Genomic DNA, 57,671 nt, shown 5'->3' on the forward strand with positions numbered 1-57,671 from the left:
AGCGATTTTACGGCGATCCAGTGTGGTCTGCTGGCACAGGGGAAGGTGATTAGCTTCAGCGGCCCGATGCTGGCGGCGAACTTCGGCGCCGAAGAAATGAACGCATTCACCGAGCACCATTTCTGGCAGGCTTTGCGTAATGCCCAATTTACCCTCGAATGGCAGGGTGACGGTCCACAGTGCGCAACTGAAGGTACACTGTGGGGCGGAAATCTGGCGATGATCATTTCGTTGATGGGTACACCGTGGATGCCAGCCATCAAAAACGGCATTTTGGTGCTGGAAGACATTAACGAGCATCCATTCCGTGTCGAGCGCATGCTGCTGCAGCTGTACCACGCCGGAATACTGGCCCAGCAAAACGCCATTATTCTCGGCAGTTTTAGCGGTAGCGCACCCAATGACTACGACGCTGGTTACAATCTTGATTCAGTTTGTGATTTTCTGCGCGCCAGATTGTCAGTACCGTTGATCTGCGGCCTCGATTTTGGCCATGAACAACGCACTGTCACCCTGCCTTTGGGAGCCAATGCGGTGCTGAAAAATGATAAAAACGGCACTCAGCTCACCTTAAGTGGGCATCCGGTACTAAAATCGTAAAAAAAGCGGCTAATGGGGCTAAGCAAAACGCTGTTTCTGTCGTTATTATGGTAGGGTTTATTAATACGAAACAGCGTAATTCAGGAGTAACCGAACGTTGGATGCCGCAGCAATTATTAGCCTTTTTATTTTGGGTTCCGTTCTCGTCACCTGCAGTATCTTACTCAGTTCATTCTCATCACGCCTCGGTATCCCTATCCTGGTGATATTTCTCGCTATCGGTATGTTAGCGGGCGTAGATGGTATAGGCGGCATACCTTTCGATAACTATCCATTCGCCTACATGGTGAGTAACCTGGCACTGGCAGTTATCCTGCTCGACGGCGGGATGCGCACCCAGGCCAGCTCTTTTCGCGTTGCGTTAGGCCCGGCGCTATCGTTGGCGACGGTCGGTGTGCTGATTACTTCCGGACTCACCGGCATGATGGCCGCGTGGCTGTTTCATCTGGATCTTATTGAAGGACTCCTGATTGGCGCGATTGTTGGTTCAACCGACGCCGCGGCGGTCTTTTCCCTGCTTGGCGGTAAGGGGCTTAACGAACGCGTTGGCTCTACGCTGGAAATTGAATCCGGCAGTAATGACCCGATGGCCGTGTTTTTGACCATCACGCTCATCGCCATGATCCAAAACCACGAAACCGGTTTAAGCTGGATGTTCGCGGTGCACATTATCCAGCAGTTTGGCTTAGGCATCGTTATCGGTCTGGGCGGTGGATATATGCTCCAGCAGATGATTAACCGCATTTCTCTGCCTGCCGGACTGTATCCGCTATTGGCGTTAAGCGGTGGGATCCTGATTTTTGCCCTGACTACTGCGCTGGAAGGCAGCGGTATTCTGGCGGTTTATCTGTGTGGTTTCTTGCTGGGTAATCGCCCTATTCGCAACCGGTTTGGCATTCTGCAAAACTTCGACGGTCTGGCCTGGCTGGCGCAAATCGCCATGTTCCTGGTGCTCGGACTGCTGGTTACGCCGTCCGACCTGCTGCCTATCGTGGTTCCTGCGCTGATTTTGTCTGCGTGGATGATTTTCATTGCCCGCCCACTTTCGGTTTTCGCCGGACTGCTGCCGTTTCGCGGCTTCAATCTGCGCGAACGCATTTTCATCAGTTGGGTGGGTCTGCGCGGTGCGGTACCCATCATCCTCGCCGTCTTCCCAATGATGGCGGGTCTGGAGAACGCGCGCCTGTTCTTTAACGTCGCGTTCTTCGTGGTACTGATCTCGTTGCTGTTTCAGGGAACCTCTCTTTCATGGGCCGCTAAAAAAGCCAAAGTGGTGGTCCCTCCTGTTGGCTGGCCCGTGTCGCGCATTGGCCTGGATATTCATCCGGATAACCCGTGGGAGCAGTTTGTTTATCAGCTCAGCGCCGATAAGTGGTGCGTAGGAGCCGCATTGCGCGACCTGCATATGCCGGAAGAAACGCGAATAGCCGCCCTGTTTCGTGACAACGTGCTGTTTCACCCCTCCGGCAGCACACGTCTGCGCGAAGGCGACGTATTGTGTGTTATTGGCCGCGAGCGCGATCTCCCGGCTCTTGGCAAGCTGTTCAGCCAGTCGCCACCTGTGTCGTTAGACCAGCGCTTCTTCGGTGATTTTATTCTTGAAGCCAGCGCAAAATATGCCGATGTGGCGCTGATTTATGGCCTGGAAGATGGCACCGAGTATCGTGATAAGCAGCAAACGCTGGGTGAAATTGTCCAGCATCTGCTTGGTGCCGCGCCGGTCGTCGGTGACCAGGTGGAATTCGCTGGCATGATCTGGACCGTAGCCGAGAAGGAAGATAATGCGGTGCTGAAGGTCGGTGTTCGCGTTGCTGAAGATGAGGATGAGTAAAGCGGATGTTTTGCCGGGTGGCGGCTGCGCCTTACCCGGCCTACAAAATGTACTGACTCTGGAGGCCTGATAAACGCAGCAGCATCAGGCAATGCTATATAAAGTTACACCGTCACAACTGGCACGCGCAGCGCCAGAGAACACATTAACTCGTAGCCTACCGTACCTGCGGCGGTGGCCACATCGTCAATTTTAATCTCTTTGCCCCACAGCTCTACCGGCGTCCCGATCCCTGCCTGCGGGCATGGTGTCAGATCTACCGCCAACATATCCATTGAGACTGTCCCCACCGTCCCGGTACGTACACCGTCCACCAGCACCGGAGTACCACTTGGCGCATGGCGTGGATAACCGTCTGCATAGCCGGTCGCTACAATGCCAATGCGCTGCTCGCCGCTGGCAGTGTAGCGTCCACCGTAGCCCACCCGATCGCCAGCTTTCAGCGTCTGTATGCCGATGATCTCACTGCTCAGCGTCATCACTGGCTTCAGGCCGGTGTTAGCGATGTCCCGCCATTGTCCTGAAGGCGACGCACCATACAAAATAATGCCCGGACGAACCCAGTCATAATGCGCTTCGGGGTGCCACAGCGTGGCTGCCGAATTCGACAGCGATCGTCTGCACTCCAGCCCTTCAGTTGCCTGCGCAATACGTGTCATAGCCTCCTGTATACCTTCCGGGTGCTCTGCATCGGCAAAATGGGACATCAGCGTCATTTCACCGACATTGGGCATCGCCCTCAGCTGTTGCCAGACCGTGGGAACTCTTTCCGGTAAAAAACCAAGGCGGTTCATACCACTGTTCACTTTCAGGTAAACATCGAGCGGCGCCTTCAGGCGCTCATTCTGCAATGCTTTTAGCTGCCAGTTACTGTGTACACAGGTGGTGAGTCGATAATTGTCATATACCGTCAGGTCTTCGGCGTGGAAAAAACCCTCCAGCATGAGTATCGGGCCTTTCCATCCGCGCTCGCGTAGGGTTATCGCCTCTTCAAGATTGAGCATGGCAAAACCATCGGTTGTGCCCAGCGCATTCCAGACGCGTTCAATACCGTGTCCATACGCATTGGCTTTCACCACCGACCAGACGCGGGCGTCCGGCGCGGCCTGGCGGGTAATGGTCAGATTTTGTTTCAACGCCTGCAGGTCAATGCTGGCCAGTATCGGGCGGGTCATCTCACGTCCTTATCAGTTATGTGCGCCATGTAAATGCCGTGGACGAGATGGGGTAAACCCCGGACTGTAACGCGCCACGCTCAGATCGTCATAAGGTATGGCTGGCGTGCGGCCAGAAAGGATATCGCTCAGTAGCTGACCGGAGCCGCAGGCCATGGTCCAACCCAGCGTGCCGTGGCCGGTATTGAGCAGCAGATTCTTAAAGCGGGTGCGCCCCACCACCGGCGTTCCGTCCGGCGTCATCGGACGCAGTCCGGTCCAGAAGGTTGCCTGCTCCACATGACCGCCGCGCGGGAAGAGATCGCGTACGACCATTTCCAGCGTTTCACGACGAGGTTGTAGCAATTCTGTATTAAAGCCGACAATCTCCGCCATGCCGCCAACGCGAATACGATTGTCAAAGCGGGTAATAGCGATTTTGTAGGTTTCATCAAGGATAGTAGAAACCGGCGCACCGTCGTCTTGCGCCACCGGAATGGTCAACGAATAGCCTTTGAGCGGATAGACCGGGATATCAACGATCCCTTTCAGCATTGCCGTGGAGTACGAACCAAACGCCATCACATAGGCATCGGCTTTAACTATCTCTTCGCCGCACTGGACGCCATAAATCTGCTCACCATCGCTCAGCAGCTTATCGACCGGGGTATTAAAGCGAAACTTAACGCCTGCCTGCTCCGCCATCTGCGCCAGACGCTGGGTAAACAGCTGGCAGTCGCCGGTTTCATCATTCGGTAAGCGCAGACCACCGGTCAGTTTATGGGCCACTTCTGCCAGTGCGGGTTCGACTTCCGCCAGACGGTTTGCTTCCAGCAGTTGATATGGCACGCCAGCGTCTTCGAGCACGGCGATGTCGCGGGTAGCGTTCTCATACTGTTGAGCGGTACGGAAAAGTTGCAGGGTTCCGCCCTGGCGCCCTTCGTACTCGATACCGGTAGAGGCGCGCAGCGCTTTCAGGCAATCACGACTGTATTCCGCCAGTCGCACCATGCGTCCTTTATTTTCCATATAGTGGCTGGTGTCGCAGTTGCGCAGCATCTGCCACATCCATTTCAACTGGAACTGGGTTCCGTCAAGACGGACGGCCAGCGGAGCGTGGCGCTGAAACATCCACTTAATTGCTTTTAGCGGTACGCCTGGTGCCGCCCATGGTGCTGCATAACCTGGAGAGATTTGCCCCGCGTTCGCCGCACTGGTTTCCAGTGCCGGACCGGGCTCACGATCAATGACGGTGACATCGTGTCCAGCCTGACTTAAGTACCAGGCGCTGGTCACGCCAACGACACCACTTCCCAGTATGACAACTCGCATAGCCACTCCGTTAACAGTAAAAGAACAATCATCTAATTACATCTTGATAACTCAGTTGAAAATATTATTCAACATATGGCTTTTTTATGGTGACTTACCTCACATATAGCGGTGATGGCTGGGGACTCTCCGCTTTGGCATCTCCTGCTGTGCGTTATTTTTATCCAGCATAAAATTTTGCGGCCATGCCATTTTTCGACGCCTCGCTAACGTGAAATCGCAAAGAAAAAATTTCTGCCGCAGCACGTTTTTTAACACCATGATCTATGCTTGACATGAGGTACTCCAGACAGAGAGTGCCGCCAACAATGAGGGTGCGCGAATGGCTACGATTGATTCCATGAACAAGGACAGCACACGGTTAAGCGATGGACCCGACTGGACGTTTGATCTGCTGGATGTCTATCTGGCAGAGATAGACCGCGTGGCGAAACTCTACAGACTGGATACCTACCCGCACCAAATCGAGGTGATCACCTCCGAACAGATGATGGATGCTTATTCCAGCGTCGGGATGCCGATCAACTATCCTCACTGGTCGTTTGGTAAAAAGTTTATTGAAACCGAGCGCTTGTATAAACATGGTCAGCAGGGGCTGGCCTATGAGATTGTTATCAACTCCAATCCGTGTATCGCGTATCTGATGGAGGAGAACACCATCACTATGCAGGCGCTGGTGATGGCGCATGCCTGCTACGGACACAACTCCTTTTTTAAAAACAACTACCTGTTCCGAAGCTGGACGGATGCCAGTTCCATTGTCGATTACCTGATCTTCGCGCGAAACTATATTACCCAGTGTGAAGAGCGTTACGGCGTGGATGAAGTCGAAAAGCTGCTCGACTCCTGCCATGCGCTGATGAACTACGGCGTTGACCGTTACAAACGCCCGCAAAAAATCTCCCTACAGGAAGAGAAAGCCCGTCAGAAAAGCCGTGAAGAGTATCTGCAAAGCCAGGTGAATATGTTGTGGCGCACGCTGCCGAAGAAAGAGGAAGAGAAAACCGTGGCGGAAGCCCGGCGTTATCCCTCTGAACCACAGGAGAACCTGCTGTACTTCATGGAGAAGAACGCCCCGCTGCTGGAGTCCTGGCAACGCGAAGTTCTGCGCATTGTACGCAAGGTCAGCCAGTATTTTTATCCGCAGAAACAGACGCAGGTGATGAACGAGGGCTGGGCCACTTTCTGGCATTACACCATCCTGAACCACCTTTATGATGAAGGTAAAGTCACCGAACGGTTTATGCTGGAGTTTCTGCATAGCCATACCAATGTGGTATTTCAGCCGCCCTACAACAGCCCGTGGTATAGCGGGATAAACCCTTATGCCCTGGGGTTTGCCATGTTCCAGGATATCAAACGTATTTGTCAGTCGCCGACCGAGGAGGACAAATACTGGTTCCCGGACATAGCGGGTTCCGACTGGCTGGAAACCCTGCATTTCGCGATGCGCGATTTCAAAGATGAGAGCTTTATCAGCCAGTTCCTGTCACCAAAGGTGATGCGTGATTTCCGTCTGTTCACCGTGCTGGATGACGATCGTCACAACTACCTGGAGATTTCTGCGATTCATAACGAGGAAGGATATCGTGAGATCCGCAACAGGTTGTCGTCGCAATACAACCTCAGCAACCTGGAGCCGAATATTCAAATCTGGAATGTCGATCTGCGTGGCGACCGTTCGCTCACCTTACGCTATATTCCGCATAACCGCGCACCGCTGGATAAAGGACGCAAAGAAGTGCTCAAGCACGTACACCGGCTTTGGGGTTTTGACGTGATGCTGGAGCAACAGAATGAAGATGGCAGCGTGGAGCTGTTGGAGCGTTGCCCGCCAAGGATGAACGGTCTGTAAATCTTATTACCGGAGGCGGTGTAAACACCTAATCCGGCCTACGAAGTGCACGCATTGTAGGCCGGATAAGACGCTTTGGCGTCGCCATCCGGCTTTGAGCAATTAACGACCCTGAATCGCCAAATCGCCCGGCAGGCTCTTTTGCATGCGATGCCAAATTTCGCCACTGTCGTGACCATAGCGACGCACCGTTTCATACACCTGCTCATGAGCGCCCTGCTCGCAGAGTTCTGACAGTTTACGGTAGAAGCTCAGCGCCAGCGCGCGCGCTTCCGGATTGGCAAAATAATGACGACCAATGCGGGTATATAATCCTTTCATACCGTTGAGGATCAAACCGTAAATCGGATTGCCGGAGGCAAATGCCAGGCCGCGGAAAATGTTATAGTCCAGATCGGCAAATGCGTCAGCGTGGTCGGCCACCTGATTTGCCGTCGCCAAAACCTCCTGTGCTTTATCAGGATGCTGGCGAAACGCAGTGCGAACAAAGATCGTCGAAATATTGGTACGCACGGACAGCAGATTATCAATCAACTGCGGGACACTCTCGTGATCGAGACGCGCCAGCGTTTCAAGAATATTCAGCCCGGAAGTTTCCCAGAAGTTATTCACCTTCGTCGGTTTGCCGTGTTGAATGGTCAACCAGCCATCTCGCGCCAACCGCTGCAATACTTCGCGTAGCGTGGTACGTGTCACCCCAATAAGTTCGGAGAGTTCACGTTCAGCGGGCAAAATAGTGCCAGGTGGGAAGCGGTTATTCCAGATACTTTCAATGATGTACTCTTCCGCGAACCCAGCCGGGCTTTGCGCCTTAATGACCATAGTAAAAATTCCATTACACAGCAAAACATAGTTACACACATCATACCAGATGGGTATCTTAGCTGATAGCTGACGCAATGAAGAAAAAGTGGATCAAGGCTTCATTTTCCAAATAACGCTACAGCACAGCCAACCTTGCCAGTCTCGTGAATAGCTTGCCTGTACTCCCTCCTCCCGCTAAGCTTTGCGGTCAAACATAAAAACATGATTTCATTTTTAAAGGTAGGGAAATCACCATGGAGCTATCATGGGGCCGCGCTATGTGGCGCAATTTTTTAGGTCAATCACCAGACTGGTACAAACTTGCACTGCTTGTCTTCTTAGTCGTTAACCCGATTATTTTTTTCATCAACCCTTTTATCGCCGGCTGGTTGCTGGTGGCCGAGTTCATTTTCACGCTGGCGATGGCGTTAAAATGCTACCCACTGCTGCCAGGCGGGCTGTTGGCTATCGAAGCTGTCATTATTGGCATGACCAGCGCCACGCATGTGCGTGAAGAGGTTGCCGCAAATCTTGAGGTGTTATTGCTGCTGATGTTTATGGTGGCAGGCATCTACTTTATGAAGCAGCTATTACTGTTTATTTTCACTCGTCTGCTGCTCACTATTCGCTCCAAGATGCTGCTGTCACTGTCTTTTTGTGTTGCAGCCGCTTTCCTCTCTGCGTTCCTTGATGCGCTGACCGTCGTTGCCGTGGTAATCAGCGTTGCGGTCGGTTTCTATGGTATCTACCATCGCGTTGCTTCTTCTCGCGCGGAAGACAACAACATGCTCGATGACAGCCATATCGATCAGCACAATAAGGTCGTTCTTGAGCAATTCCGCGGTTTTCTGCGTAGCCTGATGATGCACGCGGGGGTCGGTACGGCGTTAGGCGGCGTGATGACCATGGTGGGCGAGCCACAAAACCTGATTATTGCCAAAGCGGCTGGCTGGCATTTTGGCGACTTCTTCCTGCGCATGTCGCCAGTTACCGTCCCGGTACTGATTTGCGGCCTGTTAACCTGCGTACTGGTCGAGAAATTGCGCTGGTTTGGCTATGGCGAAACGCTGCCGGAGACCGTCCGTGATGTCCTGCAACAGTTTGACGATCAGAGCCGCCAACAACGTACCCGCCAGGACAAAATCAAACTGATTGTCCAGGCGATTATTGGCGTCTGGCTGGTCGTTGCTTTGGCCCTGCATCTGGCAGAAGTCGGATTGATCGGTTTGTCGGTCATCATTCTGGCAACCTCGTTGACCGGCGTCACCGACGAACATGCGATAGGTAAAGCCTTTACCGAGTCGCTGCCGTTCACCGCGCTGCTGACCGTGTTCTTCTCTATTGTCGCGGTGATTATCGATCAACAACTCTTTTCACCGATTATTCAGTTTGTGTTGCAGTCGTCTGAACATGCACAACTGACGCTGTTTTATCTCTTCAACGGCCTGCTGTCTTCGATCTCTGATAACGTTTTTGTTGGTACGATTTATATCAATGAAGCCAAAGCCGCGATGGAACATGGGACCATCAGCCTTAACCAATTTGAGCTGTTGGCGGTGGCGATCAATACCGGGACCAACCTGCCTTCGGTGGCCACGCCAAACGGCCAGGCTGCATTCCTGTTCCTGCTGACCTCTGCACTGGCGCCGTTGATTCGCCTCTCTTATGGTCGCATGGTGTGGATGGCCCTGCCTTATACTCTCGTCCTGACGCTCGTCGGCCTGCTTTGCGTCGAGTTCACGCTAGTTCCGGTGACCGAGTGGATGACCCAAACGGGCTGGTTAGCTACACTTTCATAACAATTAACCGGGCAAATCACTGCCCGGTTTGACTTTTTGCATGATAAATATCCGATTACGCAAATTTTCAATTCCCGCTAGTGGCGCATAAAGTGAATTGGTTTAAACTGCGGTCTCTACGCATGTTGCAGGGAAATGATTATGTTGCGATTTTTAAACCAGTGCTCCCGAGGTCGTGGAGCATGGTTATTGTTGGCGTTAACCGCCTTTGCGCTGGAGCTCGTCGCGCTGTGGTTCCAGCACGTCATGCTGCTAAAACCTTGCGTGTTGTGTATTTACGAACGTAGCGCATTATTTGGCGTGATGGGTGCAGGGCTGGTGGGTGCTATCGCACCAAAAACACCGCTGCGCTATGTGGCGATGATAATCTGGATTTACAGTGCCTGGCGCGGACTTCAGTTAGCGTATGAGCACACCATGATTCAGCTGCACCCATCCCCGTTTATGACCTGTGATTTTGCCGCACGCTTCCCAAGCTGGCTGCCGCTGGACAAATGGCTGCCGCAGGTGTTTTTAGCGTCCGGTGACTGTGCTGAGCGCCAGTGGTCTTTTTTAACCCTGGAAATGCCGCAGTGGCTGTTGGGGATCTTCGCCGCCTACCTGGTGGTCGCCGTGCTGGTAGTGATAGCACAGCCGTTCAAACCGAAAAAACGTGACCTCTTCGGTCGCTAACAGAGACGCTCCTTCGGGAGCGTTTTTTTTGCCTTAAATTCATTGCCTGCTGGCATCTATAAGATGTATATTAAATACATCTTATAGATGCCACACCAAGGAGATGTCTTATGTCCCATTTACGCATCCCGGCAAACTGGAAAGTTAAACGCTCTACTCCCTTCTTCACGAAAGACAACGTCCCGGCAGCACTTCTTTCTCACCATAACACTGCAGCAGGCGTTTTTGGCCAGCTTTGTGTGATGGAAGGTACGGTAACGTATTACGGCTTTGCCAATGAAGACGCAAAAGAGCCTGAAGTGAAAGTGGTGATTAATGCCGGTCAGTTTGCGACCAGTCCACCACAGTACTGGCATCGCGTTGAATTAAGCGACGACGCCCAATTCAACATCAATTTCTGGGTTGAAGATGACAACCATGGCGATGAGATGTATCAGGCGAAAAAGTCTTAAGCCTTAACGCCTGCTAATCGATGGGCGGTTTAGTCCGCCCATGAAGGTTTGTTCAAAATATGATCCTGCCAGTCACGCACTTCCGATTCTTTCACCGCAATATGACGTACTGAAATACGTTCACCGTGCATCGCCGCTTTTGATCCCGTCAGCAGTGGATGCCACTCCGGCAGCCCTTTACCTTCCGCTAGCAGACGATACGCACAGGTCATCGGCAGCCATTCAAAGGTGGGCAGATTATCGCGCGTCAGTTTGATACAGTCAGGCTCGTACTCGAATCGGCGTTCATAATTACGGCACTGACAGGTTTTGATATTGAGCTGCTTACACGCGACGTTAGTAAAATAGATTTCGTCGGTGTCTTCATCCATCAGCTTATGCAGGCAGCATTGACCACACCCGTCACATAATGACTCCCACTCGGCATCGGTCATTTCATCCAGGGTTTTACTTTGCCAGAAAGGTATGTCGCTCATCAGGGTATCCGCTATTGCAATAAAGCTGCACCTTATAACCAGTCTGGCACGCTGATGCAAGTTTTGCCGCCCGAAAAGGCGGCAAGAAGAGATTACAGCACGCGTGTCGTCAGCGTTTGACCATGAAAACTAATAGCCAGTTCATCACCGCTGTTTAACGGCCCAACTCCTGCTGGCGTCCCCGTCAACACAACATCGCCCGCTTTGAGGGTAAAGAAACGACTCATATAGGCAATCAAAGGCACGATTTGATGGATCATATCCGCCGTGGTGCCGTGCTGGCGCTGCTCACCGTTAACCGTTAACCCGAGCATCGTATCCTGAGGATCACCATTAAATTCCGCTACCGGAATAAACCCTGACAGCGGGCAAGAGTTATCAAAACCCTTCGCTTTTTCCCACGGCTGCCCCGCCTTCTTCATTTTACCCTGAATATCACGCAGGGTCAGATCCAACGCGACGCCATAGCCCGCAATGGCTTTGCGCACATGTTCTTCCGTCGCCTGACGTAGGGTCGCGCCAATCAAAACAGCCAGCTCAACTTCATGGTGAACCGAACCCATATCAGATGGGATCACCAGCGGCTGGCGTAAATCGCACAGCGCGGTTTCCGGTTTAATAAACAGCACCGGTTCTTCCGGAGGCGTTCCACCCATCTCTTTAATATGGTTGGCATAGTTACTCCCTACGCAAACCACCTTACTCACCGGATAATCCAGCAGAGCACCATGCCAGTTATGATGTTGATACATTACTTTCCCCTAACGTAGTTATCAATTTCAGGTACTGCATCGATGGGGCGTGCTGCTGCCGGATGCAGTTTAACGTTTATCGTCTGGTGTATTTTGTTTCGTCGCGGCCAGATGCTGTTTAAGTAAATCTTCTGGCGGCGGTGGTATTTGTAAATAATAGCCCTGCTCGGTGAGTGCCTGTTTTACTTTTTCCAGATCGGCATTAACCAGCTTTTTACGGCCATCAAGCGGCAACATCATTGCCAGCGTCGGCTGACCAAATCCTTTCATCAGTTCTTCAGGAACTCGCGAGAAATCGTCTTTTTTTTCGACATATAAATAGGTCTGGTCACGTTTACTGCTTCGGTAGATCACACAAAACATATCTTTTACTCTGAATTCACGGAATGGTGGCTTGCCTCAATATAATACTGACTATAACATGCCTTATAGTCTTCGGAATATCACCCCGCGCTGGGGATGATAAATAGCAAATTGAGTAAGGCCAGGATGTCAAACACGCCAATCGAGCTTAAAGGCAGTAGCTTCACCTTATCAGTGGTTCATTTACATGAAGCAGAACCCGAGGTTATTCGTCAGGCGTTGGAAGACAAAATCGCGCAGGCACCTGCTTTTTTAAAACATGCTCCCGTAGTGGTTAACGTGAGTGGTCTTGAAAGCCCGGTAAACTGGTCAGCGCTGCAGAAGGTTGTCGCGTCTACCGGATTGCGCATTATCGGCGTTAGCGGATGCAAAGATGCCAGACTCAAGGCAGAAATCGACGAAATGGGTCTTCCTTTACTGACTGAAGGTAAAGAAAAAGCTATTCGTCCTGCGCCCGTTGAGGCCCCGGCTCCCGTCGCTCCGCCACAAAACGTTACTCCCATCACAAAAACACGATTAATAAATGTGCCGGTTCGTTCCGGTCAGCGCATTTATGCACCACAATGTGATCTGATTGTTACAAGCCACGTCAGTGCAGGCGCAGAGCTTATCGCTGATGGCAATATTCATGTTTATGGAATGATGAGAGGCCGTGCGTTGGCAGGCGCAAGCGGTGACCGGGAAGCGCAAATTTTTTGTACCCATCTGACGGCAGAACTGGTGTCTATCGCAGGTGTTTATTGGCTGAGTGATAAAATCCCAGCAGAATTTTATGGCAAAGCGGCACGTCTGCAATTAGCAGAGAACGCTTTGACAGTTCAACCGTTGAATTGATCCCTTTTTAACAAGGAATTTCTATGGCACGCATTATTGTTGTTACTTCGGGTAAAGGGGGCGTTGGCAAAACCACCTCCAGCGCGGCCATCGCTACAGGTTTGGCCCAGAAGGGAAAGAAAACTGTCGTTATTGATTTTGATATCGGCCTGCGTAATCTCGATCTGATTATGGGTTGTGAACGCCGCGTCGTTTACGACTTCGTCAACGTTATTCAGGGCGATGCGTCGTTAAATCAGGCGCTAATCAAAGATAAGCGTACCGAAAATCTCTTTATTCTTCCGGCCTCACAAACTCGCGATAAAGACGCGCTGACGCGTGAAGGCGTCGCGAAAGTTCTGGACGACCTGAAAACGATGGAATTCGACTTCATCGTCTGCGACTCTCCGGCGGGTATTGAAACTGGTGCGCTGATGGCCCTGTATTTTGCCGATGAAGCGATTATTACCACCAACCCGGAAGTCTCCTCTGTACGTGACTCTGACCGTATTCTGGGTATTCTGGCGTCGAAATCTCGTCGCGCGGAAAACGGTGAAGATCCAATTAAAGAGCATTTGTTGCTGACGCGCTACAACCCTGGCCGCGTAAATAAAGGTGACATGCTGAGCATGGAAGACGTACTGGAAATTCTGCGAATCAAGCTGGTTGGCGTGATTCCTGAAGATCAGTCAGTCCTGCGCGCGTCTAACCAGGGTGAGCCGGTTATTCTCGACATCAATGCTGATGCCGGTAAAGCCTATGCTGATACCGTAGACCGTCTGTTGGGAGAAGAACGTCCTTTCCGCTTCATTGAAGAAGAGAAGAAAGGTTTCCTCAAACGCCTGTTCGGAGGATAAGTTATGGCATTACTGGATTTTTTTCTCTCGCGGAAAAAGAGCACAGCGAACATCGCTAAAGAGCGACTGCAGATTATTGTTGCGGAACGTCGTCGTAGTGACGCCGAGCCACATTATTTACCGCAGCTGCGCAAGGATATTCTCGACGTTATCTGCAAGTATGTACAAATTGATCCCGAAATGGTCACAGTACAACTTGAACAAAAAGACGGCGATATTTCGATCCTCGAACTTAACGTGACATTACCTGAAGCGGAAGAGTCTAAATAAGCTCTTTTGTCGCTAAATCATGGTTACGAAAAAGGCAGATTATTCTGCCTTTTTTATTTTCTGTCTCTGACTAACCTATCGAGCATTTATTCCAAAGTAAACTTTGGGTAGTTTTCGGCAAAATAGCGGCGTAAATACTCAACCGTAATACGGATTTTTGCCGACGTCGCCAGCCGGGAGACATAAACCGCCCATATATTGGCGGGTTGATAATACTCAGGCAATATATGCACCAGATGTCCGCTGGCAATGTTGTCGCAAACGTCCCACCACGAACGCAAAGCAATTCCCTGCCCATCCAGACACCATTGATGTACCACTTCGCCATGGTTAGACGACAGCGGCCCCGTAACCTTTATTGAGTGTGCGCCCTCTTTATTACGCATTTGCCAGATACCAAACGGATGGTCGCGTTCTTTAATAACCAGGCAGGGAAAAGTAGAAAGATCGTTCAGTTGTTTCGGCACTCCATGCCGCGCCACAAATTCCGGCGAGGCGCACAGAATACGATAGTTAGTCGCCAGCTTGCGGGCAATCAGGTTCGGCGCGATATCATCCCCGATACGAATATCGAGATCGACGCCCTCATTGACCATATCTACCAGACGGTCTTCAACATCGAACCTCAGTTCTAACTGCGGGTACTCTTTTGCCAGCGCAGACAGCGCCGGAGCGACCACCCGGCGGCCAAAACCAAAGCTACTGATAATTCGTAGCATCCCCTGCGGGATCTGCCTGGCATCGGACAGCTCGTCCATCATCTGATCGACATCCTGCAGGATCCTCTGTGCCCATTCGTAGATCCGCTCCCCCTCTTCCGTGATGGTTACGCGCCGCGTTGTTCGGTGCAACAGCACCACGTTCAGCGTTTGCTCCAACAGGGCAACGCGCTTACTGATAAAAGCCGGAGATACGCCCAGCTCTTCGGCAACGGCGGCAAATCCCGCACGACGGGCAACCAGCATAAAGACGCGTAAATCATTTAGCAGAGGCAGATTATTCATGATCTGTGTTTTATGTTTCACCAGTTAGGGGGATTAACTATTAATCAGTCAATTATAGGATACGGGGAAAGTCAATTTTGATGGCGTACAAGTGAGAGCTGCTATGAAGAAAACCTGTCGTATTGCCGCTATCCCCGGAGATGGCATTGGTAAAGAAGTCCTGCCTGAAGGCATTCAGGTGTTGCAGGCAGCCGCCGAGCGTTGGGGGTTGTCACTCAGCTTTGAGCAAATGGAATGGGCCAGCTGCGAGTACTACGCCCATCACGGGAAGATGATGCCGGATGACTGGCACGAGCAGTTACAATCCTTCGATGCTATCTATTTTGGTGCCGTTGGCTGGCCGGAAACCGTACCGGACCACATCTCATTATGGGGCTCGCTGCTTAAGTTTCGCCGCGAATTCGACCAGTATGTCAACCTGCGCCCGGTACGCCTGTTTCCGGGCGTACCTTGCCCACTGGCAGGTAAGCAGCCTGGCGACATCGATTTCTACGTGGTGCGCGAGAACACCGAGGGAGAATACTCTTCACTCGGCGGACGCGTAAGCGAAGGTACAGAACACGAAGTGGTTATCCAGGAGTCGGTCTTCACCCGTCGCGGCGTCGATCGTATATTGCGTTACGCTTTCGAGCTGGCACAAAATCGCCCGCGCAAAACCCTGACCTCGGCGACCAAATCCAACGGCCTGGCTATCAGCATGCCGTACTGGGACGAGCGCGTGGAAGCAATGGCGGCTCACTATCCCGAGATCCGTTGGGATAAACAGCATATTGATATACTCTGCGCCCGCTTTGTGATGCAGCCGGAGCGTTTTGACGTGGTGGTTGCCTCCAACCTGTTTGGCGACATCCTCTCCGATCTCGGTCCAGCCTGTACCGGAACGATTGGCATTGCGCCTTCAGCCAACTTAAACCCGGAACGCACCTTCCCGTCTCTGTTCGAGCCAGTACACGGTTCGGCCCCCGATATCTACGGCAAGAACCTCGCCAACCCTATAGCGACTATCTGGGCTGGCGCCATGATGCTCGACTTCCTTGGCAACGGTGATGCTAACTATAAAGCCGCCCACGACGGTATTCTGGCGGCAATTGAGCAGGTTATTGCCAGCGGCCCGAAAACACCGGATATGAAAGGCAATGCCACCACCCAACAGGTTGGCGAGGCCATCTCTCGGGCATTGCGTTAGAGGTCAAACCACGGAAAATGAGCCGCGTCACTGACGCGGCTTTTTTATGCTTTTTATGGCACCAATAACCTGCGCCAATTCACCTTTTATTATTTCCGTTCTGTGTTTTATTGCTTCACGCATCGAGCAATTGTTTAATTCATGTAAAGAACAAATAATAAAATTGTTAAATACAAGATCACTGATTCCCTACAGCATGATAACAACGACAGGCTAATGCCATACGCGGGCAACTGTGCCCAGGAGATCCCATGTTGAGCAACGTTAAGAAAAAAGACATGCCGCTGATAGCCATCAGTCTGGTGGCTATTCTTTTCATCGCCGCCACACTTAGTCTCTTCCCTCAGCAGTCTGCACAAGTCGCAAATACCCTTTTTAACGGCGTTACCCGGATGCTGGGTTCCGCCGTGCAGATCCTCGTTCTGATGGCGATGGGTCTGGTCGTCTGGCTGGCCACCAGCAAATACGGCAACATTCGTCTGGGAGAAGGAAAAGCGGAATACAGCACGCTGTCCTGGCTGTTTATGTTTATTTGTGCCGGACTAGGTTCCTCCACGCTCTATTGGGGCGTTGCTGAGTGGGCCTATTATTACCAGACCCCAGGTCTGAATATCGCTCCGCACTCGCAAAAAGCGCTGGAATACAGCTTACCCTACTCTTTTTTCCATTGGGGAATCAGCGCCTGGGCGACCTATACGCTGGCTTCATTAACCATGGCCTACCACTTTCATGTGCGGAAAAACAAAGGGCTGAGCCTGTCCGGAATAATCGCCGCTATCACCGGCGTGCATCCGCAGGGCGTCTGGGGCCGGCTGGTTGATTTGATGTTCCTGATCGCCACAGTTGGCGCGTTAACCATCTCTCTGGTTGTCACCGCCGCCACCTTTACCCGTGGTTTATCTGCTCTCACAGGTTTACCGGATAACTTCACCGTACAGGCGTTTGTTATCCTGTTCTCTGGCGGCATTTTCTGTCTGAGCTCCTGGATTGGCATCAACAACGGCTTGCAACGTCTGAGCAAAATGGTCGGCTTGGGGGCGTTTTTACTGCCGCTGCTGGTGCTGATTGTCGGCCCGACCGAGTTCATCACCAACAACATCATTAACGCCATCGGTCTGACGACACAAAACTTTTTGCAGATGAGTCTGTTCACCGACCCGCTCGGCAACGGTGAGTTCACCCGCAACTGGACGGTGTTCTATTGGCTGTGGTGGATCTCCTACACCCCTGGCGTGGCAATGTTTGTCACTCGCGTATCCCGTGGTCGCAAAATCAAAGAGGTTATCTGGGCGTTAATCCTGGGTAGTACCGTTGGCTGCTGGTTCTTCTTTGGCGTGATGGAAAGCTACTCCATTCACCAATTTGTGAACGGTGTGATCGACGTACCGCAGGTTATGGCCACGTTAGGCGGCGAAACAGCCGTACAGCAAGTGTTGATGTCGTTGCCTGCCGGGAAACTGTTCCTGGTGGCGTATCTGGCGATCATGATTATTTTTCTCGCCTCGCATATGGATGCCGTCGCCTACACCATGGCGGCCACCAGCACGCGTAACCTGCAGGAAGGGGAAGATCCGCAGCGTAGCTTACGTCTGTTCTGGTGCGTGGTCATCACCCTGATCCCATTATCAATTTTGTTCACCGGCGCGTCCCTGGAAACCATGAAGACCACGGTGGTTCTGACCGCACTTCCCTTCCTCGCCATTCTGTTGGTGAAGGTTGGCGGTTTTCTTCGCTGGGTACGGCAGGACTATGCCCACGTTCCTGCACATCAAATTGAAGGTCATCTCCCCGAAACGCCAGTGGACGTCCCCGTCGCACCACCGGCCGGGACATTACTCAAAGGCGACAATTAAGCGCCAGTAAAAAATCCTCTTACTCACAAATTAAAGGTATTCCAATGAGCAATCTGAGCCCTGAGTTTATTCTGCCGCAAAATTTCTGTGCCAACCCGCAGGACGCCTGGACTATCCCTGCCCGGTTCTATACCGACCATCAGGCCTTCGAGCACGAGCAGGAGAAAGTGTTCGCTAAGAGCTGGATTTGTGTAGCCCACAGTAGCGAACTGGCGAAACCCAATGACTATGTAACCCGGGAAGTGATTGGCGAGAACATCGTGCTGGTACGTGGTCGCGATAACGTGCTGCGCGCGTTCTACAACGTTTGCCCGCATCGTGGTCATCAGCTGTTGAGCGGCGAAGGGAAAGCGAAAAATGTGATTACCTGCCCTTACCACGCCTGGGCATTCAAGCTTGACGGTAACCTGGCGCATGCACGTAACTGCGAAAACGTTGCCAACTTCGACAGTGAGAAAGCACATCTCACCCCGGTACGGCTGGAAGAATATGCCGGATTCGTGTTTATCAACATGGATCCGAACGCGGGCAGCGTAGAAGAACAACTCCCAGGTCTTGCAGACAAAGTTATCGAAGCCTGCCCTGATGTGCATGACCTGAAGCTGGCGGCGCGCTTTACGACCCGAACTCCAGCCAACTGGAAGAATATTGTCGATAACTATCTGGAGTGCTACCACTGCGGCCCGGCTCACCCTGGTTTTTCCGACTCGGTTCAGGTTGATCGTTACTGGCATACTATGCACGGCAACTGGACGCTACAATACGGTTTCGCCAAACCGTCAGAGCAGTCATTTAAGTTCGAAGAAGGTGTTGATGCCGCCTTCCACGGTTTCTGGCTGTGGCCGTGCACCATGCTCAACGTTACGCCAATCAAAGGCATGATGACCGTTATCTACGAATTTCCAGTGGATGCAGAAACTACGCTGCAAAACTATGACATCTACTTCACCAATGAAGAACTGACCGAAGAGCAGAAACAACTGATCGAATGGTATCGCAACGTCTTCCGCCCTGAAGATTTACGTCTGGTTGAAAGCGTCCAAAAAGGGTTGAAATCGCGCGGGTATCGCGGTCAGGGCCGCATTATGGCCGACACCAGCGGCAGCGGTATCTCCGAACATGGCATTGCCCATTTCCATAATCTGGTCGCGCAGGTGTTTCAGGAATAACCAGAGGCTGTAACGACAGGTTCCGGCGTATCGTTAAGCCGCGCCGGACAGATTTTTTAGGGAGTGCCGCAATGTCTGATTATCAAATGCAAGAAGTCCGGGTCAGCCGGATTGAGACGATTACCGCGCAGGTAAAACGCTTTACTTTAACGGCGACATCAGGCGAGCCGTTGCCCGCGTTTCAGGGTGGCAGCCATATTATCGTGCAGATGCGCGATGGCGAGAATCTGTACAGCAATGCTTACTCGCTGATGAGTTCCCCCTTTGATACGAGCGCCTGGCAAATCGCCGTACGACTGGAGGAAGCATCCAAAGGCGGCTCACGATATCTGCATCAAAACGTGAAACCCGGCGACACGCTCACGATCTCCACACCAAACAATCTGTTCGCCCTCGCCCCTCAGGCACAACAACATCTGTTGATTGCCGGAGGTATCGGCATCACACCGTTTTTATCGCATATCCCGGAACTGGAACACTCTAAGGCGCAATGGCAACTGCATTATTGCTCTCCCAGTCAGGACAACTGCGCGTTTTATGACGAACTTCTGCAACACCCCAGCGTCGATCGTATTCATCTGCATCTGTCAAGCGCAGGGACCCGCCTTGATTTATCTCGCCTGCTGGCCGATGTCGAACCCGGAACACATATTTACACCTGCGGTCCAGCAGTGCTCAACGATGCCGTCAGAGAAGCGGCTTCCCTCCATAGACTGGACAGCAATACGCTACATTTCGAACAATTTGCGCTGGAAGATAAAAGCGGTGATGCCTTTACCCTGATTCTGGCGCGTTCCGGACGCGAGTTTGTGGTCCCGGAAGAGATGACCATTTTGCAGGTTATCGAAAATAACAAAGCCGCGCGCGTTGAGTGCCTGTGCCGGGAAGGTGTTTGCGGCACCTGTGAAACGACGATTCTTGAAGGGGAAGCGGATCACCGCGATCAGTATTTCAGCGACGACGAAAAAGCCAGCCAGCAAAGCATGCTTATTTGCTGCTCACGCGCCAAAGGTAAGCGCCTGGTGCTTGATTTGTAGCGTTGCGCAGGCCGGGTTAGCAATGGCGCAACCCGGCGAGCCTGGTGACTTACTGCGGATATTCCTGCAGCAGCGCGTTGAGACGATCGGACATCAGTTCGCCACGCCAACCGGAAACCAACTCCGGCAGGGTCTGCTGCGGCTTTAATTTCCAGTGCCAGTTGAGTAGCTGGTTGATTTGACGGCGTGAAGCCAGCAGTTCGACGCTAAGATTATGCTCAGTACTTACCTCGGCAACCAGCGCCTTAATAGCTTTAAACGCTTTGCGGTATCCAGGCATATCCATCAAATTCAGCAGCGGCTGTGGCAGTGATTCTTCCGGTAAAGCCTGCGCTTTTTCTACCAGAGAAATCAGCGTTTTGCCGTGGAAGCGAATTTCACTACCGGAAAGGCCGAGGCTGTCCAGTTCACCCAGACTCCCTGGCATATAACGAGCGACCGCCCACAGGTGTTCTTCACGCACCACAAAGTTCACCGCCAGATCGCGCTCACGCGCTTTACGCAGTCGCCAGTCGGCAAGCAGTTGCAGGCAGGCCAACTGACGAGTACGCAACTGCCAGGCGTTAGTGATATCGCGCCATGCGTCTTCAGGCGCCAGAACCTCCTGGCGACGCTGCTGCATTAAGCGACATTCGTCCAGTGCGGCTGGCAGCCAGCCGCTGGCTTCAGTTTCAACCATCAGTTTTGTGGTGATCGGTAATAGATACCAGACATCAGCCGCCGCGTACTCACACTGACGCTCGGTCAGCGGTCTGGCCAGCCAGTCGGTGCGGGATTCGCTTTTGTCCAGCGCCACCCCCGTAAACTCTTCCACCATCGAGGCAAACCCCCACGACATCGGACGACCGCAAAAAGCAGCCAGAATTTGTGTATCAATCAACGGCTGCGGCAGTTCGCCAAAAGCGTTGAGAAACACTTCCAGATCTTCGCTACCTGCATGCAGGAATTTGGTGATGGCAGTATCACGCAGAATATCGCGCAGCGGCGACCAGTCGGTGATCCCCTGCGGATCAATCAGAGCAACGTGTTTGCCATCAAACAGCTGGATCAGCCCCAACTGCGGATAATAGGTACGCGTGCGAACAAATTCTGTATCCAGGGCTATCGCCGGAAATTCACGGACGGCTTCGCACAGCGTGGCCAACGCGTCGTCCGTGGTGATCATTTGATAATTCAAATCGTGCTCTCTTAGGTTTGCGCCAAAAAAAACGCCGGATTTCCCGGCGTTTTCTACTGGCTGACTTAACGCTCAGCCTTTATTGTCCACTTTGGCACGCGCTTCGTCACGTAATTCTCGTCGCAAAATTTTACCAACGTTAGATTTCGGCAACTCATCGCGAAACTCCACCAGCTTTGGTACTTTATAGCCCGTCAGGTGACGACGACAGAAAGTGACCAGCGCGTCATCGGTTAACGAGGCATCTTTCTTCACCACGAAAATTTTCACCGCTTCACCGCTGCTGCCGGACGGAACCCCAACAGCAGCCACTTCCTGCACGCCAGGGTGTTGCATAACCACGTCTTCAATTTCATTAGGGTAGACGTTAAAGCCGGACACCAGGATCATATCTTTCTTACGATCGACAATACGCAGGAAGCCTTCATCATCCATCACCGCAATATCGCCGGTGTGCAACCAGCCGTCTTTGATGATTTCGTCAGTGGCGTCTGGTCGCTGCCAGTAGCCCAGCATCACCTGTGGACCTTTCACACACAGCTCACCCGGTTCTCCCGGCGGCACTTCGTTGTCGTCGTCGTCCACCAGCTTGACCTCAGTGGAGGGAACCGGTAAACCGATACTTCCGCTGTGGTAGTCAATATCGTGAGGGTTGACACTCACCAGCGGCGCGCACTCCGTCAGGCCATAGCCTTCCAGCAGATACTGCCCCGTAAGCTTCACCCAACGTTCAGCTACCGCCTGTTGAACCGGCATTCCGCCACCTGCTGAAAGGTGCAGTGACGAGAAGTCCAGTTGCTGAAACTCTTTGTTATTCAGCAGCGCGTTAAACAGCGTATTTACGCCGGTCATCGCGGTAAACGGATACTTCGCCAGTTCTTTGACCAGTCCTGGGATATCACGCGGGTTAGTAATCAGCAGGTTTTGACCACCCAGCTCAATAAACAGCAGGCAGTTCATCGTCAGCGCAAAAATGTGATACAGCGGTAGAGCCGTTACCACCAGTTCTTTGCCCGGATGCAGCAATGGGCCGTAGGTGGCGTTAACCTGCTCCAGGTTAGCCAGCATGTTGCGGTGCGTGAGCATCGCGCCTTTCGCCACGCCGGTTGTCCCGCCGGTATATTGCAGAAACGCCAAATCTTCCGACACCACTTCGGGCTTCACATACTGCATGCGATAGCCGTTTTGCAGCGCACTGCGAAATGAGATGGCATCCGGCAGGTGATACTTCGGCACCAGGCGCTTGATGTACTTCACGACAAAGTTAACCAGCGTTCCTTTGGCGGTAGACAGCTGATCGCCCATACGCGTCAGGATCACGTGTTGCACCGACGTTTTGTCGACCACCTTTTCCAGCGTATGAGCAAAGTTAGATACGATGACAATCGCCGACGCGCCGCTGTCGTTGAGCTGATGTTCCAGCTCGCGAGGCGTATACAACGGGTTCACGTTCACGACGATCATGCCGGCACGTAAAATCCCAAACAGTGCGACCGGATATTGCAGCAGATTCGGCATCATCAGCGCGACGCGATCGCCCTTTTTCAGCCCGAGCCCCTGTTGCAAATATGCGGCAAACGCACGGCTACGCTCTTCAAGCTTGCGGAAGGTCATCACCTCCCCCATGTTTACAAACGCGGGCTGATCGGCATACCGTCTTACTGAGTGTTCAAAGAGTTCCACCAGGGATTGATAACGGTCAGGATTGATCTCCGCAGGAACACCAGCGGGATAACGGTTAAGCCAAACCTTTTTCAATACATCACCTCTAAAATGCGTATTCGTCGTCATCACAACCCCAGGCAATAAACAAACTGTTAACATAATATTAACTCAGCGTACCAGTTTGTTTATTACACAACGACAAGGTTGCGAAGCACGTCACTATTTATTTTTCTTATATCCACGTTAATGCAGAAACAGCGGACGAGCCGCTGTTTCTTTTACCATTAAAACAAAGAGTTACTCTGTTACTATGGTCTGAACCTGTGCCGGGCCGGGATTGTACCAGCCCCATCCGCCGTAGCCACCGTAAGGCCAGCCACGCGCACCGTAGAACCAGGGGTCGATAGGCTGAGGCGGCATGACAATCTGCTGAGTAATATGCCAGCGTTTATAACCAGTTACCTGCATCAGCATGAATTTATACGGCGTATTACCGATTTTTCCGTCCACTGTACCGCTTATCGGGCCGACGACGGTGACCAGTTGCCCGCGAAAGTCCACCGGGTCAAGGAAGCCATTTACATCAGCATATATCCGCCCACGAGAGGCTTCACCCAGCACGGGGCGTGCACCGCTATCGAGCGGAACGGTGGCAATTTCCAGACGGGATTTTCCCTGCTGGTTCTGAATATCCACCACTTTGCCGCCGAAACGCGCTTCCTGTCCGACATACAGCTGCGGCGCATTCATCACCCGCACCAGATCCTGCTGCGGCATCGGGCTCGAACCTTTAATCGCATCCGGGATGGTGACGCAGCCGCTAAGCATTAACGCTAAGGCCCCCGCCAACACACCTTTCAATAACTGCTTTTGCACCGCCATATTGTGACTCCCTTTTCTTAGCTTCTGCCCCGGCCTGTTCACAATGCTGTGCACTGACGACTGTACGTCTTAGCCGGGGTTCTACTACTAAGATTCATTCTTTACCGGGAAGTTTCTTCCACGCCACGGTGTTACGTAAATAAACCGGTTCAGCGTGTTCGACTGCTACGGTCTCACCCGCAGCCAGCATTTGCGTGGCGATGGGCAGCATGTCTTCAGCCGCTGGAAGCAGCACGTCACCATCGCTGAGCGTCAGCCCGCTGTCTTTACCAAGCTCTGGCCATGCCGGCCAGCCCGTCCCGACCGTCACCCACTCGCCAGACAGCTGCAATAAACGCTCATGTACCTGCTCGGGGGTTAACACCGCTTCGGTTTCTTCACCGTGCCAGTTACCGTTGTCATCACGCTGGTATTCGGCCCAGTAGACTTCGCCCATTCGCGCGTCAATCGCCGCCAGCACGCGAGTCGCGCCCGACTTACGCCAGGCGCCCTGCGCCATGGTCGCCAGGGTGGAGACGCCGATCATCGGTAAGTTTGCGCCTAACGCCAGCCCCTGAGCAATGCCAATACCGATACGCACGCCGGTGAAACTGCCGGGACCGCGACCAAACGCCAGGGCGTCGATATCGGTTAACGTGAGATCGCCAGCGGCCAGGATTTCCTGAACCATCGGTAAAATTCGTTGGGTGTGTTCTCGTGGGCAAAGCTCAAAGTGAGCCTTGATAGTACCGTCATTCCACAGGGCAACAGAGCACGCCTCTGTGGCGGTATCGATAGCCAGAATTCGCATGGGTGTTTGTGATCAGATCAATAAATTTGGCGCGCATCTTACCACACTCCGTAACAAATTACTCAGTCGTTGGTATGGCAAGAAAGCGAACCGCGCGAGCGATGTCACGCGTCCGCGGCGCAGGAGGAAGACTCGCCAGGAAGGTGGCGCCGTATGGCCGCATAACCAGACGATTGTCGCAAATCACCAGCACGCCGCGATCGTCAGCATCACGTATCAGACGCCCTACACCCTGCTTCAGGGTGATTACCGCATCCGGCAACTGGACGTCTTCGAACGGATCGCCGCCGCGCAGTCGACAATCCTCCATTCGGGCTTTTAACAGCGGGTCGTCCGGCGAGGTAAACGGCAGTTTATCGATTATCACCAGCGACAGCGTATCGCCGCGCACGTCCACGCCTTCCCAGAAGCTGCTGGTGGCAACCAGTAGCGCATTACCTGCGCTGACAAACTGCTGTAGCAGTTGTCCTTTGCTGGTTTCGCCCTGCAGCAGTACGGGAAGCGTCATAGTAGCGCGGAATTGTTCCGCCAGATCGCGCATCATCGCGTGCGAAGTGCACAGCATAAAACAGCGACCGTTGTTCGCTTCGATAATAGGTCGCAGCATGGATGCCAGCTGACGCGCAGCCCCCGGCTGGTTGGTTTGCGGGAGATTACGCGGCACGCACAGCAGCGCCTGGCGCGTGTAATCAAATGGGCTCGGCAGCAGCATCGACTCGGCATCTTCAATACCCAGTCGTGCAGTGAAATGATGCAGGTCATCGTTTACCGACAGCGTCGCGGAAGTAAAAATCCAGCAGCCCGGCTTTTGTTCCATCACTTCTTTGAATTTATCCGCCACCGTAAGCGGCGTCAGCGCGAGGGTGAAATGGCGGGAGGTGCATTCATACCAGTAGCTGAAGCCTGGCTGGTTGATCTCTTTCAGGCGCTTCAGACGCGCACGATAAAGCGTGGCGCGCTCAAACGCGGCATCCAGCAATGCCGAACGTCCGAGAGACAGCTTCGCCACGTCATAACACAGCTCCAGCGTGTCATCGAGCAGCAAAAACGCGCGCTGTACGCGCTGGTCGGCCAGCAGTTCCCGCAGGTTTCCGCGATAGCCCGGCTCACCAAGCTGCAAGCGGAAGTCCTGAGCGCTTTGTGCAAGGCGATCGGCGCACTTTTGCAGCTGCTGAGTGTCTTTCAGCTCGGTGCGATAGGCAATGGTGATGTCTTTCGCCAGGTCTAACAGCTGGCGACTGGAGAGCGATTGACCAAAGTACTGGCTGGCGATATCCGGTAACTGATGCGCTTCATCGAAGATCATCACATCAGCTTCCGGGATCAGTTCGCCAAACCCGCTCTCTTTTACCACCATATCGGCGAGAAACAGATGATGGTTAACCACGACGACATCCGCATCCATCGCTTTTTTACGCGCTTTAACGACAAAACACTCTTTATACAGCGGGCAGTCGCTGCCCAGACAGTTGTCATTAGTGCTGGTCACCAGCGGCCAGGCCTGAGAGTCTTCCGCCACGCTGACGCAGGTGCTGATGTCCCCATCAAGGGTTTGATTTGACCAGGAGCGCAGCAGAATGACGTCGCTTAACGTTTGTACCGGCAAGTCGCCACCCGCCAGCGCCTGCTGTTCGAGACGCTCAAGGCACAGATAGTTTGAACGCCCTTTCAGCAGCGCCAGTTTACCGGTGAACTTCAGTGCTTTCGCGACGGTCGGGAGGTCGCGGCTGTATAGCTGATCCTGCAACGCCTTCGAGCCCGTGGAGACAATGACCTTCTTTCCGGCACGCAGCGCTGGGGCAAGATAAGCGTAGGTTTTACCCGTTCCGGTTCCGGCTTCTACCACCAGCGGTTGTGATTTTTCGATGGCATGACTGACGGCGATGGCCATCTGCCGCTGTGGTTCTCGCGGTTTAAAACCCGGTATCGCTTTAGCCAACTGACCGTCTGCTGCAAAATCGTCCGTCACACTGCCCCCTGTTCATTTGAACAGGGATTATGTCAGGCCAGCGGGTCTTTCGCCAGTTGAAGAGGTGACGTGGGCACAACATTATGGCAGTCTTGGCGCAACCCAAAGCTATTATGAAAAAACGTAAACGAGGAATGATTTATGACGATTGTGCGCATTGATGCCGAAGCGCGTTGGTCCGACGTGGTAATCCACAACAACACGCTGTATTACACCGGCGTGCCGGAAAATCTGGATGCAGACGCCTTTGAGCAGACGGCAAATACGCTGGCGCAAATTGATGCGGTGCTGGAAAAACAAGGCAGTAACAAGTCACGTATTCTTGATGCCACCCTGTTTTTGGCAGACAAAAACGATTTTGCCGCCATGAACAAAGCCTGGGACGCGTGGGTCGTTGCTGGCCACGCGCCGGTACGTTGTACCGTTCAGGCCGGATTGATGAACCCGAAATACAAAGTTGAGATTAAGATAATCGCTGCAGTTTAAGCGGCGTTATTCGTCTTCATCTTCAAAACGCGCCACGATCCGCTCGCCGGTATGACTGGCGCGTAACTCTTCAGCAACCAGAGCAATGGCTTGTCCGCTGCTCATCCCCTGCGACATCAGCTCCTGAATACGCTCTACCGCTTTTTGCTGCTGCTCATGACTGAGTGAAGGTAAACCTGCAAACATTGTTAACTCCTGCTAAATTGTCTGCGCTAATTATTTCATGCTACCGGGCAGTTAGCCAGTAGAGTAGCAACGAGTCAGGACTGATGAAGACGTTATCTCCCGCAGTAATCACATTACCCTGGCGTCAGGACGCCGCTGAACGCTATTTTTCGACATTAAGCCATCTGCCCTGGGCGATGCTGCTGCATTCAGGTCAAGCCGACCATCCGCATAACCGCTTTGATATTCTGGTGGCGGATCCCGTCACCACGTTGGTTACACGTGCTGAAGAGACCGTAGTGCAGGACGGGCACGCAATCACGCGCTCGCTTGATGATCCAATGACGGTATTACATTCCGCGCTAGCTGCACACAAGATTCACCCCGAGTATCACCCGGATCTGCCGTTTCAGGGCGGCGCGTTAGGTCTGTTTGGCTACGACCTTGGCCGACGCTTTGAATCTCTGCCCACTATTGCTGAGCGCGATATTACGCTACCGGATATGGCCGTTGGCATTTACGACTGGGCGCTGATTGTTGACCACAAGTTGCAGACCGTATCGCTGCTCAGCCATACCGATGTCGAGGCTCGCCTGAAATGGCTCGACGCGCAACAACCGCCAACGCGTGAGCCGTTTACATTGACCTCGGCGTGGCAGTCCAATATGAGCAGCGCCCGGTATGGCGAAAAATTCCGCCAGGTACAGGGCTATCTGCACAGCGGCGATTGTTACCAGGTCAACCTCGCGCAGCGTTTTCAAGCGCGTTACGAGGGGGATGAGTGGCAGGCATTTGTCAAACTCAATCACGCTAACCGCGCCCCGTTCAGCGCGTTTATTCGTCTTGAGGAAGGCGTTATCCTCAGCCTTTCGCCAGAACGTTTTATTCTGCTGGAGAACCAGCATATCCAGACCCGTCCTATTAAAGGTACGTTGCCCAGGCTTGAAGATGCCGATGCCGATCGTGAGCAGGCCCGGCGGCTGGCGAATTCGCCGAAGGATCGTGCGGAGAACCTGATGATCGTCGATTTGATGCGTAATGATATTGGCCGCGTTGCCGTACCGGGTTCGGTACAGGTTCCGGAGCTGTTTGTCGTCGAACCGTTCCCTGCCGTTCATCATTTGGTCAGCACCATTACCGCACGTCTGCCAGAGTCATTACACGCCACCGATCTGCTACGCGCCGCCTTCCCCGGCGGCTCTATTACCGGTGCGCCGAAAGTGCGGGCGATGGAAATTATTGACGAACTGGAGCCACAAAGACGTAATGCCTGGTGCGGCAGCATCGGTTATCTGAGTTTCTGCGGCAATATGGATACCAGCATCACCATTCGCACGCTGACAGCCACAAACGGACAAATTTATTGTTCCGCTGGCGGCGGCATAGTGGCGGACAGTCAGGAAGACGCTGAATATCAGGAAACATTTGATAAAGTGAATCGTATTTTGCACCAACTGGAGAACTGAGACGTGGAATACAGCAGCCTGACGCTTGATGATTTCTTATCGCGCTTTCAACTCCTGCGCCCGCAGGTCAATCATGCCGCGTTAAACCAGCGCCAGGCCGCCGTACTGATCCCCGTCGTGCGTCGTCCACAGCCGGGGTTGTTGTTAACCCAGCGTTCCGTTCACCTGCGCAAGCACGCCGGACAGGTCGCCTTCCCCGGTGGGGCGGTGGATAGCAGTGATGCCTCGTTAATTGCCGCCGCCCTTCGCGAGGCACAGGAGGAGGTGGCGATCCCACCTTCATGCGTAGAAGTGATCGGCGTTCTGCCGCCAGTAGACAGCGTGACCGGTTTCCAGGTCACCCCAGTGGTAGGCATTATCCCGCCTAATCTGCCGTATCGTGCCAGTGAAGATGAAGTTTCAGCCGTGTTCGAAATGCCGCTGGCCCAGGCCCTGCATTTAGGTCGTTACCACCCGTTGGATATTTACCGTCGTGGCGATTCACATCGCGTATGGCTTTCCTGGTATGAGCAATATTTCGTCTGGGGAATGACTGCCGGAATAATTCGTGAGCTGGCGCTGCAAATTGGCGTCAAGCCCTGACTATACTTATCTTTACGCGCGCCATAGACAACTTGAAACTCAGGTCACAACATTAGTAAAACCGCGGTTATCTATTAGTTTAATTCATGTGAATAGTTAAGCCGATCGCCGCGTTCCCTCTTACACTATGCGCAGTTATAACATCGTTACTGGAAAGCCCAGTCGCCCTGTAGGAGTATTATCGTGATTAGTCTATTCGACATGTTTAAGGTGGGGATTGGTCCCTCATCTTCCCATACCGTAGGGCCTATGAAGGCGGGTAAACAGTTCGTCGATGACCTGGTCGAAAAAGGATTACTGGACAGCGTTACTCGTGTCGCCGTCGACGTGTATGGTTCACTGTCGCTCACGGGTAAAGGTCACCACACCGATATCGCCATTATTATGGGTCTGGCGGGCAATGAGCCTGCTACCGTGGATATTGATAGCATCCCCGGATTTATCCGCGACGTAGAAACGCGTGGACGCCTGCTGCTTGCACAGGGTCAGCACGAAGTGGATTTCCCGCAGAATGACGGGATGCGTTTTCACAACGGCAACCTGCCGCTGCATGAAAACGGAATGCAGATCCATGCGTACAATGGCGAAACCGTCATTTATAGCAAAACCTACTACTCAATCGGCGGTGGATTCATCGTTGATGAAGAACATTTTGGTCAGGATGCCGCGGGCGAGGTCAGCGTGCCTTATCCGTTCAAATCCGCGACTGAAATGCTGGAGTACTGCAATAGCACCGGCCTGTCTCTCTCTGGCATGGCGATGCAGAACGAACTTGCTCTGCACAGCAAAAAAGAGATTGAAGAGTACTTTGGCCACGTCTGGCAAACCATGCAGGCCTGTATCGATCGTGGCATGAACACCGAAGGTGTGTTGCCGGGTCCGCTGCGCGTTCCTCGTCGTGCTTCAGCTCTGCGTCGTATGCTGGTTTCCAGCGATAAGCTGTCCAACGATCCGATGAACGTGATCGACTGGGTGAACATGTTCGCGCTGGCCGTTAACGAAGAAAACGCCGCGGGCGGTCGCGTGGTGACAGCGCCAACCAACGGTGCCTGCGGTATCGTGCCTGCGGTATTGGCCTATTACGATCATTTCATCGAGTCCGTCAGCCCCGATATCTATACCCGCTATTTCCTGGCGGCCGGTGCAATTGGCGCGTTGTACAAAATGAACGCCTCAATCTCTGGTGCAGAAGTAGGTTGTCAGGGTGAAGTGGGCGTAGCCTGCTCCATGGCTGCCGCTGGTCTGGCTGAACTGTTGGGCGCGAGCCCTGAGCAGGTGTGTGTTGCTGCCGAAATCGGCATGGAACATAACCTCGGCTTAACCTGCGATCCGGTTGCCGGTCAGGTACAGGTTCCGTGCATTGAGCGTAACGCCATTGCTTCAGTGAAGGCGATCAACGCTGCGCGTATGGCAATGCGCCGTACCAGCGCGCCGCGCGTCTCGCTGGATAAAGTCATTGAGACCATGTACGAAACAGGTAAAGACATGAACGCCAAATACCGCGAAACGTCACGCGGTGGCCTGGCAATCAAAGTTCAATGTGACTAATACTTAATTTTCGCCCATCTGCGACGGATGGGCGAATTTGCCCCCTCTCCCTCGTCTACTGTAATTTTCCCCACTACACTTGCTCTGTTGCTGTTGGCTTCTGTGACCAACGGCTTATCGGGCGGCCCGCATGCAAACAGCACAACGGATCATTAAAAATTATCGCCGGAATCGCTTAATCGTTTGCACAGTATGTGCACTACTGACGCTCATCCTCACATTAACTGTTCGATTTATTTCGGAGCGTAATTTAAATCACCGAAATATCGTCACCTTTGCCAACCATGCTGTAGAAGAACTGGATGACGTACTTTTACCCTTGCAGGCCGGACGTGATGTATTGCTGCCGTTAATTGGCCTCCCCTGCTCAGTGGCACGTTTACCGTTAAGCAAACATGCCGCAAGACTGCAAACGGTGCGTTCTATTAATCTGATTCAAAGCGGGATCCTCTATTGCTCCAGCATTTTTGGGTATCGCAATGTCCCCATTCGTCAACTACAGCCCGAATTACCCAGCAGGGAACCGCAACTGCTGCTGTCTACTGACCATTCGCTGATAAAAGGCAGCCCGATTCTGACGCAATGGTATCCATCCTCTGCCGATGGTGAAGATGGCGTGCTGGAAATCGTCAATATTGATTTATTGTCGTCTATGTTGCTTGAACCCCAGCCGCCGCAGATCACCGATGCCAGCTTAACCGTTGGTAATCGGCATCTACTGTATGATCAAGGTGTGGTCGATACTCTGCCTAAGCTAAATGATGAAAAACGCTACCAGCTGTCATCTCAACATTTCCCGTTTACCATTAGCGTCACCGGCCCCGGTCCCAGTGAACTGGCGATTAAACATCTGCCAACACAGCTGCCGCTGGCGGTGATCCTAAGTTTATTAGTGGGTTACCTGGCATGGCTGGCGACCGCCAGCAGAATGAGTTTTTCCTGGGAGATTAATCTGGCCCTTGCTGCTCGGGAATTCGAGCTATTTTGCCAGCCGCTGCTTAATGCGCAAACCCAGCAATGCATGGGCGTGGAGATTCTTCTACGCTGGAATAACCCACGCCAGGGTTGGATCTCTCCGGAAGTGTTTATTCCCATCGCTGAGGAGCACAACCTGATTGTGCCGCTAACCCGTCATGTCATCGCAGAAACCATTCAGCAAAGACACGTTTTCCCGATGAGCAGTCAGTTTCATATTGGGATTAATGTCGCCGCCAGCCATTTTCGTAACGGCACGCTGCTAAAAGATCTTAATCAGTACTGGTTCAGCCAGCACCCAATCCAGCAGTTGGTTATCGAACTGACCGAACGAGATGCGTTACTGGATGTGGATTATCGGGTCGTACGCGAATTAAATCGTCTTGGCGTAAAACTGGCGATTGATGATTTCGGTACCGGTAACAGCTCGCTCTCCTGGCTGGAAAAACTCCGCCCGGATGTGCTGAAGATCGATAAATCATTTACTTCGGCAATAGGAACAGACGCCGTGAACTCAACCGTCACAGACATCATTATCGCTTTGGGGAAAAAATTGAATATAGAACTGGTGGCGGAAGGCGTTGAAACCCAGGCGCAGGCTCAGCATTTGCGCCGACACGGCGTACATTTGTTGCAAGGTTTTTTGTACGCAAAGCCAATGCCGCTGCGTGATTTCCCAAAATGGCTGGCGGGCAGCACGCCGCCGCCCACCCGACATAACGGGCGACACAGTATGCCCGTCATGCCGTTTCGCTAAACCCGATTACTCGTCTTCGTCGTGAGCGGGTTGTTCTTTAACAATGCGAACTAAATCCACACGATAGTCATTCGCTTCGACAATCGTAATGCTCAGCGGTGCAACCTCGATAACATCACCTACGCGTGGAATATGGCCGTTAGCCGCAATGACTAAACCTGCCACCGTGGCGATATCTTCGTCTTCATTCACTAACGTATCCACGTCCAGCGCCTGTTGCAACGCATGCAGATCGGTACCGCCTTTGACCAACCAACCACCTGCATCAGCAATAATTTCAGGTGTTTCATCGGCATCCGGGAATTCACCGGCAATGGCTTCTAATACGTCCAGCGGCGTGACCAGACCCTGTACTACGCCAAACTCGTTAGTGACGATAACGAAGCTACCGCGGGCACGACGCAGTACGCCTAACAGATTGATCGGATCCAGCGTCTCCGGAACAACAATAGCCGGAGAAGCAGAGGCAATCGCCGCCACATCCACACCGTCTTCCAGCGCCACCAGCAGCTCTTTAGCACGCACGATACCGATGATTTCATCCAGTTCGCCACGACACACCGGGAACAGGCTGTGAGGTGAAGAGAGCAACTGCTCGCGAATTTCTGCCACGCTCAGGTCGGCATCAACCCAGCTGATTTCACCACGAGGCGTCATAATCCCGCGTAACGAACGCGACGCCAGGGAGAGGACGCCGTTGATCATATAGCGTTCTTCTTCCACAAACGCGCCTTCCGGGACAGGAACAGGCACCGGGTTATCGGATTCCATCTGCACGCTGGCCTGACGTTTACCGCCCATCAGACGCAGGATTGCATCGGCAGTACGTGCACGCAGCGGCAGCGTCGACTGGTGGCGAATAAAGTTACGACGGGCAATCTGGTTAAACAACTCGATGATGATCGAGAAACCAATTGCCGCATACAGATAACCTTTCGGAATATGGAAGCCAAACCCTTCGGCAACCAGGCTCAGACCAATCATCAACAGGAAGCTCAGACATAGCACCACCACCGTCGGGTGTTGGTTCACAAATCGTGTCAGCGGCTTAGAGGCCAGCAGCATCACGGCCATGGCAATCACTACTGCCGCCATCATCACTGGCAGATGGTTGACCATGCCGACCGCCGTAATCACGGCATCCAGCGAGAACACCGCATCGAGGATGACAATCTGCGTTACGACAACCCAAAAGCTCGCATACCCTTTCGTCTGGCCGGTATCATGTTCACGGTTTTCCAGCCGCTCATGCAGCTCTGTCGTAGCCTTGAACAAGAGGAAAATACCCCCCAGCAGCATAATCAGATCGCGCCCCGAGAACGCATAGTCCATTACCGTGAACAGCGGCTTTGTCAGCGTCACCATCCACGAAATCACGGACAACAAGCCCAGACGCATAATCAGTGCCAGTGACAAACCGATTAAACGCGCTTTATCACGCTGTTTCGGCGGCAGCTTATCAGCCAGGATCGCAATGAAGACCAGGTTATCAATACCCAGAACAATTTCGAGAACGACAAGCGTGAGCAAACCCACCCAAATCTGCGGGTCCATTAATAATTCCATGACAAGCTCCTGCTTAAGGAATGACCAAACTGCGCGCTGAGGATCTCAGGCGTTAAAGCGATATGCAGAGAAAATTTGTGGCAAAAAGTGCCAATCTGACAGGCTTGATACGGCCTGAAGGTGAAATGACGTCGGTGACGATCCATATGGTGGGCTACTGCCCTATACTCCTGAGTAATTAAACAGATGCTAAACATAACAGAGAGAAGCTGTTTTTAGCAAAGATTTACCTTCCTTTGCAATAAGTTGTTTCGGAGATATTTTACCCTTCGAAATTTCTTTTAATCGGAAGTTAAATTACGGATCTTCATCACATAAAATATTTTTTTCGATATCTAAAATAATTCACGAAAATCATAGGTTTTTCTTTGTAACCCTTATCTGAATCGATTCGATTGCGGACGACGATTCAAATACATCTTCACGTTGATGTGTTAACGATAATAAAGGAGGTAGCAAGTGACCATTGCTATTGTAATAGGCACACATGGTTGGGCTGCAGAGCAGTTACTTAAGACGGCAGAGATGCTGTTAGGCGAGCAGGAAAACGTCGGCTGGATCGATTTCGTTCCAGGCGAAAATGCTGAAACGCTGATCGAAAAGTACAACGCTCAGTTGGCAAAACTCGATACCAGTAAAGGCGTGCTGTTTCTCGTTGACACATGGGGAGGCAGCCCGTTTAACGCTGCGAGCCGCATTGTCGTCGATAAAGAGCATTACGAAGTAATCGCCGGTGTGAACATTCCCATGCTGGTTGAGACCTTCATGGCGCGTGATGACAACCCAAGCTTTGATGAATTAGTGGCACTGGCCGTTGAAACCGGCAGCGAAGGCGTGAAAGCGCTGAAAGCAAAACCGGTGGAAAAAGCCGCTCCTGCCCCCGTCGCGGCACCGAAAGCAGCAACCCCCGCGAAACCGATGGGGCCGAACGATTATATGCAGATCGGCCTGGCGCGTATTGATGACCGCTTAATCCATGGTCAGGTAGCAACTCGCTGGACCAAAGAAACCAACGTAACGCGCATTATCGTCGTCAGTGATGAAGTTGCCGCCGATACCGTGCGTAAAACGCTGCTGACTCAGGTAGCACCTCCGGGTGTGACGGCGCATGTGGTTGATGTCGCGAAAATGATCCGCGTCTACAACAACCCGAAATATGCAGGTGAGCGTGTGATGCTGTTGTTCACCAACCCAACCGACGTAGAACGTATCGTTGAAGGTGGTGTGAAAATTACCTCCGTGAACATTGGCGGTATGGCTTTCCGTCAGGGTAAAACGCAGGTAAACAACGCAATTTCTGTCGATGACAAAGACATCGAAGCCTTCAAGAAACTCAACGAACGCGGTATTGAACTTGAGGCCCGTAAGGTTTCTACCGATCAGAAACTGAAAATGATGGATTTGATTGCCAAGGTGAAATAATTCCCTGGCATTTACTTAGTTTTCACACTTAAGTCTGTATAGCAATAGGAGAAGTACAATGGAGATTACCACTCTTCAGATTGTGCTGGTGTTCATCGTCGCATGTATCGCGGGTATGGAGTCGGTACTCGATGAATTTCAGTTCCACCGTCCGTTGGTGGCCTGTACGCTGATTGGTGCCGTTCTTGGGGATATGAAAACCGGTATTATCATCGGTGGTACCCTGGAAATGATCGCCCTGGGCTGGATGAACATCGGCGCTGCGGTTGCACCAGATGCCGCACTGGCCTCAATTATCTCTACCGTTCTGGTTATCGCGGGTCATCAAAGCATTGGTGCCGGTATCGCGCTGGCTATCCCACTGGCAGCAGCAGGCCAGGTACTGACCATTATCGTTCGTACAATCACCGTAGCATTCCAGCACGCAGCGGATAAGGCAGCCGAAAACGGTAACCTGACTGCGCTCTCCTGGCTGCACGTATCCTCGCTGTTCCTGCAGGCTATGCGTATCGCTATCCCGGCGGTAATCGTAGCGATTTCTGTTGGTACCAGTGAAGTTCAGAGCATGCTTAACGCCATTCCGGAAGTCGTAACCGGTGGTCTGAACATCGCAGGCGGTATGATCGTAGTGGTTGGTTATGCGATGGTCATCAACATGATGCGCGCAGGCTATCTGATGCCATTCTTCTACCTCGGCTTCGTCACCGCGGCATTTACTAACTTCAACCTGGTTGCTCTGGGTGTGATTGGCGCAGTCATGGCCATCCTCTACATTCAGCTGAGCCCGAAATATAACCGCGTAGCCGGTGCACCTGCTGCGGCGGCTGGCAATAACGATCTCGATAACGAACTGGACTAGCAGGTGAGCGAAATGGTTGATATGACTAAAACTACCACCGAGAAAAAACTCACTCCGAGTGACATTCGTGGCGTGTTCATTCGTTCTAACCTGTTTCAGGGTTCATGGAACTTCGAACGTATGCAGGCGCTGGGTTTCTGTTTCTCCATGGTACCGGCTATCCGCCGCTTGTACCCGGAAAACAACGATGCACGTAAGCAAGCGATTAAGCGTCACCTGGAATTCTTTAACACCCATCCGTACGTAGCGGCTCCAGTACTGGGCGTTACGCTGGCAATGGAAGAACAGCGTGCAAACGGCGCAGAGATTGACGATGGTGCCATCAACGGTATCAAAGTTGGTCTGATGGGTCCGCTGGCAGGCGTCGGTGACCCGATCTTCTGGGGTACCGTACGTCCGGTCTTCGCCGCACTCGGCGCAGGTATTGCGATGAGCGGCAGCCTGCTGGGGCCACTGCTGTTCTTCATCCTGTTTAACCTGGTTCGTCTGGCAACCCGTTATTACGGTGTGGCATATGGCTACCGTAAAGGTGTCGATATCGTTAAAGATATGGGCGGCGGCTTCCTGCAGAAACTGACCGAGGGGGCGTCAATTCTCGGCCTGTTTGTCATGGGGGCATTGGTTAACAAGTGGACGCACGTAAACATCCCGCTGGTGGTTTCCACTATCACCGGTCAGGATGGTCAGACTCGTGTTACCACCGTGCAGACTATCCTTGACCAGCTGATGCCGGGTCTGGTTCCTCTGCTGCTGACATTCGCCTGTATGTGGCTGCTGCGTAAGAAAGTGAACCCGCTGTGGATCATCGTTGGCTTCTTCGTCATCGGTATCGCGGGCTACGCTGTCGGACTGCTCGGCCTGTAAGACTGTTGTGCATCACCGGGGGCTTGCCCCCGGTTTTTCTATTTAGAGGGTTGAGGATTCATGACTATCACGGACCTGGTGCTGGTTCTATTTATCTTTTCGCTGCTGGCGTATGCCATTTACGATCAGTTCATCATGCCCCGCCGTAATGGCACTACTCTGCTTACTGTCTCCCTGCTTCCCCGCAGCAGAGTTGACAGCGTTATCTTCCTTGGCTTGGTAGCTATTCTTATCTACAACAACATCACCAGCCACGGCGCGCAATTTACCACATGGTTATTATGTGCACTGGTATTGATGGGGTTGTATCTGTTCTGGATCCGTACGCCAAAAATCATCTTCAAGCAGAAAGGTTTTTTCTTCGCCAACGTCTGGATTGAATATAACCGCATTAAAGAGATGAATTTATCTGAAGACGGTGTATTAGTGATGCAATTAGAACATCGAAGATTGTTGATCCGCGTACGAAATATAGACGATCTTGAGAAGATATATAAACTTTTAATTTCAAATCAATAACTTATAAATATAGCCTGAACTATGTTTTTTATATATCAGTATAAAAACTAACATAGCCAAGGCTATATTTAACTGTCCACAATGTTATTTATTTTAACGTTTTATTTATAAACAAATCTAAATGAAAATCGTTTTCAATTAGAAGTCAAATATTATTTCTGCGTTTCTTGTTTTATATTCTCAAAATATGTTAAGGTTGCGCCCGTCGTTGGGGAGTAGCCGATTTCCAGACTCCGGAAATGTACGTGTCAACATACTCGTTGAAAAACGTGGCGCGTACGGACTGAATTTACAGGTTCAGTCAGGCGAGACCATAGGCACATCAACTGCAATGCATATCTGAATGGCGCTGTATTTACAGTGATTCCGGCCTGTATGCATGGTTACTGGGGGCAGTGATGTGTTTTATGGATACCCCGGTCAGGACGCTGTTATGAATCTCACCGCTACCGTTCTTCTCGCTTTCGGCATGTCGATGGATGCTTTCGCTGCATCAATTGGCAAAGGTGCCACCCTGCATAAACCCAAATTTTCTGAAGCATTGCGCACAGGTCTGATATTCGGCGCAGTTGAAACGCTTACGCCGCTGATTGGCTGGGGCATGGGTATGTTGGCCAGCAAATTCGTGCTGGAGTGGAACCACTGGATCGCCTTCATTCTGCTGATCTTTTTAGGCGGGCGAATGATAATCGAAGGTTTTCGCGATAACGGTGATGAGGATGAAGAACCGCAGCGCCGTCATGGTTTCTGGCTGCTGGTTACCACCGCCATTGCCACCAGTCTCGACGCAATGGCCGTCGGGGTGGGTCTGGCTTTCCTGCAGGTCAATATTATTGCCACTGCGCTGGCCATCGGCTGCGCCACATTGATTATGTCCACGCTCGGCATGATGATTGGTCGTTTCATTGGCCCGATGCTGGGCAAACGAGCAGAAATTTTGGGTGGGGTGGTGCTGATTGGTATCGGTGCCCAGATCCTCTGGGCACACTTCCACGGTTAATTCAGACGCTGCCAGACATGAATACTAAAGTCGGTCTGGCAGTCAAACGTCGTTTTCTCCGCTAACGTTTCCCACACCTCCGGCTTTGCCCGCCAGGCGAACGGCGTCATTTGCAGTAACGCAACGGCCTCGCTGCCCTGAAGCTGCATCTGATACCCCAGCGCAATACTCTGTTGCAGAACAAAACCGTCCAGTTGCTCTGTGTGCGGCGCATGCAAACGCACCTCATCATAAATAAGCCCTTTCAGTTCCATTAAATGACTCGGTCCCGGCGTGGCGGTGATAACCCATCCCCCCGGTTTAACCACGCGTGCCAGCTCTTGCGCTTTACAGGGCGCGTAGATCCTGATGATGGCATCCATTGACTCATCTGCGAACGGCAGACGATGGCTGGAGGCAACGCAAAAGGTCACCTGCGGATAGCGTCTGGCTGCAGCTTTAATTGCCACTTTGGAGACGTCAAGACCAAAGGTTGTACAACCCGTCAGCGCGTCGGCAAACGCATGGGTGTAATACCCTTCCCCACAGCCAATATCCAGGATCGCTGCATCTTCTGAAGTCGACTTCTCTTTCAGCACATTCACAATCGCATCACGCAACGGTTGATAGTGCCCGGCATCAAGAAATGCCCGTCGCGCCTGCATCATCTCAGCGCTGTCACCCGGATCGCGCGATCGTTTATGCTGAACCGGCAGTAAGTTGACATACCCTTCTTTCGCCACGTCAAACTGGTGCCGCCCGGGGCAGACAAAACTGTTATTCGCTTGAGTAAGAGGCTGGTGGCAAAGAGGACAGGAAAACGACATGACAACTCCGGCAGGTGACTTAAGGGCGCAAGTGTAACGCGAATTGCGCCCTGGGAAAATAACTTACAACGACGGCGAGGATACGTTGCTGCCGTGCATCACCAGCAGATGATCGGAGTCAGCAGGCATGCCATCCGGTTTAACGTTCTCCAGACGCAGGACATCACCCATTATCTGGCTGAAGACAGGCGCAGAGACAGCCCCACCATAATAAGCACCGTTTTGCGGATTATTGATGACGACCACCAGTGCAAATTTCGGGTCGCTCGCTGGCGCAACGCCTGCCGTGTAGGCCACGTATTTATCGACATACTTACCGTCATCACCAATTTTCTTTGCCGTTCCTGTTTTAACCGCCACGCGATAATCCCTGACCGCGGCTTTAGTTCCCCCACCACCGGGTAACGCAACGCTTTCCATCATATGTTCAACCTGGTGAACCAGCGCCTCCGGCATCACTCGGGTACCGATTACCGGCGGGTCAATACGGGTAATCGAAAGGGGCCGATAGATACCAAAACTACCAATGGTTGCATATACGTGCGCCAACTGCAGCGGCGTTACCATTAACCCATAACCAAATGCAAAGGTCGCGCGATCCAAATCGCTCCAGTAGCGGCGCTGAGGCATCAAACCGCTGCTTTCACCGGTTAATCCCAGTCCGGTTGGATCGCCAAAACCAAAGCTTTTATAGGTATCCAGCAATTTTTGGACAGGCATAGCCAATGAAAGGTGCGACACGCCGGTATCGCTCGATTTCTGCAAAATTCCGGTCAGCGACAGTTCCGGGTAAAATCCGACGTCACGAATACGATGCCCATCAAGGTAAAAAGGATGGGTATCAATCACGCTGTCGGGTTGTACTATCCCCTGCTGGAGTGCAGTCATGATCACCAGCGGTTTAACGGTTGAACCGGGTTCAAACGTATCGCTAATTGCACGGTTACGAAAATCATCCAGTACCGCGCCATCACGATTATTGGGGTTGAAGTCAGGAAAGCTCGCCATGGACAGTATTTCACCGGTAGCAATGTTGACCAGCACTGCGGCTCCTGATTCTGCTTTATTCCACGTAACGGCATTGTCCAACGCATCTTCGGTGACCGTCTGCAGACGCTCGTCGATGCTGAGCTGTAATTCGTGTGCAGGTACAGGCGTAACTTCGGTGATATTCTCAATGACATGGCCAAATTTGTCTTTACGTACCAGACGGGAGCCAGGTTTACCCATCAGCTGGTTATTAAAGCTCTTTTCCAGCCCTTCAATGCCTTGTCCATCAATGTTGGTAAAACCAATGAGATTCGCCGCTACGTGGCCTGCGGGATAGAACCGGCGGGATTCCTCGCGCAGGTTGATGCCCGGGAGATTAAGATCATCGACCCACTCAGCCTGCTGAGGGGAAATTTGTCGTGCCAGATAAATAAAACGTCCGCCAGGATTACTGTTAACGCGTTCCGCCAGCGTACTCAGTGACAAATGCAGAGTCCTTGCCAGAGCCTGCCAGCGTTCGTTGTAACCCACGCCTCCCTTGCTGATGATGGTCTTAGGATCGGCCCATACGGCGTTAACCGGAACACTTACCGCCAGCGGTCGCCCTTCTCTGTCGGTAATCATCCCGCGCGGCGAGGCAATAGTTACCTCACGTAACGAACGCATGTCTTCCTGTTTCACCAGACTCGTCGGCGTGACAATTTGCAGCCACGCAACCCGACCCAGCAGCAACCCCAGACTCAATAATATTGCCACACAAAGCAGGGCAAAACGTACGGGAGTAAAATTGCGCGCGTCGCCGTCGTTTTTCTTTTTCACCTGGTCTCCAGCAAGATAGTTTTTCAGGTGTCTGATTTAACGAGAAATGTCGTAAGAAAGCGGGGAAAACTATGCTACGAACATCACGCCTTTGCAACAAAGCGCTAATGGAAGGGCATTTAGAAATATTTAGACGTATTTTGAATTAAAAAGCCCCGCATAGGCGAGGCTTTATATCTGAGATGGTTGCGCATATGCGCTTCAAATCAGTGGTGTCGATCAGATAGCTGTTACGTTAACAGCAGCCGGACCTTTCTGGCCGTCCTGAATTTCGAACTCAACGTTCTGGCCTTCAGCCAGAGTTTTGAAGCCGTTACCCTGGATAGCGGAGAAGTGTACGAACACGTCTTTGCTGCCATCAGCCGGAGTAATGAAACCAAAACCTTTAGACTCGTTGAACCACTTAACTTGACCTTTAATCTTTGCCATTTGCAAAATTCCTTAGAGTATTTTCTTCGCCCGCAGGCATAACATAGATAAAACTGAGACATTACTGCTTGAGGCACTAATATAAGGTTCGGCAGAGAAGCGGTATTCAACGTCAACGTGTTTACTCAGGACTTCTTTACTGAAAATGCCACACATAAACAGAACTGTACCTCGTTTAACCCAAAACGTGTTATCACATACAACGTTAATAATGGCAAGCCATTTTTAAACGTGTCTCGATCGGTCGCACAAATCCCGTCGTTCATCAAACAGCAACTGCACAGTTATGCGCCACACCGAGTAGTGTTATATTCCCGCCGCTCGCCCCATCCCCCGCCTGGCTTGCACCATAGCCGGGACATTTCTACCATAGCTCAATAGCTTCGGTTGTTCCAGATTAGCTGTTACAGGGTGTGCCGGATATCATTTTTTATGCTTAGTAATGCATAAAATGTCACAAGCGTAAAAATGAGATCCGCCTTCTGCTTTTGCACCAAAATAATGAAAGAATGATGACAATGCACAAAAAAAGTAAGAGAAACGTTTCGCTGTTAATAAAACGATCGCTATCACAAAAATGACATAATCATATTTTTATCGTATGGGAAATTATATTTATATCAGACCGGGGATAAGATATTAATTGGTTGGAGCATCTGAAAATACTGAGTTTACACGCGTATCAGAGTGCTAATTACACGACATATACAGAAGAAAATAATCTGGCACGTTGGTGACAGGATGAAACATCTGAGAACAAAAGCAACAGATCCTCACCCTGTCATACCGTTTTTACCGCTCAGCTACCAGGCGGATGATGTCATCATCTTCATCCTTCGCTGTGACCGCAGCAGGCTCTGCTGCTTTTTCAGGTTCGTTAGCTTCGCAAAGGCGACGGAGCAATGCGTTCTGTCTTTTTTGCTGATCTAACAATGCTTCAAGCAGCTCAATCTGCTCATTAGTACGCGAACTTGCCCGATTGACGAAAAACCACAGTACAAGCCCGACAACCAGAATCACCACCGATACAGCCAAAGACGCCAAACTCAACGCGCCAGAATTCAAAACTTCGTTCATTTCACCACCTCAATGTAGACAGCGTAGTTTACCACTGCCGCACAAGAAGGTAATCAACTGTGGCAAAAATGCGCTTACCAGGGAATAAATTTATTGATGGCACAAATACCGCTGAAAAATTGTACATCCTGATCGCACATGATGTTGAACACTTGCGCCCACATCAGTATGCATACCAGCACGACAACTATCAGCACTACCCAGCGAATTTTTTTCACTCCAGCTCCACTCTTCGAATCTACATCTTATGTCTATAAATTATCATGCGTTACCTAAACCCAGCGTTAACTGTATCGGCATTCAATCTTTTTAGGAATGATTCACTTGTTTCATCCCATGTACAGGCTAATCTAATAATAACGAGAAAAGATAAGAGGTTGTAATGCGTCTGATAATCCGCGCTATTGTGTTGTTAGCTCTGGTTTGGATCGGTTTATTACTGAGCGGCTACGGAATTTTGATTGGAAGTAAGGAGAATGCAGCGGGTCTGGGCTTGCAATGCCAATATCTGACCGCCCGCGGAACCAGCACCGCACAATACGTCCACACAAACAGCGGTATCATTGGCCTGTCGGATTGTCCCTTGTTAAGAAAAAGTACGGTCATTATTGATAACGGTTAATATAGCAACAATACATACGCTACGTTATTTGCATCAACTAACGTTATGACTGTTCATAAAAAACCCCAGATACAAAAATACCTGGGGTTTTTAAGTTGACGCTATTACGCCAGATTAGAACGGATAGTCGTTATAACCCATTTGTTCTGAAATTTTACGCGCAGCCGTATGCAACATCGCCACATACTCGTGCAAACGTTCCTCTGAGAAACGCAGCGTCGGGAATGAAATACTCAAGCCTGCAATCACCACACCGAAACGGTCAAACACCGGCACACCGATGCAGCGCAGACCTTCTTCCTGTTCTTCGTTGTCTTCACCGTAGCCCTGCTCACGGACTTTATCCAGCAGTACCAGCAATTCATCAGTATTGGTAATAGTACGGTCGGTACTGCGTTTGTACTCAATACCATCCAGAATTTGCTTCACTTCATCGCGGTCACGCCATGCCAGCAGAACTTTACCGATAGCCGTGCTGTACAGTGGATTACGGCGACCTACGCGAGAATACATGCGCAGATTGTACATGGAGTCGATTTTATGAATGTAGACGATGCTGTCTTCATCCAGTGCGCCAAGGTGTACTGTCTCTTTGGTCAGGCGCGAAAGTTCGCGCATCTGAATATCAGCGCTACGGATAAGATCGACGTTTTGTAACGCGCGAGCACCCAGCTCGAATAGTTTCAGGGTCAGTGAGTATTTCTCAGACTCCCCTTCTTGTGCCACATAGCCCAGCGTTTTCATGGTCTGCAAAAAGCGATAAACGGTGCTTTTCGACATCATGACGCGTTGCGACAACTCGGTAATACCAATTTCGCGCTCTTCACCCAGCGCCTGCAGGATGCCAAAAACCTTCAGCACGGAAGATACAGAATCGGGTTGTTTATCCAGATCTGCGATTGCCATTTATCACCCCTTTCGAGTGTTTTATAAAAATCAGAACCGGTTTTTATTATAATTTCACGTATCAGCCCTCGCAATCGCTCTTTGCTTACTTAGTTACAAATCTGCGACCTAACGCCTGAATATCAATGCTAAAATTATTATTCTCATCATAAATTCCGACAATATTGACTTCCTATGGAAAAAACTCAGACCGATGGTCTGCCATTGCCCCAGCGATATGGCGCAATTTTAACCATTGTTATTGGCATCTCTATGGCAGTACTCGACGGCGCAATAGCGAACGTTGCCCTCCCCACTATCGCCACCGATCTTCAGGCCTCACCCGCCAGCTCAATCTGGATTGTGAACGCCTACCAAATTGCGATCGTTGTTTCGCTGTTATCGCTCTCTTTTTTAGGTGATATGTTTGGCTACCGACGCATTTATAAGTGTGGTCTGGTCGTGTTTCTGTTGGCGTCGCTGTTTTGTGCATTATCAGACTCGCTGCATATGCTGACGTTAGCGCGCGTGGCTCAGGGGTTTGGCGGCGCGGCGCTGATGAGCGTTAATACGGCATTGATCCGACTCATTTATCCTCAGCGCCAGCTTGGCCGCGGAATGGGTATTAACTCCTTTATCGTGGCTGTATCCTCGGCAGCGGGTCCGACTATTGCGGCGGCTATTCTTTCTATTGCCTCGTGGAAATGGCTATTCCTGATTAACGTTCCACTGGGGATCATCGCCCTGCTACTGGCTATGCGTTTTTTGCCACCCAATTCATCACGTGGCAATAAACCGCGCTTCGATCTGCCCAGCGCAGTGATGAACGCCTTAACATTCGGTTTGTTAATCACGGCACTCAGCGGATTTGCACAGGGACAGTCGCTAAAACTGATTGGTGCTGAACTTGTGGGTCTTCTTGTGGTAGGGTTTTTCTTTATCCGCCGCCAACTCGCATTGCCAGTGCCGTTATTACCGGTTGATCTGCTACGCATTCCGCTGTTTTCACTCTCTATTTGTACCTCAATCTGTTCATTCAGCGCGCAAATGCTGGCAATGGTTTCCCTGCCCTTTTTCATGCAAACGGTTCTCGGGCGCAGCGAGGTTGAAACGGGCCTGCTGCTGACGCCGTGGCCGCTGGCAACCATGGTGATGGCCCCACTGGCGGGATATTTGATTGAACGTGTTCATGCGGGTCTGCTGGGCGCGCTGGGCATGGCAGTAATGGCGTGTGGGCTGTTTTCTCTGGTGTTGCTGCCCGCATCACCTTCTGATTTTAATATCATCTGGCCAATGATTTTGTGCGGTGCGGGTTTTGGCTTGTTCCAGTCACCGAATAATCACACCATCATCACCTCCGCACCGCGTGATCGTAGCGGAGGCGCGAGCGGTATGCTTGGAACGGCGCGTTTACTGGGCCAGAGTACCGGGGCCGCACTGGTTGCGCTGATGCTAAATCAGTTTGGCGACAGCGGAACACACGTTTCGCTGATAACAGCGGGTATTCTGGCTTCGCTAGCCGCAATCGTGAGTGGCTTACGTATCACACAACCGCGAGTTCAGGCATAAAAAAAGCGCGTCTGTCGACGCGCTTTTTATTTTAAGTCTGCTGCCAATTATTTCAGGTATTCACCGCTGCGCAGCGCTTCAATACGTTTGTCCAACGGCGGGTGAGTCATAAACAGCTCACTCAACGATTTGGATTTACCGTTGATGCAGAACGCCATCATGCTGGTCGCTTCCTGCGGCTCATAGCTGGTTTTCAGGCGCTGTAGCGCGGCGATCATTTTTTCACGACCCACCAGTTTCGCTGAGCCTGCATCCGCATGGAATTCACGATGACGTGAGAACCACATCGTAATAATGCTCGCCAGAATACCAAATACCAGCTCCAGTACCGTCGCTACCGCAAAGTAGATTAACGGGTTACCGTTGCTACCCTCTCCCTCATCGCGGTTGCCGCCCATAAACCCAGCGGCAATCTGCGCCAGAATACGTGAGATAAAGATAACGAAAGTGTTCACCACACCCTGAATTAACGTCATGGTAACCATATCGCCATTAGCTATGTGGCTGATCTCATGCGCGATAACCGCTTCGGCTTCATCCGGACTCATGTTTTGCAACAGGCCAGTACTTACAGCCACCAGCGAGGCATCCCGGCGCGCACCGGTAGCAAACGCGTTAATATCTGGCGCATGGTAGATTGCAACCTGCGGCATAGCGATCCCGGCCTGGCGGGCCTGATTCGCGACTGTATTCATCAGCCAGCGTTCTCTTTCATTGCGAGGCTGTTCGATCACTTCCCCGCCAACGGACTTTAACGCCATCCATTTGGACATCAGCAGCGAAATGAAGGAACCACCAAAACCAAACAGCAGTGCCATGATCAACAAGCCTTGAACGCTGCTTGACTGAATCCCTGTCAGGCTCAATACCAGCCCGAAAACGACCATCACAGCCAGGTTCGTCAGCAGGAAGAGCGCGATTCGCATCATAATTTTCTTTTAACCTCAATTTAACAAAACGCACTATGCGATTACCCATATCGTATGGGTCTTATGACTATTTTCAAGCATCCATAGGTGCTAAGTCACCAGAAAGACACAACTTTACATTTTATCGTATCAGACTGACGTCTTCATGCACTTGTTAAAAAAACAGGCACAATTTCTTGTGCCTGTTCGAGGTTATTGACTGGTTGCGGGCTGTTCCGCTGGCTTTTCTTTTTCAAGATGCGCCAGGTCGAGCGCGATTTTTACCGTTTCATCCAGATACGGATCCGGCTCCTGGTAATCCTTCGGCAGATCGTCCAGTTTCTTCAGCAACGGTTTGCCTTCTCGCTTGAATCGATCGTTAATACGCGCCAGACGCATTGCGTCATCTTCGTTATTCTCTTTTTCACGCTGAGCGTAATTCAGAGAAGCGATGTTGCGCTTATCCTTCATCGCATTGAAACGCGCAATGTCCTTCATGATGTACTGGAACTCAGGATCGTTCGCAATACGTGCATTGTGCTCTTTCAGCAATTCAGGTCCGAACGGCGTCAGATTATCTGACTTGGTGTAGGTCGCAGCATCAATGCTGTCCCACGGCAGCGCGTTATCTTCAAACTTCTCGCCGGTTTCAGTTTCTTCATTACCTGTCGGCATGATGATATCTGGCGTAACACCCTTACGCTGCGTGCTGCCACCGTTTACGCGGTAGAATTTCTGGATCGTGTACTGAACAGAACCCAGCGCTGGCCATTCCGGACGCAGCATCTGATCGTAAATACGGTTCAGGGAGCGATACTGCTGAACTGTGCCTTTACCGAAGGTTGGTTCACCAACGATCAGCGCTCGGCCATAATCCTGCATTGCCGCAGCGAAAATCTCTGATGCTGAGGCGCTGAAGCGATCGACCAATACCACCAGCGGGCCTTTGTAGTACACAACGCCGTCGGTATCGCTGTCTTCACGCACTTTACCGTTATTGTCACGAACCTGAACCACCGGGCCGGATGGAATGAACAGACCGGAAAGCGAAACCGCTTCAGTCAGTGCTCCACCGCCGTTGGTACGCAGATCGATGATGATGCTGCTGACGTTCTGTTTTTCCAGTTTCTGCAACTGGACTTTGACATCATCAGTCAGGCCAACATAGAAACCAGGAATATCCAGTACGCCGACTTTTTCTTTGCCAACGGTTTTCACGGACATTTTAACGGCACGGTCTTCGAGACGGATACGTTCACGCGTTAGCGTCACGGTGCGCGTCTTGGTACCTTTACCGGCAGGCAGAATTTCAAGGCGCACCTTGCTGCCTTTAGGTCCTTTGATCAGTGCTACGACATCATCCAGACGCCAGCCAATCACATCGACCATGCCCTTGCCCGTCTGCCCGACGCCGACAATACGATCGCCAACGCTGATCGCTTTGCTCTTGGCTGCCGGACCACCTGCCACCATGGAGTTAATGACGGTGTAGTCATCATCCATCTGCAGAACCGCGCCAATACCTTCCAAAGACAAGCTCATTTCAGTATTGAACTGCTCGGTATTGCGCGGAGAGAGATAGTTAGTATGCGGGTCGATTTCACGGGCGAACGCTGTCATCGCCAGTGAGAACACATCTTCGCTGTTGGTCTGCGCCAGACGGCGAATCGCAAATTTGTAGCGGCGCGTCAGCGTTTCGCGGATTTCCGCATCGGTTTTACCGGTCAGCTTCAGGCTGAGTTCGTCAAATTTAACCTTGCCGTCCCACAGCGCATTAAGCTCTGCTTCGCTCTTCGGCCACGGCGCTTTGCTTCGGTCGAGGTTAAAGGTGTCGTTACCGGTGAAATCCATTGGACGTGCCAGTACGCTTAATGCGTACTGATAACGTTCAAATCGGCGTTTTTGCGCCAGATTATAGAGATCGTAAAAGACATCCAGCTTGCCGGTGCGCAGTTCATCGCCGAGGACCGTTTTCTTTTTTGCATACTGTTCGATATCGCTCGCCAGCAGCACGTTGTGGCTGTAGTCGAGCAAATTCAAATAGCGGTCAAAAATTTTTGCCGAAAACGCTTGATCCAGATCGAACTGGCGATAGTGTGATCGCGTAAAACGCGACGTCACACGTTCGCTTACCGTCGCATGCTGGGTTTCTTCCTTTAAAACGGGGATTTGATCGGCACGCGTGATGTCTTCCACAGCAAGTGCCTGGCCTGCTAATGCAAGCAGACCAGCTAACGCAGTAAGCCTAAAAAAAGTGTTCATGCCAGGCCTGGCCTCCGTTTCAGAACACCAGGTGTTCTGCGCGTACAATCAAAGACATACCCGAATTCAGCTGTACACGGACGCCATCTTTGGTGATTTCTAATACGGTGGCATCCATCGCATTATTTCCTGCTTTCACCTTCAGAGACTGCCCTACCGTCAGTACTGAAATATCAGATACCGGGGTATGCTGTTCTTCGCGAGGAGCACGCGGTGCTTTTGCTGCTGGTTTTTCAGCGCGAGGTTTACGCTCAGCACCTTCTTTACGACGCGGTGCAGGACGCGGCTTACGCTCGCGACGCGGGGCGTCTTCTTTTTCACCGGCGGCAGCGGCCGCTTCGCGTTTTTTCGCCTGTTGCTCTGCGCGTTGCGCCTGAACACGGGCTTTAGCTTCTTCCAGCTGTTTGCGAGCATGTTCAACATGTTGTTCATCCAGCTCACCACAAGGGTTGCCGTCGAGATCAACACGCGTTGCGCCCAATTTAACGCCATACAGATAGCGCCAGCTTGAAGTATAGAGACGTAAGGCAGAACGGAGCTGAGTCTTGCTGAGGTTCATTTCACCCTCAACACGCTCTACCAGATCCTGAAAAATGCCAATTTTCAGTGGGCGCGCTTCGCCTTCCGCACTAAAACACTGCGGGAAGCGTTCGGCCAGAAACGCGATGACTTCTTTACTGCTATTCAACTTAGGTTGATTTTCCATGAAATTTCCTGATTACAACGGACGTAGCCAACAAGCGCAGGCATGAACAGGCGACATTATAATGACGTCATCAGTAATTGCTACGTTATCCGTTGATTATCCTGCGACGCGCGCAAAGAATTTTTTGTAATCCGTCGTTGCAAGCACGGTTTCAAGCTGTGCCACAAGCGTACGCAGACCTTGTTCATCTTCTTCAGTAAAGCGGCCAAATGCCGTGCTATCAATATCCAGCACGCCGATTATCTGATTATCGACAGCGATCGGCAGGACGATTTCAGCGTTGCTGGCGGCATCACAGGCGATGTGCCCATCAAAAGCATGTACGTCCTCAATACGCTGAACCTGGTTCTGCGCCACTGCGGTACCGCACACACCGCGCCCTACCGGGATCCGCACGCAGGCAATTTTGCCCTGGAAGGGACCAAGCACCAGCGTATCGTCCTCAAGCAGGTAAAAACCGGCCCAATTCACTTCTGCAAGACGCTCGTACAACAATGCGCTGGTATTTGCCAGCGTTGCCAGAAAACTGGTTTCACCTGCCATCAATGCCTGAAAATCACGGTTCAGATCCGTGTATAGCTCTATTTTGTTCATTATATAATCACTTAGTTGTCTTACTTAAAACTGCAGCCTACTAAAATAAACATTAAATGCGTTAATGCTCAAGATCATTCCCGTCATGAGTTAAGATAACATTACTTCAACAATTTGATTCGCGATACATGGCCTTAACGACACCACGCATCACGCCAACTAAAAAAATAGCCATCAGGTCCATCGGTGAGGCACTACCTCGTGCACATTATCATCGCTGCCCTGAATGTGACCTGATATTTAGCTTGCCTAAAATGCGTTCGCACCAAAGTGCCTTTTGCCCACGCTGCCAGGCAAAAATTCGTGACGGACGCGACTGGTCGTTAACGCGACTGGCGGCAATGGCTTTCACCATGTTGCTGCTGATGCCCTTTGCCTGGGGAGAGCCACTCCTGCACATCTATTTATTAGGTGTGCGCATTGATGCCAATGTGATGCAAGGCATCTGGCAAATGACCCGACAAGGTGATCCCCTCACCGCCTCCTTCGTGCTTTTTTGCGTCGCTGGTGCGCCACTAATTCTCGTGACCTCAATCGCTTATCTGTGGTTTGGTAATATTCTCGGGATGAACCTGCGCCCGGTGCTGCTGATGCTGGAAAGGCTCAAAGAGTGGGTGATGCTCGATATTTACCTGGTGGGTATCGGCGTCGCATCAATCAAGGTTCAGGACTATGCTTTTTTGCAGCCTGGCGTGGGGCTGTTTGCTTTTATTGCGCTGGTGATCCTCAGTATTTTGACGCTGTCACATCTTAACGTTGAGCAGCTTTGGGACCGTTTCTACCCGCAAAGACCGGCTCGTCGGCCCGATGAAAAGCTCCGCGTCTGCCTCGGCTGCCATTTTACAGGTTATCCGGATGCCCGCGGTCGCTGCCCTCGCTGCCATATCCCGTTGCGCTGGCGCAGAAATCAAAGTATCCAAAAGTGTTGGGCGGCACTGCTGGCCTCGATTGTCCTGCTTTTGCCCGCTAACCTACTGCCCATCTCAATAATTTATGTCAACGGCGGCCGACAGGAAGACACAATCCTGTCAGGCATAATGTCTTTGGCAAACAGTAATGTCGGCGTAGCGGCGATCGTGTTTATCGCCAGTATATTAGTGCCATTCACCAAAGTGATTGTGATGTTTACGTTGCTATTCAGCATCCACTTTAATTGTGAACAAGGGTTGCGCACCCGTATAAAACTACTGCGTATGGTGACCTGGATTGGCCGCTGGTCAATGCTCGATCTCTTTGTTATCGCGTTAACCATGTCGCTGATAAATCGCGATCAGATACTTGCTTTTACTATGGGACCGGCTGCGTTTTATTTCGGCGCAGCGGTAATATTGACTATTCTTGCTGTGGAATGGCTGGACAGCCGCTTACTTTGGGATGCACATGAGTCAGGAAACGCCCGCTTCGCAGACTGAAGCGCAGATTAAAACAAAACGCCGTATCTCCCCGTTCTGGCTGCTGCCGTTCATCGCGCTGATGATCGCAGGATGGCTTATCTGGGGAAGCTATGAAGATCGCGGCAATACCGTGACCATCGACTTTATGTCTGCTGACGGCATTGTGCCAGGCCGTACTCCCGTTCGTTATCAGGGCGTTGAAGTGGGCACGGTGCAGGATATCAACCTCAGCAAAGATCTACGCAAAATTGAAGTCCGCGTCAGCATCAAATCGAGCATGAAAGATGCTCTGCGCAAAGATACCCAGTTCTGGCTGGTCACGCCGAAGGCGTCGCTGGCTGGGGTTTCTGGTCTGGATGCGTTGGTTGGCGGCAACTATATCGGCATGATGCCCGGTACTGGCGAGGCCGAGGATCATTTCGTCGCCCTCGACACCCAGCCCAAGTATCGTCTGGATAATGGCGATTTAATGTTGCATCTGCGCGCCCCTGATCTCGGATCGCTTAATAGCGGTTCACTGGTTTATTTCCGTAAGATTCCGGTGGGCAGGGTCTATGACTACACCATCAACCCGAACCATCAGGGCGTAACCATCGATGTATTGATTGAACGTCGCTTCACCAATCTGGTGAAAAAAGGCAGCCGCTTCTGGAACGTCTCCGGTGTAAATGCGGATGTCAGCCTTAGCGGTGCGAAGGTAAAACTGGAGAGTCTGGCGGCGCTGGTCAACGGTGCCATTGCTTTTGATTCACCCGAAGACTCAAAACCTGCTGCGGCAGACGACACGTTTGGTCTATATCAGGATCTCGCGCACAGCCAGCGTGGAGTAATCGTCAAGCTTGATTTACCCAGCGGAGATGGACTCAAAGCAGGCTCAACATCGCTGATGTATCAAGGATTAGAAGTCGGTCAGCTCACAAAACTGGATTTAAACCCAGGCGGTAAAGTCACCGGCGAAATGACGGTCGATCCCAGCGTCGTAACGCTGCTGCGTGACAACACACGAATTGAGTTACACAGCCCTAAATTATCGTTAAGCGATGTGAATCTCAGTTCGCTGCTAACAGGTAAAACTTTCGAGCTGGTACCTGGCGAAGGCGAGCCGCGTAACCAGTTCGTCGTTATTCCCGCTGAGAAGTCGTTGTTACACGACCCAGGCGTCATGACGTTTACACTGACCGCGCCGGAGAGTTACGGTATTGATGCTGGCCAGCCGCTAATTCTTCACGGCGTACAGGTCGGTCAGGTGATTGAGCGTACGCTTTCCAGCAAAGGCGTCTCATTTACCGTTGCTGTTGAACCACAGCATCGTGACCAGGTGCAGGGTGACAGTAAGTTCGTGGTGAACAGCCGCGTGGATGTCAAAGTCGGACTTGATGGCGTGGAGTTCCTTGGCGCCAGCGCCAGTGAGTGGCTCAGCGGCGGCATTCGTATTTTGCCCGGTACTAAAGGTGAAATGAAAAAAAGCTACCCGCTTTACGCTAACCTGGAGAAAGCGATTGAAAACAGTCTGAGCGATCTGCCAACCACTACGGTCAGCCTTAGCGCCGAAACGCTGCCTGATGTGCAGGCCGGCTCGGTGGTGCTTTACCGCAAATTCGAGGTCGGTGAAGTGATTAGCGTTCGTCCTCGCGCCGATGCGTTTGATATCGATCTGCATATCAAACCGGAATATCGCAACCTGTTGACCAGCAACAGCGTGTTCTGGGCCGAAGGCGGAGCAAAAGTTCAGCTTAACGGCAGCGGATTAACCGTACAGGCATCTCCCCTTTCACGCGCGCTTAAAGGGGCGATTAGCTTCGATAATTTAAGCGGTGCCAGCGCCAGCCAACGTAAAGGCGACAAGCGTATTCTGTATGCTTCGGAAACCGCCGCGCGTGCGGTCGGCGGCCAGATAACGCTGCATGCGTTCGATGCCGGTAAACTCGCTGCAGGCATGCCGATTCGCTACCTGGGAATCGATATCGGACAGATCCAGACGCTTGAGCTGATCACCGCCCGTAACGAAGTTCAGGCAAAAGCGGTTCTGTACCCGGAATACGTACAAACCTTCGCGCGAAGCGGTACCCGTTTCTCCGTGATCACCCCGCAAATTTCGGCAGCGGGCGTGGAGCATCTGGATACAATCCTGCAGCCGTATATCAACGTTGAACCAGGACGCGGTAATCCGCGCCGTGATTTTGAGCTGCAGGAAGCCACCATTACCGACTCTCGTTACCTCGATGGTCTGAGTATTGTGGTTGAAGCACCAGAAGCAGGTTCGCTGAATATCGGAACCCCGGTTTTGTTCAGAGGTATTGAAGTGGGGACCGTCACCGGGCTGACGCTGGGCTCGCTTTCCGATCGTGTGATGGTTGCCATGCGCATTAGCCAACGCTATCAGCATCTGGTACGCAACAACTCCGTGTTCTGGCTGGCATCCGGCTACAATCTCGACTTCGGCCTGACCGGCGGTGTCGTGAAGACCGGTACCTTCAATCAGTTCATCCGCGGCGGCATCGCCTTCGCGACTCCACCGGGTACACCGTTGGCTCCGAAAGCGCAGGCAGGTAAACACTTCCTGTTGCTGGAAAGTGAACCTAAAGAGTGGCGTGAATGGGGAACCGCCCTGCCACGTTAACCTCTCCACTTGCTCCGGCGTACTCGCGCCGGAGCACTTATGCTACACTGCGCACCTGTTTTTTTGCCGGTGGTACCAAGTGGCTTATTTTCCCGACGCCTTTCTGACTCAAATGCGTGAAGCAATGCCTTCCACGCTCTCATTCGATGAATTTCTCGCTGCCTGTCAGCGCCCGTTGCGCCGCAGCATTCGCGTCAATACGCTGAAAATCTCCGTTGCCGATTTCCTCGCGCTGACAGCACCTTACAACTGGTCTCTCACCCCGGTTCCCTGGTGTACTGAAGGCTTTTGGATCGAGCGCGATGATGAAGAGTCAGTGCCGCTCGGCAGCACCGCAGAACATTTAAGCGGCCTGTTTTATATTCAGGAAGCCAGTTCAATGCTGCCAGTCGCAGCACTGTTCGCCGAAGGCAATACCCCGGAACGCGTAATGGATGTTGCGGCAGCCCCCGGCTCCAAAACCACGCAAATTGCCGCAAAAATGAATAATCGAGGCGCCATTCTGGCGAATGAGTTTTCTGCCAGTCGCGTCAAAGTCCTGCATGCCAATATCAGCCGTTGCGGGATAGCCAACGTCGCCCTGACCCATTTTGACGGACGCGTATTTGGCGCTGCGTTGCCGGAGTCATTTGATGCCATATTGCTCGACGCACCGTGTTCCGGTGAAGGTGTGGTGCGGAAAGACCCCGATGCGCTAAAAAACTGGTCTGTAGAAAGTAATCTGGAAATTGCCGCGACCCAGCGCGAATTACTCGACAGCGCCTTCCACGCCCTGCGTCCCGGTGGCACATTGGTTTACTCGACCTGTACGCTTAATCGTGACGAAAATGAAAATATCATGCAGTGGTTGATTGAGGCCTACCCTGATGCCGTCGAGTTTTTACCTCTGGGCGATTTATTTCCGCAGGCCGAACGCGCCCTGACGCCGGAAGGATTCCTGCATGTATTCCCGCAGATTTACGATTGCGAAGGTTTCTTCGTTGCGCGTTTGCGCAAAACAGCTGCAATCCCTGCACTACCTGCGCCGAAGTACAAAGTCGGTAACTTCCCGTTTAGCCCGCTTAAAGGGCGCGAGTCTGCGCTAGTCACGCAAGCCGCGAGCGCTTGTGGACTGCAGTGGGAAGATAATTTGCGCCTGTGGCAGCGCGATAAAGAGATCTGGCTGTTCCCAACTGAAATTGAACCTCTAATTGGCAAGGTTCGCTTTTCTCGACTTGGGATCAAACTGGCCGAAACCCACAATAAAGGGTATCGCTGGCAGCATGAGGCCGTTATCGCCCTCGCCGACCCGAACCACAGCCATGCATTCGAACTGACCCTTGCCGAAGCGGAAGAGTGGTATCGCGGTAGAGATGTTTACCCGCAAACCGCACCGACGACTGATGACGTACTGGTTACGTTCCAGCATCAGCCGATCGGTCTGGCAAAACGCATTGGATCGCGACTGAAGAATAGTTACCCGCGCGATCTTGTCCGGGATGGCAAACTCTTTACGGGATAACGCACGTTTTTACTGGCGCTTTTGCTAACGTTGACTACGCTGAAAAATGGACGGCCTAACTGGTCGTACCACAACCAGCAAATTAACGGAGAGCACGATGATGAAAACCAGTGTGCGCATTGGCGCTTTTGAAATCGACGACGCCGAGTTACATGGCGAATCGCCGGGGGACCGAACGTTAACCATTCCGTGTAAATCCGATCCGGATTTATGTATGCAACTGGATGCCTGGGATGCCGACACCAGCGTCCCGGCCCTGTTGAACGGAGAACATTCAGTACTATTTCGCGAACACTACGATCGTAAGTCAGATGCCTGGATCATGCGCCTTGCCTGATTCAAAAAGAACCCGTCGCCAGACGGGTTATTTCTTGGTTAATTTCCCTCATCTATCAACATCTTCTACACTACAGGTATGGCTTTACCATTTGAGGATGGAATGTTCACGCTGGTTCTTTTTGTGTGCTATCTGGATGGCGGTTGTGAAGATATCGTGGTTGATGTCTACAAAACTGAGCAGCAGTGCCTGATATCGATGGACGATCAACGTATTCGTAACGGCGGATGTTTACCTGCGGACGACTACATCGACAGTTTCTGGCATCCGGCCCAGGAATACAGCGATTTTTGATTATTGCAGTTGTACCAGCGTTAACTCGCCGCCGAATACAGCACCGGTATCAATATAGTGTAGATTCTCGCGATCCAGCCGATGGCGCAACGGCGTGTGACCAAACCAGAAGTGATCCGCGCCGTGAATCGCACAACCACTGTTCATCAGTCTCGAGCGGTCCCACAGCACGCGCTGTAAATCGATCTCTTTTAGCCACTGATAATCATCATCCGGGTAATCGGCATGAGCAATAACGTGTATACCGTTCTGACAATGCAGCTCCAGAATCCAGGGTAACTGCCAACACGCTTCAAGAGCAAATTTCGCTGCCGGTTGCTCCGCCTGCTCGAACCACGAGCCTCCATTCATAAACCACATGAATTGATCCCCCGTCGCCAGCGCGTCCAGCGCCATCTGTTCATGGTTCCCCCTGACCGCGACAATCCAGCGTTTACGCAGTAGTTTCAGACAACGCAAACTGTCTGGTCCACGGTCGATAACATCCCCCACTGAAACCAGCAAATCCTGCCAGGGATCAAAACGGTACTGGCGAAGTTTAGCCATCAGCATCGAGAAGCATCCGTGGATATCCCCAACCACCCAAACGTGGCGCCACTGCGTACCGTCGATTCGTTGATAGATATTGCCAGGTCGTCCCATGTCGCCTCCAGAATACAAGGGTACCTGGTTATAATTTTAGCAATGATGGCAAAAAAGCCTGGACGATCGTGGGCAGGAGTATGGTATGGTTTATGGAGAATGCAGCATGCGATACGCCGTGTTTTGCCCTGGATGGCATCGCATTCGCCACATAAAAAGAGACCGAATACGATTCCTGTATTCGGTCCAGGGAAATGGCTCTTGGGAGAGAGCCGTGCGCTAAAAGTTGGCATTAATGCAGGCTA

At 51.9% G+C, this 57,671-nt stretch carries 57 protein-coding genes (1 of these 57 only partly in view); 30 read left to right on the forward strand and 27 right to left on the reverse strand.

Annotated elements, in window-relative coordinates:
• Both ldcA and OGX90_RS02775 read left to right on the forward strand, forming a co-directional pair.
• A protein-coding gene (gene ldcA, locus OGX90_RS02770) for a muramoyltetrapeptide carboxypeptidase (protein WP_286623111.1) crosses the window boundary here: on the forward strand, positions 1-600 show its 3' portion. The gene continues 315 nt to the left of window position 1, outside the view; the window shows 600 of its 915 coding nt (coding positions 316-915); its start codon lies beyond the left edge, outside the window; the stop codon is at positions 598-600.
• 97 nt (positions 601-697) lie between these two features.
• Complete coding sequence (locus OGX90_RS02775) at positions 698-2,431, forward strand: potassium/proton antiporter (RefSeq protein WP_008785011.1); 1,734 nt, start codon at positions 698-700, stop codon at positions 2,429-2,431.
• Between the two features lie 104 nt (positions 2,432-2,535).
• Here OGX90_RS02775 and dadX read toward each other — a convergent pair whose 3' ends face one another.
• Both dadX and OGX90_RS02785 read right to left on the reverse strand, forming a co-directional pair.
• Complete coding sequence (gene dadX, locus OGX90_RS02780) at positions 2,536-3,606, reverse strand: catabolic alanine racemase DadX (RefSeq protein WP_111465457.1); 1,071 nt, start codon at positions 3,604-3,606, stop codon at positions 2,536-2,538.
• A 12-nt stretch (positions 3,607-3,618) separates the two neighbouring features.
• A complete protein-coding gene (locus OGX90_RS02785) occupies positions 3,619-4,917 on the reverse strand; it encodes a D-amino acid dehydrogenase (protein WP_003833553.1) in 1,299 nt (432 codons plus the stop codon).
• A 322-nt stretch (positions 4,918-5,239) separates the two neighbouring features.
• Between OGX90_RS02785 and OGX90_RS02790 the strand changes: the two genes are divergently transcribed.
• Positions 5,240-6,772, forward strand: coding sequence for a SpoVR family protein (locus OGX90_RS02790; protein WP_003833557.1), 1,533 nt, complete (start codon positions 5,240-5,242; stop codon positions 6,770-6,772).
• A gap of 102 nt (positions 6,773-6,874) precedes the next feature.
• Here the strand turns inward: OGX90_RS02790 and fadR are convergent, their stop codons facing one another.
• A complete protein-coding gene (fadR, locus tag OGX90_RS02795) occupies positions 6,875-7,594 on the reverse strand; it encodes a fatty acid metabolism transcriptional regulator FadR (protein ID WP_003833559.1) in 720 nt (239 codons plus the stop codon).
• A gap of 236 nt (positions 7,595-7,830) precedes the next feature.
• On the opposite strand from fadR, the gene nhaB reads away from it, so the two are divergent.
• The 3 genes from nhaB (at position 7,831) to OGX90_RS02810 (ending at position 10,499) form a co-directional block, all read left to right on the forward strand.
• Positions 7,831-9,375 (forward strand): Na(+)/H(+) antiporter NhaB, encoded by a 1,545-nt coding sequence (gene nhaB, locus OGX90_RS02800; RefSeq protein ID WP_252430930.1) that lies wholly within the window; start codon positions 7,831-7,833, stop codon positions 9,373-9,375.
• A 141-nt stretch (positions 9,376-9,516) separates the two neighbouring features.
• The gene (gene dsbB, locus OGX90_RS02805; protein ID WP_003844060.1) at positions 9,517-10,047 is read left to right on the forward strand and encodes a disulfide bond formation protein DsbB; all 531 of its coding nucleotides are present in this window, start codon (positions 9,517-9,519) and stop codon (positions 10,045-10,047) included.
• A gap of 110 nt (positions 10,048-10,157) precedes the next feature.
• The gene (locus OGX90_RS02810) at positions 10,158-10,499 is read left to right on the forward strand and encodes a TehB family protein (RefSeq protein ID WP_003020940.1); all 342 of its coding nucleotides are present in this window, start codon (positions 10,158-10,160) and stop codon (positions 10,497-10,499) included.
• Between the two features lie 29 nt (positions 10,500-10,528).
• Here OGX90_RS02810 and ycgN read toward each other — a convergent pair whose 3' ends face one another.
• The 3 genes from ycgN to OGX90_RS02825 all read right to left on the reverse strand — a co-directional run bounded on the left by ycgN (position 10,529) and on the right by OGX90_RS02825 (position 12,090).
• Positions 10,529-10,975: a cysteine cluster protein YcgN gene (gene ycgN / locus OGX90_RS02815; RefSeq protein ID WP_003020944.1), complete on the reverse strand. Its 447-nt coding sequence runs from the start codon at positions 10,973-10,975 to the stop codon at positions 10,529-10,531.
• 92 nt (positions 10,976-11,067) lie between these two features.
• Positions 11,068-11,727: a fumarylacetoacetate hydrolase family protein gene (locus OGX90_RS02820; RefSeq protein ID WP_003833734.1), complete on the reverse strand. Its 660-nt coding sequence runs from the start codon at positions 11,725-11,727 to the stop codon at positions 11,068-11,070.
• 69 nt (positions 11,728-11,796) lie between these two features.
• Positions 11,797-12,090 (reverse strand): YcgL domain-containing protein, encoded by a 294-nt coding sequence (locus tag OGX90_RS02825; RefSeq protein ID WP_003833735.1) that lies wholly within the window; start codon positions 12,088-12,090, stop codon positions 11,797-11,799.
• A 126-nt stretch (positions 12,091-12,216) separates the two neighbouring features.
• Here OGX90_RS02825 and minC point away from each other — a divergent pair, with 126 nt between their 5' ends.
• Genes minC through minE form a run of 3 tightly spaced genes read left to right on the forward strand, consistent with a single transcriptional unit; the run spans position 12,217 to position 14,030 of the window.
• Positions 12,217-12,924 (forward strand): septum site-determining protein MinC, encoded by a 708-nt coding sequence (gene minC, locus OGX90_RS02830; protein WP_003833736.1) that lies wholly within the window; start codon positions 12,217-12,219, stop codon positions 12,922-12,924.
• Between the two features lie 23 nt (positions 12,925-12,947).
• On the forward strand, positions 12,948-13,760 hold the full coding sequence (minD, locus tag OGX90_RS02835; RefSeq protein ID WP_003020956.1) for a septum site-determining protein MinD: 813 nt from the start codon (positions 12,948-12,950) through the stop codon (positions 13,758-13,760).
• 3 nt (positions 13,761-13,763) lie between these two features.
• Entirely contained in the window at positions 13,764-14,030 is a 267-nt protein-coding gene (minE, locus tag OGX90_RS02840) for a cell division topological specificity factor MinE (RefSeq protein WP_003833739.1), read from the forward strand.
• Between the two features lie 86 nt (positions 14,031-14,116).
• On the opposite strand, the gene OGX90_RS02845 is transcribed toward minE, so the two are convergent.
• Positions 14,117-15,034 carry a LysR family transcriptional regulator gene (locus tag OGX90_RS02845; protein ID WP_020996618.1) on the reverse strand — a complete coding sequence of 306 codons (918 nt, stop codon included), beginning with the start codon at positions 15,032-15,034 and terminating at the stop codon, positions 14,117-14,119.
• Positions 15,035-15,137: 103 nt separating this feature from the next.
• Here OGX90_RS02845 and OGX90_RS02850 point away from each other — a divergent pair, with 103 nt between their 5' ends.
• The 4 genes from OGX90_RS02850 (at position 15,138) to OGX90_RS02865 (ending at position 20,279) form a co-directional block, all read left to right on the forward strand.
• Positions 15,138-16,220, forward strand: coding sequence for a tartrate dehydrogenase (locus OGX90_RS02850; protein WP_079934746.1), 1,083 nt, complete (start codon positions 15,138-15,140; stop codon positions 16,218-16,220).
• Positions 16,221-16,471: 251 nt separating this feature from the next.
• Positions 16,472-18,073, forward strand: a complete 1,602-nt coding sequence (locus OGX90_RS02855) for a BCCT family transporter (protein WP_234692019.1) — start codon at positions 16,472-16,474, stop codon at positions 18,071-18,073.
• 44 nt (positions 18,074-18,117) lie between these two features.
• Complete coding sequence (yeaW, locus tag OGX90_RS02860; protein ID WP_003833746.1) at positions 18,118-19,242, forward strand: carnitine monooxygenase, oxygenase subunit YeaW; 1,125 nt, start codon at positions 18,118-18,120, stop codon at positions 19,240-19,242.
• A gap of 71 nt (positions 19,243-19,313) precedes the next feature.
• On the forward strand, positions 19,314-20,279 hold the full coding sequence (locus OGX90_RS02865; protein ID WP_032943752.1) for a PDR/VanB family oxidoreductase: 966 nt from the start codon (positions 19,314-19,316) through the stop codon (positions 20,277-20,279).
• A 49-nt stretch (positions 20,280-20,328) separates the two neighbouring features.
• On the opposite strand, the gene rnd is transcribed toward OGX90_RS02865, so the two are convergent.
• From rnd to yoaA, 5 genes are all read right to left on the reverse strand, one after another.
• The gene (gene rnd, locus OGX90_RS02870; RefSeq protein WP_234692177.1) at positions 20,329-21,444 is read right to left on the reverse strand and encodes a ribonuclease D; all 1,116 of its coding nucleotides are present in this window, start codon (positions 21,442-21,444) and stop codon (positions 20,329-20,331) included.
• Between the two features lie 84 nt (positions 21,445-21,528).
• Complete coding sequence (gene fadD, locus OGX90_RS02875) at positions 21,529-23,214, reverse strand: long-chain-fatty-acid--CoA ligase FadD (RefSeq protein ID WP_125362605.1); 1,686 nt, start codon at positions 23,212-23,214, stop codon at positions 21,529-21,531.
• Positions 23,215-23,418: 204 nt separating this feature from the next.
• On the reverse strand, positions 23,419-24,003 hold the full coding sequence (locus tag OGX90_RS02880; RefSeq protein WP_003020975.1) for a Slp family lipoprotein: 585 nt from the start codon (positions 24,001-24,003) through the stop codon (positions 23,419-23,421).
• Positions 24,004-24,097: 94 nt separating this feature from the next.
• Entirely contained in the window at positions 24,098-24,793 is a 696-nt protein-coding gene (gene tsaB / locus OGX90_RS02885; RefSeq protein WP_100272289.1) for a tRNA (adenosine(37)-N6)-threonylcarbamoyltransferase complex dimerization subunit type 1 TsaB, read from the reverse strand.
• Positions 24,794-24,851: 58 nt separating this feature from the next.
• Positions 24,852-26,762: a DNA repair helicase YoaA gene (gene yoaA, locus OGX90_RS02890; RefSeq protein ID WP_003020980.1), complete on the reverse strand. Its 1,911-nt coding sequence runs from the start codon at positions 26,760-26,762 to the stop codon at positions 24,852-24,854.
• 141 nt (positions 26,763-26,903) lie between these two features.
• Here yoaA and OGX90_RS02895 point away from each other — a divergent pair, with 141 nt between their 5' ends.
• Positions 26,904-27,248 carry a RidA family protein gene (locus OGX90_RS02895; protein WP_003020984.1) on the forward strand — a complete coding sequence of 115 codons (345 nt, stop codon included), beginning with the start codon at positions 26,904-26,906 and terminating at the stop codon, positions 27,246-27,248.
• A gap of 6 nt (positions 27,249-27,254) precedes the next feature.
• Here the strand turns inward: OGX90_RS02895 and OGX90_RS02900 are convergent, their stop codons facing one another.
• On the reverse strand, positions 27,255-27,434 hold the full coding sequence (locus tag OGX90_RS02900; RefSeq protein WP_003020986.1) for a YoaH family protein: 180 nt from the start codon (positions 27,432-27,434) through the stop codon (positions 27,255-27,257).
• 83 nt (positions 27,435-27,517) lie between these two features.
• Between OGX90_RS02900 and pabB the strand changes: the two genes are divergently transcribed.
• The 4 genes from pabB (at position 27,518) to pdeD (ending at position 32,741) form a co-directional block, all read left to right on the forward strand.
• Entirely contained in the window at positions 27,518-28,879 is a 1,362-nt protein-coding gene (gene pabB / locus OGX90_RS02905; RefSeq protein ID WP_020996620.1) for an aminodeoxychorismate synthase component 1, read from the forward strand.
• Between the two features lie 3 nt (positions 28,880-28,882).
• On the forward strand, positions 28,883-29,461 hold the full coding sequence (locus OGX90_RS02910) for a CoA pyrophosphatase (protein ID WP_003020991.1): 579 nt from the start codon (positions 28,883-28,885) through the stop codon (positions 29,459-29,461).
• 183 nt (positions 29,462-29,644) lie between these two features.
• Positions 29,645-31,009, forward strand: coding sequence for an L-serine ammonia-lyase (gene sdaA / locus OGX90_RS02915; RefSeq protein WP_003833765.1), 1,365 nt, complete (start codon positions 29,645-29,647; stop codon positions 31,007-31,009).
• 130 nt (positions 31,010-31,139) lie between these two features.
• Entirely contained in the window at positions 31,140-32,741 is a 1,602-nt protein-coding gene (pdeD, locus tag OGX90_RS02920; protein ID WP_286623114.1) for a cyclic di-3',5'-guanosine monophosphate phosphodiesterase PdeD, read from the forward strand.
• Between the two features lie 6 nt (positions 32,742-32,747).
• Here the strand turns inward: pdeD and yoaE are convergent, their stop codons facing one another.
• Together yoaE and OGX90_RS23865 are read right to left on the reverse strand one after the other, a co-directional pair.
• The gene (gene yoaE / locus OGX90_RS02925) at positions 32,748-34,307 is read right to left on the reverse strand and encodes a CNNM family cation transport protein YoaE (RefSeq protein ID WP_008785026.1); all 1,560 of its coding nucleotides are present in this window, start codon (positions 34,305-34,307) and stop codon (positions 32,748-32,750) included.
• On the reverse strand, positions 34,295-34,504 hold the full coding sequence (locus OGX90_RS23865) for a protein YoaL (RefSeq protein ID WP_008785027.1): 210 nt from the start codon (positions 34,502-34,504) through the stop codon (positions 34,295-34,297). Before OGX90_RS23865 ends, yoaE begins: the two co-directional genes overlap by 13 nt.
• 262 nt (positions 34,505-34,766) lie before the next feature.
• Here OGX90_RS23865 and manX point away from each other — a divergent pair, with 262 nt between their 5' ends.
• The 5 genes from manX (at position 34,767) to mntP (ending at position 38,971) form a co-directional block, all read left to right on the forward strand.
• Entirely contained in the window at positions 34,767-35,729 is a 963-nt protein-coding gene (manX, locus tag OGX90_RS02930; RefSeq protein WP_003833768.1) for a PTS mannose transporter subunit IIAB, read from the forward strand.
• A gap of 58 nt (positions 35,730-35,787) precedes the next feature.
• Complete coding sequence (locus OGX90_RS02935) at positions 35,788-36,588, forward strand: PTS mannose/fructose/sorbose transporter subunit IIC (RefSeq protein ID WP_003021004.1); 801 nt, start codon at positions 35,788-35,790, stop codon at positions 36,586-36,588.
• Positions 36,589-36,600: 12 nt separating this feature from the next.
• A complete protein-coding gene (locus OGX90_RS02940; RefSeq protein WP_003833769.1) occupies positions 36,601-37,452 on the forward strand; it encodes a PTS mannose transporter subunit IID in 852 nt (283 codons plus the stop codon).
• Positions 37,453-37,512: 60 nt separating this feature from the next.
• The gene (locus OGX90_RS02945; RefSeq protein ID WP_008785029.1) at positions 37,513-37,971 is read left to right on the forward strand and encodes a DUF986 family protein; all 459 of its coding nucleotides are present in this window, start codon (positions 37,513-37,515) and stop codon (positions 37,969-37,971) included.
• Between the two features lie 433 nt (positions 37,972-38,404).
• The gene (mntP, locus tag OGX90_RS02950) at positions 38,405-38,971 is read left to right on the forward strand and encodes a manganese efflux pump MntP (protein WP_020996621.1); all 567 of its coding nucleotides are present in this window, start codon (positions 38,405-38,407) and stop codon (positions 38,969-38,971) included.
• On the opposite strand, the gene rlmA is transcribed toward mntP, so the two are convergent.
• From rlmA to mgrB, 6 genes are all read right to left on the reverse strand, one after another.
• On the reverse strand, positions 38,968-39,777 hold the full coding sequence (gene rlmA / locus OGX90_RS02955) for a 23S rRNA (guanine(745)-N(1))-methyltransferase (RefSeq protein ID WP_234692020.1): 810 nt from the start codon (positions 39,775-39,777) through the stop codon (positions 38,968-38,970). The two genes, mntP and rlmA, sit on opposite strands and share 4 nt — an antisense overlap.
• Positions 39,778-39,840: 63 nt before the next feature.
• Positions 39,841-41,586, reverse strand: a complete 1,746-nt coding sequence (gene ftsI2, locus OGX90_RS02960) for a peptidoglycan DD-transpeptidase FtsI2/PBP3(PARA) (protein WP_003833773.1) — start codon at positions 41,584-41,586, stop codon at positions 39,841-39,843.
• Between the two features lie 219 nt (positions 41,587-41,805).
• Positions 41,806-42,015, reverse strand: coding sequence for a transcription antiterminator/RNA stability regulator CspE (cspE, locus tag OGX90_RS02965; RefSeq protein ID WP_001062678.1), 210 nt, complete (start codon positions 42,013-42,015; stop codon positions 41,806-41,808).
• Between the two features lie 12 nt (positions 42,016-42,027).
• A complete protein-coding gene (locus OGX90_RS02970) occupies positions 42,028-42,171 on the reverse strand; it encodes a DUF2627 domain-containing protein (protein ID WP_003034983.1) in 144 nt (47 codons plus the stop codon).
• Between the two features lie 636 nt (positions 42,172-42,807).
• On the reverse strand, positions 42,808-43,092 hold the full coding sequence (locus OGX90_RS02975; protein ID WP_003833774.1) for a YebO family protein: 285 nt from the start codon (positions 43,090-43,092) through the stop codon (positions 42,808-42,810).
• A gap of 74 nt (positions 43,093-43,166) precedes the next feature.
• On the reverse strand, positions 43,167-43,310 hold the full coding sequence (gene mgrB / locus OGX90_RS02980; protein ID WP_003034977.1) for a PhoP/PhoQ regulatory lipoprotein MgrB: 144 nt from the start codon (positions 43,308-43,310) through the stop codon (positions 43,167-43,169).
• A gap of 164 nt (positions 43,311-43,474) precedes the next feature.
• Between mgrB and OGX90_RS02985 the strand changes: the two genes are divergently transcribed.
• A complete protein-coding gene (locus OGX90_RS02985; RefSeq protein WP_003034975.1) occupies positions 43,475-43,714 on the forward strand; it encodes a YobH family protein in 240 nt (79 codons plus the stop codon).
• A gap of 114 nt (positions 43,715-43,828) precedes the next feature.
• Here OGX90_RS02985 and kdgR read toward each other — a convergent pair whose 3' ends face one another.
• Complete coding sequence (gene kdgR, locus OGX90_RS02990) at positions 43,829-44,620, reverse strand: DNA-binding transcriptional regulator KdgR (RefSeq protein ID WP_003833778.1); 792 nt, start codon at positions 44,618-44,620, stop codon at positions 43,829-43,831.
• Between the two features lie 174 nt (positions 44,621-44,794).
• On the opposite strand from kdgR, the gene OGX90_RS02995 reads away from it, so the two are divergent.
• Positions 44,795-46,168: an MFS transporter gene (locus tag OGX90_RS02995; RefSeq protein ID WP_148361872.1), complete on the forward strand. Its 1,374-nt coding sequence runs from the start codon at positions 44,795-44,797 to the stop codon at positions 46,166-46,168.
• Between the two features lie 47 nt (positions 46,169-46,215).
• Here the strand turns inward: OGX90_RS02995 and htpX are convergent, their stop codons facing one another.
• The 4 genes from htpX to msrC form a co-directional block, all read right to left on the reverse strand.
• Positions 46,216-47,097: a protease HtpX gene (gene htpX, locus OGX90_RS03000; RefSeq protein ID WP_003034964.1), complete on the reverse strand. Its 882-nt coding sequence runs from the start codon at positions 47,095-47,097 to the stop codon at positions 46,216-46,218.
• A gap of 192 nt (positions 47,098-47,289) precedes the next feature.
• The gene (prc, locus tag OGX90_RS03005) at positions 47,290-49,338 is read right to left on the reverse strand and encodes a carboxy terminal-processing peptidase (protein WP_048235216.1); all 2,049 of its coding nucleotides are present in this window, start codon (positions 49,336-49,338) and stop codon (positions 47,290-47,292) included.
• 19 nt (positions 49,339-49,357) lie between these two features.
• Complete coding sequence (gene proQ / locus OGX90_RS03010) at positions 49,358-50,044, reverse strand: RNA chaperone ProQ (protein ID WP_003833781.1); 687 nt, start codon at positions 50,042-50,044, stop codon at positions 49,358-49,360.
• A gap of 96 nt (positions 50,045-50,140) precedes the next feature.
• Positions 50,141-50,638, reverse strand: coding sequence for a free L-methionine (R)-S-oxide reductase MsrC (gene msrC / locus OGX90_RS03015; protein ID WP_003833782.1), 498 nt, complete (start codon positions 50,636-50,638; stop codon positions 50,141-50,143).
• A 128-nt stretch (positions 50,639-50,766) separates the two neighbouring features.
• Here msrC and yebS point away from each other — a divergent pair, with 128 nt between their 5' ends.
• From yebS to OGX90_RS03040, 5 genes are all read left to right on the forward strand, one after another.
• Positions 50,767-52,050, forward strand: coding sequence for a membrane integrity lipid transport subunit YebS (yebS, locus tag OGX90_RS03020; protein ID WP_048216185.1), 1,284 nt, complete (start codon positions 50,767-50,769; stop codon positions 52,048-52,050).
• The gene (locus OGX90_RS03025) at positions 52,019-54,652 is read left to right on the forward strand and encodes a PqiB family protein (RefSeq protein WP_286623117.1); all 2,634 of its coding nucleotides are present in this window, start codon (positions 52,019-52,021) and stop codon (positions 54,650-54,652) included. Before yebS ends, OGX90_RS03025 begins: the two co-directional genes overlap by 32 nt.
• A gap of 79 nt (positions 54,653-54,731) precedes the next feature.
• Positions 54,732-56,153 carry a 16S rRNA (cytosine(1407)-C(5))-methyltransferase RsmF gene (rsmF, locus tag OGX90_RS03030; protein ID WP_286623119.1) on the forward strand — a complete coding sequence of 474 codons (1,422 nt, stop codon included), beginning with the start codon at positions 54,732-54,734 and terminating at the stop codon, positions 56,151-56,153.
• Between the two features lie 100 nt (positions 56,154-56,253).
• A complete protein-coding gene (locus OGX90_RS03035) occupies positions 56,254-56,490 on the forward strand; it encodes a YebV family protein (RefSeq protein ID WP_029139506.1) in 237 nt (78 codons plus the stop codon).
• Between the two features lie 102 nt (positions 56,491-56,592).
• Entirely contained in the window at positions 56,593-56,784 is a 192-nt protein-coding gene (locus tag OGX90_RS03040) for a YdfD/YebW family protein (protein WP_003034941.1), read from the forward strand.
• Here the strand turns inward: OGX90_RS03040 and pphA are convergent, their stop codons facing one another.
• Entirely contained in the window at positions 56,785-57,426 is a 642-nt protein-coding gene (pphA, locus tag OGX90_RS03045) for a protein-serine/threonine phosphatase (RefSeq protein ID WP_048235214.1), read from the reverse strand. It abuts the gene before it with no gap.
• Between the last annotated feature and the right edge of the window lie 245 nt (positions 57,427-57,671).

It is taken from the genome of Citrobacter sp. Cpo012 (assembly GCF_030333015.1).
In the GTDB taxonomy this organism is placed as follows: domain Bacteria; phylum Pseudomonadota; class Gammaproteobacteria; order Enterobacterales; family Enterobacteriaceae; genus Citrobacter; species Citrobacter portucalensis.

Excerpts from the sequence above, each read along its gene's own strand:
- dadX (WP_111465457.1), bottom strand. The coding sequence starts at position 3,606 with ATGACCCGCCCGATACTGGCCAGCATTGACCTGCAGGCGTTGAAACAA.
- OGX90_RS02785 (WP_003833553.1), bottom strand. The coding sequence starts at position 4,917 with ATGCGAGTTGTCATACTGGGAAGTGGTGTCGTTGGCGTGACCAGCGCC.
- OGX90_RS02790 (WP_003833557.1), top strand. The coding sequence starts at position 5,240 with ATGGCTACGATTGATTCCATGAACAAGGACAGCACACGGTTAAGCGAT.
- fadR (WP_003833559.1), bottom strand. The coding sequence starts at position 7,594 with ATGGTCATTAAGGCGCAAAGCCCGGCTGGGTTCGCGGAAGAGTACATC.
- nhaB (WP_252430930.1), top strand. The coding sequence starts at position 7,831 with ATGGAGCTATCATGGGGCCGCGCTATGTGGCGCAATTTTTTAGGTCAA.
- dsbB (WP_003844060.1), top strand. The coding sequence starts at position 9,517 with ATGTTGCGATTTTTAAACCAGTGCTCCCGAGGTCGTGGAGCATGGTTA.
- OGX90_RS02810 (WP_003020940.1), top strand. The coding sequence starts at position 10,158 with ATGTCCCATTTACGCATCCCGGCAAACTGGAAAGTTAAACGCTCTACT.
- ycgN (WP_003020944.1), bottom strand. The coding sequence starts at position 10,975 with ATGAGCGACATACCTTTCTGGCAAAGTAAAACCCTGGATGAAATGACC.
- OGX90_RS02820 (WP_003833734.1), bottom strand. The coding sequence starts at position 11,727 with ATGTATCAACATCATAACTGGCATGGTGCTCTGCTGGATTATCCGGTG.
- OGX90_RS02825 (WP_003833735.1), bottom strand. The coding sequence starts at position 12,090 with ATGTTTTGTGTGATCTACCGAAGCAGTAAACGTGACCAGACCTATTTA.
- minC (WP_003833736.1), top strand. The coding sequence starts at position 12,217 with ATGTCAAACACGCCAATCGAGCTTAAAGGCAGTAGCTTCACCTTATCA.
- minD (WP_003020956.1), top strand. The coding sequence starts at position 12,948 with ATGGCACGCATTATTGTTGTTACTTCGGGTAAAGGGGGCGTTGGCAAA.
- minE (WP_003833739.1), top strand. The coding sequence starts at position 13,764 with ATGGCATTACTGGATTTTTTTCTCTCGCGGAAAAAGAGCACAGCGAAC.
- OGX90_RS02845 (WP_020996618.1), bottom strand. The coding sequence starts at position 15,034 with ATGAATAATCTGCCTCTGCTAAATGATTTACGCGTCTTTATGCTGGTT.
- OGX90_RS02850 (WP_079934746.1), top strand. The coding sequence starts at position 15,138 with ATGAAGAAAACCTGTCGTATTGCCGCTATCCCCGGAGATGGCATTGGT.
- OGX90_RS02855 (WP_234692019.1), top strand. The coding sequence starts at position 16,472 with ATGTTGAGCAACGTTAAGAAAAAAGACATGCCGCTGATAGCCATCAGT.
- yeaW (WP_003833746.1), top strand. The coding sequence starts at position 18,118 with ATGAGCAATCTGAGCCCTGAGTTTATTCTGCCGCAAAATTTCTGTGCC.
- OGX90_RS02865 (WP_032943752.1), top strand. The coding sequence starts at position 19,314 with ATGTCTGATTATCAAATGCAAGAAGTCCGGGTCAGCCGGATTGAGACG.
- rnd (WP_234692177.1), bottom strand. The coding sequence starts at position 21,444 with ATGATCACCACGGACGACGCGTTGGCCACGCTGTGCGAAGCCGTCCGT.
- OGX90_RS02880 (WP_003020975.1), bottom strand. The coding sequence starts at position 24,003 with ATGGCGGTGCAAAAGCAGTTATTGAAAGGTGTGTTGGCGGGGGCCTTA.
- tsaB (WP_100272289.1), bottom strand. The coding sequence starts at position 24,793 with ATGCGAATTCTGGCTATCGATACCGCCACAGAGGCGTGCTCTGTTGCC.
- OGX90_RS02895 (WP_003020984.1), top strand. The coding sequence starts at position 26,904 with ATGACGATTGTGCGCATTGATGCCGAAGCGCGTTGGTCCGACGTGGTA.
- OGX90_RS02900 (WP_003020986.1), bottom strand. The coding sequence starts at position 27,434 with ATGTTTGCAGGTTTACCTTCACTCAGTCATGAGCAGCAGCAAAAAGCG.
- pabB (WP_020996620.1), top strand. The coding sequence starts at position 27,518 with ATGAAGACGTTATCTCCCGCAGTAATCACATTACCCTGGCGTCAGGAC.
- pdeD (WP_286623114.1), top strand. The coding sequence starts at position 31,140 with ATGCAAACAGCACAACGGATCATTAAAAATTATCGCCGGAATCGCTTA.
- yoaE (WP_008785026.1), bottom strand. The coding sequence starts at position 34,307 with ATGGAATTATTAATGGACCCGCAGATTTGGGTGGGTTTGCTCACGCTT.
- OGX90_RS23865 (WP_008785027.1), bottom strand. The coding sequence starts at position 34,504 with ATGTTTAGCATCTGTTTAATTACTCAGGAGTATAGGGCAGTAGCCCAC.
- OGX90_RS02935 (WP_003021004.1), top strand. The coding sequence starts at position 35,788 with ATGGAGATTACCACTCTTCAGATTGTGCTGGTGTTCATCGTCGCATGT.
- OGX90_RS02940 (WP_003833769.1), top strand. The coding sequence starts at position 36,601 with ATGGTTGATATGACTAAAACTACCACCGAGAAAAAACTCACTCCGAGT.
- OGX90_RS02945 (WP_008785029.1), top strand. The coding sequence starts at position 37,513 with ATGACTATCACGGACCTGGTGCTGGTTCTATTTATCTTTTCGCTGCTG.
- mntP (WP_020996621.1), top strand. The coding sequence starts at position 38,405 with ATGAATCTCACCGCTACCGTTCTTCTCGCTTTCGGCATGTCGATGGAT.
- rlmA (WP_234692020.1), bottom strand. The coding sequence starts at position 39,777 with ATGTCGTTTTCCTGTCCTCTTTGCCACCAGCCTCTTACTCAAGCGAAT.
- cspE (WP_001062678.1), bottom strand. The coding sequence starts at position 42,015 with ATGGCAAAGATTAAAGGTCAAGTTAAGTGGTTCAACGAGTCTAAAGGT.
- OGX90_RS02970 (WP_003034983.1), bottom strand. The coding sequence starts at position 42,171 with ATGTGTGGCATTTTCAGTAAAGAAGTCCTGAGTAAACACGTTGACGTT.
- OGX90_RS02975 (WP_003833774.1), bottom strand. The coding sequence starts at position 43,092 with ATGAACGAAGTTTTGAATTCTGGCGCGTTGAGTTTGGCGTCTTTGGCT.
- OGX90_RS02985 (WP_003034975.1), top strand. The coding sequence starts at position 43,475 with ATGCGTCTGATAATCCGCGCTATTGTGTTGTTAGCTCTGGTTTGGATC.
- kdgR (WP_003833778.1), bottom strand. The coding sequence starts at position 44,620 with ATGGCAATCGCAGATCTGGATAAACAACCCGATTCTGTATCTTCCGTG.
- OGX90_RS02995 (WP_148361872.1), top strand. The coding sequence starts at position 44,795 with ATGGAAAAAACTCAGACCGATGGTCTGCCATTGCCCCAGCGATATGGC.
- htpX (WP_003034964.1), bottom strand. The coding sequence starts at position 47,097 with ATGATGCGAATCGCGCTCTTCCTGCTGACGAACCTGGCTGTGATGGTC.
- prc (WP_048235216.1), bottom strand. The coding sequence starts at position 49,338 with ATGAACACTTTTTTTAGGCTTACTGCGTTAGCTGGTCTGCTTGCATTA.
- proQ (WP_003833781.1), bottom strand. The coding sequence starts at position 50,044 with ATGGAAAATCAACCTAAGTTGAATAGCAGTAAAGAAGTCATCGCGTTT.
- msrC (WP_003833782.1), bottom strand. The coding sequence starts at position 50,638 with ATGAACAAAATAGAGCTATACACGGATCTGAACCGTGATTTTCAGGCA.
- yebS (WP_048216185.1), top strand. The coding sequence starts at position 50,767 with ATGGCCTTAACGACACCACGCATCACGCCAACTAAAAAAATAGCCATC.
- OGX90_RS03025 (WP_286623117.1), top strand. The coding sequence starts at position 52,019 with ATGAGTCAGGAAACGCCCGCTTCGCAGACTGAAGCGCAGATTAAAACA.
- OGX90_RS03035 (WP_029139506.1), top strand. The coding sequence starts at position 56,254 with ATGAAAACCAGTGTGCGCATTGGCGCTTTTGAAATCGACGACGCCGAG.
- OGX90_RS03040 (WP_003034941.1), top strand. The coding sequence starts at position 56,593 with ATGTTCACGCTGGTTCTTTTTGTGTGCTATCTGGATGGCGGTTGTGAA.
- pphA (WP_048235214.1), bottom strand. The coding sequence starts at position 57,426 with ATGGGACGACCTGGCAATATCTATCAACGAATCGACGGTACGCAGTGG.